This is a genomic window from Phyllobacterium sp. CCNWLW183 (assembly GCF_037203775.1).
GTDB lineage: Bacteria > Pseudomonadota > Alphaproteobacteria > Rhizobiales > Rhizobiaceae > Phyllobacterium > Phyllobacterium ifriqiyense.
Map to the genome: position 1 here is coordinate 228,201 of NZ_JBBCBN010000009.1, position 55,357 is coordinate 283,557.

The window sequence follows — 55,357 nt, forward strand, 5'->3', positions numbered from 1 at the left end:
TGACGTAATCACCTTCCGCAAGCACCATGGATGCGAAAGCCCCCACGCTTTCCCGGACAATATCACCTGACGTGGTGAGAACAGACCAAGCCGTATCGGCAAGCGCTTCGCCGCCAGCTTCGCGCACCAGTTTCATCGTCATCAGTGCCGCGCGGTGTTCAACATTCGCTTCCGTGATTTTACCTGCCTCAACGCGGATGTCAGACCGAATGACGGCGTTCGCCGTGCCGTAGTTTGACACGATTTGATAGGTTCCAGTGTTCAGACGGACAACGCTGTCCGGCTTGACATCGGGAATGATCAAAGCGCGTTCGCCATTGGCGTCTTCATGATCCTCATAAATCGAAAATCGCAGACGATCGGGAGGAATGCGACCGCCGCCAGCAAGCACAGCATTAAGCTTGATCCCGCCAGCATCGAGGATCATTGTTTCAGTGCGCTTGGCGCGTGTCATGGAAATGCGCTTGGTTGCGCCAGCGCGGCCAAACGCGACGTGGATCAGGTAGCTGCCGGGAGCAAGATTGAACGAAGTGGTACCGCCTTTGGCAGTGGCGAGAAGCGCCAGCTTGCCGTCGGGGCCGGGATCGGGTGAGAATACCCGCCATACCAGCCCCCGGCCAATCGCTTCACTCTCGTCTGAAAGTTTTGCAGTAAGAACAAGCTCGGGCTCATTGACCAGCGGATTGTTCTGCGGAGCCTTTGGATTGGCATATTCATTCAGATTGGGAATTTTAGGTATATCGCCTTTACCGGCGGGCGGCGCAATGGTGGGTAGCTCAAGCGGGGCGACTTCCGGTGAATCCGGTGTCAGCGACTGTGCAAATGCGACTGGTCCCGACGCCAGACACGCACATGCCGCGATAGCAAACAAGGGTTTGCGGAAAATGCTGCCCGTGGCAATTGTCTGGAATACGCCCATGCAAGCTTTTGATCCGAAGCCGATGGCAATTTCAAGGCTTTTCTCGCTCTCATGTCTTTACTTGACCGACAAAACGAAGCCATTGTCCGCGCAATAGTGCAACAGGGTCGCTACGATTATTCCATGAACACTTCCTCATCCAATCCAATCCTCGATTTTTTGTCGACACGAAGCTCCACCCCGATCTCGGCCATCGGCCTTCCAGGACCATCTGACGAAGAGATTCGCAAGATCATTACGATTGCTTCGCGTGTGCCGGATCATGGTCGTCTGACGCCCTGGCGCTTTATTCTGTATCGGGGTGATGCACGTGTCGAAGTCGGGAAATATCTCGCCGAACTTTGTGAAGAACGTGAAGGGCCACTGACTGAACAACGCCGCGAGCAGGAACTGAAGCGCTTTGCTCGCGCTCCGCTGGTCATTGGTGTGGTGTTCTCTCCAGTTGAACATCATATTCCGGAGTGGGAGCAGTTTCTTTCCTCGGGTGCGGCGGCGATGAAGCTTTGCCTGGCTGCCAATGCATTGGGCTATGTCACCAATTGGATCAGCAATTGGTACTCGTCGGACGAAAAGGGCCGGGCGCTGCTAGGGCTGGCCCCACATGAGCGGGTCACGGGGTTTGTTCATATTGGAACTTGCGCGCAGAAAGTGCCGGAGCGGCCTCGCCCGGAAGTGGATGCGGTACTTTCCGAATATTCGGGGCCGTGGAAAGGCTAGCGTAAGATCAAAATGATCGCGCTCTGGCAATGAGCCGCTCCGCCCGCTTCAGATGCGGGCGGTCGAACATTTTACCATCAATACCAATTACACCGGCAGCGGGCTCAGCCGCAAAGGCTGCAACGATACGCTCTGCCTGATCGACCGCTTCAGCCGAAGGCGTGAAAATCTGATTGATGATTGCGACCTGGGCCGGATGAATTGCCAGTTTGGCTGTGAAACCATCGCGCGCGGCTTCGGTGCATTCGCGGGCAAGACCTTCTTCATTGCGATAGTCGATGTAGACCGTATCAATGGCCGCAACATCAGCGGCGGATGCGCCAAGGACCGTCAAGGCGCGAGCCATGCGAAACACGTCCGTGTAATGACCCGCCTCGTTGCGCACCGCGGTTGCGCCGATAACTGCCGAAAGGTCTTCCGCACCCCAACTGAGGCCGATTAATCGTTTGGATGCATCCGGATAGGTGGCTGCAGACAAGGTACCAATTGCAGTCTCGGTAACGATTGCAATGATCTGCGTGACGCCTTCAGAAAGCCCTGCCTGCGCTTCGTGCACATTCAGTTTCACCGAAAGCCGCGTCACATCCTTACCGCTATTGGATTTGGGCAGAAGAATGCCAACGGGCAGCGACGGCATAATGGCGGCAAGATCATCATCGGCGAAACCGCTGGAGAGATCATTGATGCGAACGAAAAGGCGAGGCGAGGCCGTACCGCGGTTCGATTTCAGAAAATCAGCGGTGATCTGCCGCGCGGCGGCCTTGCGCTCTGCGCTTACCGAATCTTCAAGATCGATCAAAAGCATGTCGGCTTCGCTGGCGAGTCCTTTTTCAAGTTTCTTTTCCGAATCGCCGGGAACAAACAGGAGCGAGCGCATCACGTCGCACTCTTTGATTTCATCATGGCTTGCCGCGTGCATTTTGCAACGAGAACACCATGCTGGTTGAAGGCACGGTGTTCGAACTCGACAATGCCGCGATCAGGCTTGGATTTGGACGGGCGTGTTGAAATAACCTCAGTCTCAACATGTACTGTATCGCCATGAAATAGCGGGGAAGGAAAAGTGACATCGGTCATGCCGAGATTGGCAATTGTCGTGCCAATCGTTGTGTCATTGACAGAAATACCGATCATTAAACCCAACGTAAACAATGAGTTGACGAGAGGCTTTCCCCATTCTGTCTTGCTGGCAAAATCAAAGTCAATATGCAGCGGCTGGGTGTTCAATGTCATGACCGAAAATAGCATATTGTCACTTTCAGTGATCGTTTTGCGAAGCGAATGATTGAAAACGCGTCCGACCTCGAACTCTTCCAGATACAATCCAGCCATGATGATTTCGAACCTCCGCAATGATTTGCGGGACATTATGACGGTGCTCTGCGGATCGCAACAGGGGCAAAACCCTTGTCGTCATGGTTAATGGATATGGTGAACTGATCGTAAACCTTTTTCCGCTAGGCTTTTGCTAGAAAAATGGGGGCGATAAGGGATGCCGGTACAGCAATATCTCAGAATGATCGAGAATGCGTCAGTGGCGCAACGTTGTCATGCAACGGCGGCTTTGGCGCATATCTATCTGCATTCAGAACTCGACAATGATGAGCGTTGCGCGACAGAGGCTGTACTAACGCTCCTGCTGGACGATTCTTCGCCAAAAGTGCGCCTCGCGCTGGCTGAGGCGTTTTCTACAAGTGTCCGCGCTCCTGCCCATATCGTTGCTAGTCTCGCACGCGACCAGATTGAAATCTCGACCTATATGCTCGGCCGCTCGGTTTTGCTCAGCGATAGCGACCTGATTGACTGTGTTGTGAGTGGTTGCGGAGAGGCGCAACGCGTCATTGCCGGTCGGGCACGCGTTTCGCCAACTGTTTGTGCCGCCATTATCGAAGTTGGCGAGATCGATGCCATACTGGAGCTGCTGGCCAATACACAGGCGAAAATAATGCCGGTGAGTTATCGTCGGCTGCTTGAACGGTTAGGACATATTGCCGAAGTACGTGCATTGCTCGTCGATCATGAAAGCCTGCCAGCCGATTGCCGCCACTCGCTTGCAGTCAAGACCGCAGAGGCGCTGTGCCAGATGAATATTGTGCAGGCACTCATGGGAGGTCGCAGAGCGGAACGAATGACACATGATGCCTGTGTCAAAGCATCCATCGGACTCGTTGCCGCAACGCCTATCGAAGAATATCCGGCTCTCGTTGAACACCTACAACTGCGCGGTGACATAACAACAGCTTTTGTCATTCGGGTGGTTGCGAAAGGACAGATCGATTTCTTCGGCGCGATCCTTGTTGCGCTGTCCGGTTACAAGCACAGTCGCGTGCGCGGCCTGCTCATTGACGGTCGTCCGAACGTGCTGGGGGCGCTGTTTAGCGCTGCAAGTTTGGCCGAAAGCACACACGCTTCCCTGTGCACCGCAGTTCAGGCATGGCGCGATACTATCAACGGCAAGCGCAAGCTGGGTTTGCATGATGTCGCACGCGCAATGATTGAGCAGATCACGGCGGTAGAGGCCTATGCAGGAGCTGTTCCCGCCGCCGCAAATGATGATTTGCTTTCCTTGCTCAACGGTATTCACCGCGATGCTATTCGCGAAAATGCGCGCCGAAGCATGTTGTCGATAGCGGCGGCATAGGCTTCTGACCGCTTGATCGAACATTTCATTACAAAATAGTGCCACTCTTTGAATGAAATAATCGATGCGCCGCACCAGAACCGGCGCATCATTGCTTTTTTATTGGCATTGAAAGCCATGATTTCCAATATTATACTTAGTAAACCTAATTAAATCAGGCGTTTATGTCTGATTTCTGATTCAAAACTCTAGATACAGCAATTCGATTGTGCCAAACGGCCCGTTGCCGCCCCATTGGTCTTTTATGCTATTATGGACAAAGGCATAATCGATTGGGAGGTCTGCATAATGTCGGACAATGGTAGTGTTGAGTTTGGCCCGCTAAGTCTGCACGTCCCTGAACCGGCTGTGCGTCCGGGCGGTACACCGGATTTTTCCAACGTCACCTTTCCCGATGCAGGCTCGGTGAGACGCCCCGATGTCGATACAAACCCTGAAGACATGCGTGACCTCGCATTTTCGATTATTCGTGTGCTTAACCCTGAAGGCGAGGCTGTCGGGCCATGGGCAAATCTGCTGACCGACGATCAGCTGGTTGAAGGTCTGCGCCATATGATGACGCTGCGCACGTTCGATGCGCGTATGCAGATCGCCCAGCGGCAGGGCAAGACTTCATTTTATATGCAGCATCTTGGCGAGGAGGCAGTCAGTTGCGCTTTCCGTAAGGCGCTGGTGCAGGGCGATATGAATTTTCCGACCTATCGTCAGGCTGGTCTGTTGATCGCCGGCGGGTATCCCATGGTCGAAATGATGTGCCAGATCTACTCCAACGAGCGCGATCCGTTGAAGGGCAGGCAGCTGCCAATCATGTACTCTTCCAAAGAACACGGTTTTTTCTCGATCTCTGGCAATCTGGCCACCCAGTATATTCAAGGTGTTGGCTGGGCCATGGCATCCGCCATCAAGAAAGACAGCAAGATAGCTGCCGCATGGATCGGCGATGGCTCCACGGCTGAGTCTGACTTCCATGCCGCGCTGGTTTTCGCTTCAACCTATAAGGCGCCGGTAGTTCTCAATATCGTCAATAATCAATGGGCGATTTCGACATTTCAAGGCATTGCGCGCGGTGGCTCAGGTACCTTTGCAGCGCGTGGCCTTGGTTTCGGTATTCCGGCGCTGCGCGTCGATGGCAATGATTACCTCGCGGTTTTTGCAGTGGCGCAGTGGGCAACCGAGCGCGCACGCCGCAATCTGGGGCCGACGCTAGTGGAATATGTTACCTATCGCGCCGGCGCGCATTCGACCTCGGATGATCCATCTGCTTATCGGCCCAAGATGGAGTCGGAGGCCTGGCCTCTGGGCGATCCTATTGTTCGGTTGAAGAACCACCTGATTGCACGCGGCGCATGGTCGGAAGAGCGTCATACCCAGACCGAAGCCGAGATACTCGACACAGTCATCGCTGCGCAGAAAGAAGCCGAAAGCTTCGGAACATTGCATGCCGGAGGCAAGCCATCAGCGCGCGATATGTTCGAGGGTGTTTATGAACAAATGCCTCCGCATCTTCGCCGTCAACGTCAGCAGGCGGGGGTTTAAGCCAAATGCCACGTAAAACAATGATCGAATCCATCCGCGATGCGATGGATACAATGATGGAACGCGACGAAAACGTGGTTGTGTTCGGCGAGGATGTCGGCTTTTTCGGTGGCGTCTTTCGCTGCACGCAAGGGCTGCAGGCAAAATATGGAAAGACGCGGTGTTTCGATGCGCCCATCAATGAGGCGGGCATCGTCGGAACTGCAATTGGCATGGCGTCCTATGGACTTAAGCCATGTGTTGAAATCCAATTCGCAGATTATGTCTACCCCGCCTATGACCAGATTGTCTCGGAGGCTGCACGCTTGCGCTATCGCTCGAATGGCGACTTTACCTGCCCGATGGTCGTGCGCATGCCGGTCGGCGGCGGCATTTTCGGTGGGCAAACACATAGCCAGAGCCCGGAAGCGCTTTTTACCCATGTTTCGGGCCTGAAGGTGGTTGTGCCGTCCAACCCATATGATGCCAAGGGGCTGCTTATTGCGGCAATAGAAGATCCGGATCCGGTGATCTTCCTTGAGCCCAAGCGCATTTATAATGGTCCGTTTGATGGACATCACGACCGGCCAGTCACACCGTGGTCCAAGCACGATCTCGGCGAAGTGCCTGATGGTCATTATACGGTGCCGCTGGGCAAAGCCATCAAGCGCCGTGAAGGCTCACAGCTAACGATCCTGACCTATGGCACCATGGTTTACGTGGCAGAGGCCGCTGCAGCTGAACATAATATTGATGCGGAAATCATCGACCTGCGCACATTACTCCCGCTCGATCTCGAAACGATTATTGAATCCGTTTCAAAAACCGGGCGCTGTGTCGTGGTTCACGAGGCGACCTTGACATCGGGCTTTGGCGCGGAACTGGCGGCACTCGTGCAAGAACATTGTTTCTATAAGCTTGAAGCGCCGGTGGCTCGCGTTGCCGGTTGGGACACGCCTTATCCCCATGCCCAGGAGTGGGATTACTTCCCCGGGCCATCGCGGGTCGGGCGTGCGCTGGTTGAAACGCTGGAGGGGCTCTAAGATGGGCGAATATGTCATCAAGCTGCCGGATGTCGGCGAAGGCGTTGCAGAAGCAGAGCTTGTCGAATGGAATGTAAAGGTCGGTGATCTGGTACGCGAGGATATGGTTCTTGCCGCCGTGATGACCGATAAGGCAACGGTGGAAATCCCGTCGCCGGTCGATGGCGAGATCATCTGGCTTGGCGGTGAGATCGGTGAGGTCATTCCGATCGGCTCGCCGATTATTCGCCTGAAGATCGACGGCGAGGGTCATGCACCGGCAGCCGCGGAGCCCTCCAAGCCTGCCAAGGCTGAAGCGCCTGCACCGGATGAAAAGCCTGCCGAGGCCGCAAAGTCCGAGAGCAAGCCTGCAGCAGCTGCTGCAAAGCCACAGGAAGCTGTAAAGCCCGCTGCCAAACCTGTTTTCAATACGAGCGCGCCCCGTAGCGAAGGTGAAAAGCCTTTGGCTTCTCCAGCTGTACGCCAGCGTGCGCGTGATTCCGGCGTTGATTTGCGTCAAGTGAGTGGTACAGGACCGGCAGGCCGGATCACTCACGAAGATCTTGATGCCTTCTTCGCGCGCGGCTCGCAGAAACCCGGTAGTGCAGCGCTCAGCCCGGACAATTCCGTCAAGGAGATCAAGGTTGTCGGGCTTCGCCGCAAGATTGCCGAGAAAATGGCAATCGCGAAATCCCGGATTCCGCATATTACCTATGTCGAAGAAATCGACGTGACATCCTTGGAAGAGCTGCGGGCAGCCCTGAATAGCAAAAAGCGCCCGGATCAGGCCAAGCTGACGATCTTGCCGTTCTTGATGCGGGCCATGGTCAAGGCCATTGCCGATCAGCCGCAGCTCAATGCTCTGTATGATGACGAGGCGAATATTATTCATCAGCATGGGGGCGTGCATATCGGGATTGCCGCGCAGACGCCTGGCGGTCTCGTCGTGCCGGTCGTCAAACATGCCGAGGCAAGAACGCTTTGGGACTGTGCTGCCGAGGTTAATCTGCTGGCAGATGCTGCAAAAACGGGTACAGCGACACGTGAACAGCTGAGTGGCTCGACGATAACGATCACTTCACTCGGTAGCATGGGCGGCGTGGTGACCACGCCTGTGATCAATCACCCGGAAGTAGCAATCATCGGCGTCAACAAGATCATGATCCGGCCCATGTGGGACGGCACTGCCTTCATACCGCGCAAGATGATGAACCTGTCGTCAAGCTTCGACCACCGGGTCATCGACGGCTGGGATGCCGCCGTATTCATCCAGCGCATCAAGGCGCTTCTCGAAACGCCAGCCATGATATTTGTTGAGGACTGAGCCATGAAGGATATTTCCTGCAAACTGCTGGTCATTGGCGCCGGTCCGGGTGGCTATATCTGCGCTATTCGTGCCGGGCAGCTGAATGTTGATACGGTGATCGTTGAAGCGGCCAAGGTCGGCGGCACTTGCCTGATGGTCGGCTGCATACCCTCCAAGGCGTTGATTCACGCCGCTGATGAATTTGCAAAGGTTGCGCATTTTGCAGCAAATCAGACGCCACTAGGCATATCCGTCAGCAATCCGGCAATCGATTTCACGCAAACCATCGCTTGGAAAGACGGAATTGTCAGCCGTTTGAACAATGGCGTAGCCGGACTTTTGAAGAAGGCCAATGTGAAGATCGTCACGGGCAGGGCAAAGTTCCGCGATGGAAAAACCGTCGAAGTGGAAACCCTGACGGGCCAGCAAATCATCCGTGCTGAAAACATTGTAATCGCAACAGGCTCTGCGCCGGTGGAGGTGCCTTCATTGCCATTTGGCGGCAATGTCATTTCATCCACCGAAGCTCTCTCACTTGAGACTGTGCCCGAAAAACTGGTGGTTGTGGGAGGTGGTTATATTGGCCTTGAGCTTGGCACTGCCTATGCCAAACTCGGATCAAAGGTCACTGTTGTTGAAGCGCAAGCAAAAATACTGCCGCAATATGATGCAGAGCTGACGCGGCCAATCGTGAAGAGTCTCAATAGCTTAGGTGTGACAGTTCTTACCGGAGTTAAAGCAAAAGGGGTGAGCGCCAAGGGTGATGCCCTGCTCATCGAAACGGCTGATGGCAAGGATGACAGGATTGCAGCGGATAAAATACTGGTAACTGTCGGCCGCAAGCCTGTGACCACCGGTTGGGGGCTTGAGGAAGTTGTTTTGGACATGGACGGAAAGTTTGTTCGCATTGACGACAAGTGCCGTACCTCGATGCGGGGCGTCTATGCCATCGGTGATGTGACAGGCGAGCCAATGCTGGCCCATCGTGCCATGGCACAAGGCGAGATGGTGGCAGAAATCGTCGCCGGGCATAATCGCAGCTGGGACAAGCGAGCCATTGCAGCTGTCTGCTTTACCGATCCGGAAATCGTGACTGTCGGCCTTTCGCCAGAAGAGGCAAAGCAGGCCGGGCACGAGGTCAAAATTGGTCTGTTCCCATTTGCTGCCAATGGCCGCGCCATGACACAAGAAGGCGAGGAGGGGTTTGTCCGTGTGGTTGCTGCTGCGGGCAATCATCTTGTATTGGGAATTCAGGCGGTTGGAACCGGAGTCTCCGAACTGTCAGCAGCGTTTGCACTGGCCTTGGAAATGGGCGCGCGCCTGGAAGATATAGCCGGGACAATCCACGCCCATCCAACACAGAGCGAGGGCTTCCAGGAAGCTGCGCTGAAAGCACTGGGACACGCGCTGCATATTTAAAGCACCTTTGCAAAAGCAATTTGCGTGCTTCGACAAGCTCAGCATGAGGAATGGGGTCTGATTGCAGGACGCTAAATCCTGCAATCTTTGAGACTATTATGCCAGGCGCAATGTCACCTCATGCTGAGCTTGTCGAAGCACGCAAAGCGCTACTGCTGAATAAATTGGGTTACTCAGCGGCCTCGGCGACAGCGGGCAGGCCAAGCCAGGCACGGCAATCTGCCATTGCGCGGGCGCTCATGGCGCGTTTTTTGGCATTGGTCTTTTCCTTGCCACGCAAACGCTTGCCCTCAGAGACGGGCGCTTCAATCGGCGGGAATAACCCGTAATTAACATTCATTGGCTGGAATGAACGTTTGCCGGGTTCTTCATCCGATACGATATGCCCGCCAGTAATATGTCCAAGAAGCGCACCAAAAGCCGTCGTTGCAGGAGGTGGTGTCACAGGCTGACCCAAACGCTCGGCAATCATGAAACGGCCGGCCAAAAGTCCGATAGCGGCGGACTCGACGTAGCCTTCGCATCCCGTGATTTGTCCGGCAAACCGCAGTCCTTGCCGGGATTTCAGTTGCAAGGTCGGATCAAGCAAAATCGGTGAATTGAGGTAAGTGTTGCGATGCAGTCCACCCAGCCGGGCAAATTCCGCATTTTCAAGGCCCGGGATCATGCGGAATATGTCAGTCTGCGCGCCATATTTCAGCTTGGTCTGGAAACCGACCATATTATAGAGCGTGCCAAGCGCATTGTCCTGACGCAACTGCACCACCGCATAGGCTTTCACTGTCGGATTATGGGCGTTGGTCAGACCCATTGGCTTCATCGGTCCATGACGCAATGTCTCCGGTCCGCGTTCTGCCATGACCTCGATTGGCAGGCAGCCATCGAAATAGGGCGTGCCTTCCCATTCCTTGAATTCGGTCTTGTCGCCCGCAATCAATGCTTGAATGAAGGCGTCATATTGCTCCTTTGACATGGGGCAGTTGATATAGTCCTTGCCATTGCCGCCGGGGCCAACTTTATCGTAGCGCGACTGGAACCAGCAAGTGTTCATATCGATGGAATCGAAATGCACGATCGGTGCAATTGCATCAAAAAAGGCGAGGGAGTCCGCCCCTGTTTCATTGCCGATTGCTTCGGCAAGTGAAGGCGCCGTCAGCGGGCCGGTGGCGATAATAACCTTGTCCCACTCCGCTGGCGGCAGGCCGGTAATTTCTTCGCGCTCGATAGTGATAAGTGGATGAGCTTCGATTTTCGCGGTAACTGCCTGCGCAAAACCATCGCGATCAACAGCAAGCGCACTGCCGGCCGGAACCTGATGGGCATCGGCGGAGGCAATAATGAGTGAATTGGCCAGACGCATTTCCGCATGAAGCACGCCAACAGCATTAGTTTCGGCGTCATCGGAACGGAAGGAGTTGGAGCATACAAGCTCTGCAAGGTCCTGCGTTTTATGGGCATCTGTGCCGCGAACAGGACGCATTTCGTGCAGGATAACGGGAATGCCAGCCTCTGCGAGCTGCCATGATGCTTCGGAACCGGCGAGACCGCCGCCAATAATGTGTACGGGTTTATGTGACATGGCGCACCAATAGTCTTTTTGATTGCTGGCTTCAATGAAAAAGCCGTCACAGATGATTGTGACGGCTTTCATGACGCCTAGGGCAGATCAGGCGCTGGCAGTATCAAGCGTCGCCAGATCATCTTTGCTGAGTTCCATAGTGGCCGCCTTGATCAGACTATCAAGCTGTTCAAGCGATGTTGCACTGGCAATTGGTGCAGTTACGCCATCGCGGTGGATGATCCAGGCCAATGCGACTTCGGCCTGTTTTGCCTTATGCTTGGCGGATATATCATCAAGGGCTGCGAGGATACGATTTCCACGGGGGTTGAGATAATCCTTCACACCGCCGCCCCGCGGGCTTTTGCCAAGATCGGCTTCGCTGCGATATTTGCCGGACAGAAAGCCTTTCGCGAGACTGAAATATGTGATGACGCCGATATCTTCAGCCATACAGAGATCGCGCAGTGGGCCATCATAGCTTGCGCGATCGTAAAGGTTATATTCCGGCTGCAAAACATCGTAGCGATGCAGCCCCTTATTCTTGGCCACATCAAGCGATTTCCGCAATTGATCAGCGTCGAGATTGGAGCAGCCCATTGATTTGATTTTGCCAGCCTTGAGCAGCTTCTCGTGCGCGGCAAGGGTTTCTTCATATGGTGTGTCCGGATCCGGCCAATGCGAAAGATAAAGGTCAATTTCTTCAATCTGAAGCCGTTTCAAGGAGGCTTCGGCGGCCTTTGCAATGTAGGCGGGAGACAAATCCTTCTTGCCTTGTCCCATATCGGAGCCAACCTTGGTGATTATCACCACCTTGTCGCGGGATTTGCGTTCTTTCATCCATTCGCCGATTATGGTTTCGGACTCGCCACCTTCATTGCCCGGCACCCAGCGCGAATAAGCATCCGCAGTATCAATGGCGTTGAGGCCCGCATCAACGAACCGATCAAGCAGATCGAAGGAAGTTTTCTTGTCGGCGGTCCAGCCGAAGACGTTTCCGCCAAAGACCAATGGAGCGATAGTGAGGCCCGTACGGCCAAGACGACGTTGTTCCATGATGAACTCCCGGGGATTATTGAGGTGGGAGCTTGAATGTAGGACGTGACGATGCGGGTTTCCACCCCGTCATTGCAAACACAATTTCTTCAACAGGCCGAAAGGCAATTTCTGATATATTCTCTCATGATGAGATATGCCTTTCTTATTTTGCCCGCTGCCATTGCCTGGGCATGCGTATCAAACGCCAATGCGCAAACATTCAGTGTTTGCCATGGCTATGGCTGTACGTTCAAAACCAGTGTGACGCTTTCTCCTGCCGATCGCGGCAGAATCGCGTCAATCATGAAGAGCGGAGGCAAGTCGGCACAAGCCGAACGGGCTGCGGTGCGGCGCGCTGTGCAGATATTTGAGCGTCGCAGCGCTCAAATAATCGGTATCCGGGATCGCCCGAAAATGGATTTTGGCCAAGGGCGCGAGAGAGGCCAAATGGATTGCGTCGACGAGGCAGCCAATACAGGCGGCTTCCTCAGCTATTTGCAGCGCGCCGGGCTGTTGCGCCACCACACAGTGGGAAACAGGGATTCACGCGGGAGTTTCCTCGATGGCCGCTATCCGCATTTCACCGCAGTGTTGCGGGATCGCTCGGGTACATCCTGGGCCGTTGACTCCTGGTACGAACCAGCAGGAGGGGCGCCAGATGTGATGCGTTTGTCGGAATGGAAAGAGCGGGGTTATGGCGGGCAACGCTGATGTCAGCGCATCCTACAAACAACAACACCCACCGCGGGAGGAGGTGCGGTGGGTGTCGTTATATAAAGACCGGCTGGGAGGAGGAGTGCCGGGCTTTGATCGCGGGAGGCTTTGGGAGGAGGTAAAGCCCCGGCGATATTCGTCAAACTATTAGCGTACTGCGGACTTCTTGGCGACGAACGGAATGTCCGAACGGGCAATGCCCAGATCGCTAAGTTCGCGGGTCGACAGACGGTTCAATTCAGTAACCGTGTCGCGATAACGGCGCCAGTTGCTGTAAGAGCGGATAAGGTTCATTTCAATCACCACTTCGGTTGTTGTTCGGTTGATCACTCTTGATCGTTGAACTGAAGATAGTGCAGCCCATGCAGAATTTGCAGAGACAAGATTGCAGATCAGCTATGCATATGTTGCATTGCATCATTAATCGATTTTAATTGCTGCGGCGCACAAATGTCAAAATCGCGATCAGTTCGGCAATGCGGTGGCAATTGCGTTTTTCCTGCCGCTGGCGTTATTTGAATCCCCGTACGACTCAGGAGCACTTCGTGGCATTTTCGATCGGCATCAAAAAACACATTGCCCGCTGGCAGCAGGCAGGTCTGATAGACGAGGTGACAGCCGATCTTTTGCGCAAGGACGTAGAGAAAACCCGGTCCGGCTTTGGCCTTGGCGGGATTCTTGCGGTGCTCGGCGCAGTTCTCTTGGGTGCTGCCATCATTTCGCTTGTCGCGGCAAATTGGGAAGTAATGCCGCGCCTTGTTCGCGTCGTGATGATCATCCTGGTGCTATGGATCGGCTATGTTGGCGGCGCATGGCGGGCGAGACTCGGCGATAATCGTTTTAGTCAGGCGCTCTATCTGATTGCTGCAATCACCTTTGGAGCCGGTATAGCGCTCATCGGGCAGATGTATCATTTATCAGGCGATGCAACGGAAGCCGCCTTGCTTTGGACTGCGGGAACAATGGTTGCGGCGCTTTTGCTACGCTCGTCTGTGTTGGTCGCAACCGGGGTGGCGATAACTGCGCTCTACCTTTTCATGGTTTTGGATACCAATGACTCGCACACCTATAGCTGGCTTCTGCCGGTATTGCTTTTCATCAGTGCGGGACTTGTCTGGTATACCAAGGCGCAGATCGCCCGCCATTTTATCGCGCTGGTACTGATGGCCTATGTTTTCGCCCTTTATGATGATTTGAGCGGTGATTGGATATTGTGGCTCGCCGCTATGGCGGGCGGGGTGCTCTTTCTTGGCGATGCGCTGTCGACTGCGGTGCTGCAACGGCTCACCGGCTGGAGCAAGGCAATCGGCGCTTACGGGTTTCTGATGCTTCTTCTGGTGCTGAGCTATTTTCAGTTTGATCGCTTCGATAGTGAAGTAAGCGATCAGGTCATTATCGGCTTTGGTATATTGGCCTGTGCGATTGCCGGGCTGGTTCTCTCCGGTTATCGCAATCTTGCCGTCAGATGGATGTCTTACACCGTATTTTCGCTCGAAGTGCTTTATCTGGCATTCAAGACGATAGGGACGCTTATCGGAACCGCGAGCTTCTTCTTGAGTGCGGGCGTGCTGGTATTGCTGCTTGCCGCCTTTGTTGTGCGCATGGAGCGGCGGCTGCAAAAGAAGATTGCGCAAGCGGAAGGAGCCGCCTGATGTTCACTGGCAAGCGCATTATCTGGCTGGGTATTATCGTCGCCTTGCTGCAATCGGGCGCTTTATACGCAATGGTTGAGCAGCGCGCATCCATCCTGCGGAGCGGCAAAGACGTGATCCTGCTAAGCCAGCCCATTGATCCCCGGGATTTCCTGCGCGGAGACTATGTGATCCTCTCCTATGATATCTCCAATGTCAGCATCGACAAGATATCCGGCACGCGCCCGGAGGCGAAGGGCCTCATTGACGTCTATGTCACACTGGTCAAAGGGGCAGATGAGCGTTGGAACTTTGCAAGTGCTTCGTGGCAGGCCCGCACTGACCTGAAGCCGGGTGAGGTGCAGCTTCGGGGACGTACGCCAAACTACGCCTATTTTGCTTCGGACAACACCTATCATGTCGATTATGGCATTGAGCGCTATTACGTTCCGGAAGGTCAGGGCCTGGCAATCGAAGAACAGCAGCGCGAGAGAAAGATCGATGTCGTTATTGCTGTATCGAATGAGGGAGACGCCCAGATACGGGCTTTAAGAAGCGATGGAAAGGTTCTCTACGAGGAACCCCTCTATTAGAAATAGGCGGGAAATTACGGGTTTGAAATAATAGTGTCGATTACCCGGCTTTTTCCTTTGACCCTCAGAAAGACGGTGCTATAGAGACCCGCGCTTGAGGTTCGGCTACGTGCCTCGGATGCGGATATGGCGAAATTGGTAGACGCACCAGATTTAGGTTCTGGCGGGAGACCGTGGGGGTTCGAGTCCCTCTATCCGCACCACAATCTTTCCAAACACAATTGAGAATAAGGCACTGGACAGATAAACTCGCGTGCATGTGGGGGAAACCTGATCATGATTGAAACAAGCCGCCTTTTGTTGCGCCCGCAACGTATTGAGGATTTCGAACTCTATAAGGCGATATGGATCAATGATCCCAACCTAAGCGAGGGTGTTCAAGTCTTGCCCGGACTTACCAATGAGCAAAGCTGGGACAGGCTGCTGCGCTGGATCGGGCATTGGAACGTTTTTGGCTATGGTCCGCTTCTGGTCATCGACCGTCAAACCGGGGAGCTGGTCGGAGAAACGGGGGTGGCAAGGTTTCATCGCGCCAATGGCCCGGCTTTCGACGGAGTTCCGGAGGCATTGTGGAGGATCAAATATACCCGCCATGGCCAAGGCCTGGCGTCAGAAGCAGCGTACGCGGCCTTGCAATGGTACGATGCCCGGAAAATATCCGAGCGAACCGTTTGCATGATTGATCATTGGAACGACACTTCATTAAAGCTGGCCGGAAAACTCGGGTTCAAGGAGTTTTCACGTGCAATCTACAAGGACAGTGATGTCGTGTTGCTTGATCGTATCGTCAAAACTTAGTGTTGCACGAGCAGTCTATGATCCAGTCACGAAAGAACTTCACCTTGGCGGGCAATTGCCCGGCTTCGGGATAGACCAGATAGTAATTGGTGCCGGTTGAGGCTTCGATATCGAAAAGCTTTACCAGCGTGCCCGACTCTATTTCATTCTGGAAAAAAGCTGAAGAAACCAGTCCGACGCCGCCGCCGGACAATGCCAATCCGCCGATAATCTGCTGGGTATCAATCGTTACCCCGGGTTTGGTCATGGTCAATGGCCCTTCGACACCTGCTTGGCGAAACCAGACGGGCCACCAATTATCGTCTGGCGTGATCAGATGACATTGCAGGAGGTCTGCCGGTGTTTGCGGTCTGCCATATCGTTCAAGATAGGCGGGGCTGGCCAAGGGTGTGAAACCGCCCGATAAAAGCCGATGTGAGGTCAAGCCTGGCCAATTTCCACGACCGAGCCGGATGCCGCAGTCGATTCCCTCACTGGAAAAATCAACCAAGCGGGAGGAAATATCGAAGCGCACCGAAACCTCGGGATGCAGGTTTTGAAAATCAGTAATGCGCGGCGTCAGCCAATTGCTGGCAAATGTATGGATGACTGAAATAACCAGCACGGAATTTTGTTCTTCGCGAATGGCTCGGAATGTCTCGCCCATATCAGCCAAAGCCCTGCGTATCACCGGCGCTATTACTTCGCCCTTCGGCGTCAAGGTAACGCCGCGTGCGCGGCGCTGAAACAAGGGCGTACCGGCAAAATCTTCCAGCAATTTGATCTGATAGCTGACGGCCGATTGGGTCATGTTGAGCTCATCGGCTGCTTTCGTAAAGTTCTGCAACCGCGCAACACTATCAAAAACCCGGATAGAACCAAGAGGAAGTGACGTCATGTCGAGCCATTAAATCTATTGATGTCTAATCATCAAATTCGCGTTGGTATGCCTGTTAATAAGATAATACATCTGTCCACACAACAGGACAATTAATAGCTTGATGGAGAGTGTCATGACCGAATTGCGATTATTCGGATTGAGTTCGCTTGCGGTTTTTTGGGCGGGCTTTTCCAAGCAGACTTCAGTGCCGGCAGGCGACCCTGGGGATTTGAATGCCTATATGCTGCGCGACATCAATCTTACGCCAAGCGAGCGTGCCGCATTCACATATAAGACGCGCGATATGCTTTCACCGGCCTATCGATATCGTCTCCCATAGAATATTGAAGCCAATGCAAAAGCGCGGGGCTGTTAAGGCCCCGCGCTTTTATTTTTAATGCGCTGCGGCTTGTTCTGCCGCAGGTTTCGGTTTGCGCCGGAAGGATCTGAGCACGACGTAGAATACCGGTGTCAGGAACAGACCGAAGAATGTGACCCCAAGCATTCCGGAGAACACCGCTGTTCCGAGCGACTGACGCATTTCCGCACCGGGTCCAGTTGCAATCATCAAAGGCACAACGCCAAAGATGAAGGCAAAGGCGGTCATCAGGATCGGACGCAGGCGCAAGCGGCTGGCTTCGATCGCTGCTTCTACCGGGTTTGCGCCTTCTTCCTCGTGTTGACGGGCAAACTCCACAATAAGAATGGCGTTTTTCGCCGCCAGACCAATGAGAACCACGAGCCCGATTTGCGTGAGGATATTATTGTCCATCCCGCGCAACGCCACACCTATCAGCGCGGCTAGGACAGCCAGTGGAACAATCAGGATAATTGCCAGCGGCAATACCCAACTTTCATATTGGGCTGAAAGGGCCAGGAACACGAAGATGACAGACAGGGCGAAGATAAACACCGCCGTATTGCCGGTTGCGCGTTCCTGAAAGGCAAGTTCCGTCCAATTGAACGATGTGCCTTGTGGCAGCGTTTTGGCGGCCAGCGCTTCCATTTGATCAAGAGCCGCGCCAGTCGACACGCCCGGAGCAGCATTGCCCTGCAACGGTACGGATACGTACATATTGTAGCGCTGCACGAGCGACGGGCCTGTGGTGTCCCTGATCTCGATCAATGTGCCAAGCGGAACAAGCGCCCCCGTGGCTGATCGCACCTTCAGGTTCAAAATATCCTGCCGGTCGAGGCGGTATTGCTGATCCGCCTGCGCACGAACTTGATAAACGCGCCCGAAAGCATTGAAATCATTGACATATGATGTTCCAAGATTTGTCGAAAGCGTTTCGAAGATGCTTGGAATGGGCACATTAAGCGCTCTTGCCTTGTCCCGGTCTACTTCAAGGAAGTATTGCGGGCTGGAGGCAGAGAAGGTGGTGAAAACGCCAGTTACACCCGGTGTCTGTGCGGCTTCGCCCATCATCTGATAGGCCAGGGCCAGCACGCGGCGCATGTCGGAGCTGTCACGGTCCAGCAGCTGCATCTTGAAGCCGCCGGAATTGCCTATACCGCTGATGGCGGGTGGAGGAACGGCAATGATGAAGGCTTCCTGAATACTTTGCAGACTGCCATAAAGCTGACCAATAATCTGGTTGGCGTTATGACCTTCCTCCAGGCGATTTTCGAAGGAGTCGAAGGCGGCGAAAACTACGCCGGAGTTTGACGCATTGGTGAAAGTCGCGCCGTTAAAGCCAGAGAAGGCGACGGCATTTTTTACACCCGGCACGTCCCGAACGATCTTTGAAACCTTTTCAATGACTGCATCGGTTCGATTAAGAGACGCACCGTCAGGCAACTGTACCACGACGATGGCGTACCCCTGATCCATGGTCGGGATAAAGCCGCGTGGAACAGCGGTTGCCATATACCATGTGGCGACAAGCAACCCGACAAAGACAAGCAGGGAGGCCGTGATACCAATGGCTGAACTGACGAGGTGGCGAATGACCCAAGAGTAGCCATTCGCCATCTTGTCAAAGCCGGTATTGAAGCCATTGGCCATGGCCCGGCCAAAACGGGCAACCGGGTTTTTCGATTCGCTGTGGTTGTGTGGCCGCAGCACAATCGCAGCAAGCGCTGGCGAAAGCGTCAGTGAATTAAGAGCCGAAATTGCCGTTGCCACTGCGATTGTGATCGCAAATTGCAGGTAGAATTGCCCCGTAATGCCGGGAATGAAAGCAGTCGGTACGAAGACTGCAATCAGCACCAGCGAAATGGCAATAACGGCGGTGCCGACCTCGTCCATAGTGACGTGCGAGGCTTCCTTGGGCGTCATGCCGGCTGCAAGGTTTCGTTCGACATTTTCGACAACCACAATGGCGTCATCGACGACAATGCCGATGGCAAGGACCAATCCAAACAATGTGAGCATATTGAGCGAGAAGCCGAAGGCGAGCAGCAATGCCAGCGTTCCGATAAGGGAGACGGGAATTGCGACAATCGGTATGATCGCGGTGCGCCACGATTGCAGGAAGACAAGGACGACGAGCGCCACGAGAATGACGGCTTCAATGATCGTTTTGTACACCTCATTGATCGATTCCGCGATGAACTCGGTGGGGTTGTAAACGATATCGTAGGTCAGCCCGTCAGGAAAATCCTTCTTGAGTTCCTCCATTGTGCTTCGGATTGAATCCGCAGCAGCAAGGGCATTGGTGCCCGGGCGGCTGAAAATACCCAAGGCCACTGCCGGATTGCCGTTCAGATAGGAGTTGGTGACATAATCCTTGGCACCAAGTTCGATGCGCGCCACATCCTGCAACTGCACGAGGCGCCCGCTTTCTGTCGCCTTGACGATGACGTAGCGGAACTGCCGGGCATCGCTGAAGCGGCCCTCAGTGGTGACAGTATATTGAAACGCATTGGTACCGGAGGTTGGCGGACCGCCAATGGAACCGCCCGAAACCTGCACGTTCTGATCTCGCAGCGATTGCACGACATCACTTGATGTCATGCCATAGGCTGAGAGTTTTTCGGGGTCGAGCCAGATACGCAGCGAGTATTCACGCTCACCGAAAATGATCAGATCGCCGACGCCATCTAGACGCAACAACACGTCGCGAACGCGCGAGCGTGCATAATTGGAGGCGTAAAGCTGATCATAACGACCATTTGGCGAAAGAATATGCACAACCATCATGAGATCAGGCGAGCTTTTGGTGGTGGTGATACCAAGACGTCTGACTTCTTCCGGAAGGCGCGGCTCCGCAATGGACACGCGGTTCTGTACAAGGACCTGCGCCTTATCGAGATCTGTTCCCAGCCGAAATGTCACGGTCAATGCCATGGAGCCATCGGCCGTGGAATAGGAGGACATATACAACATGCCCTCAACGCCGTTGATTTCCTGCTCGATTGGTGTCGCCACCGTGTTGGCAATGGTTTCAGCGTCGGCGCCCGGATAGGAAGTGCGGATGACAATGGTTGGCGGGGCTATTTCGGGGTACTGCGCAACTGGCAGCTGTGTGTAAGCTATGCCGCCGACGATCAGCAAGACAATCGAAAGAACGCTCGCAAAGATCGGCCGGTCGACGAAAAAGTGCGCGAATCTCATTGCGCAGCCTCCGGCGCTTTGGTCGCATCAGCCGTTACAGCTTCCGGTGGTAGCACCACCAGTTCCGGCTTGACTTTTACGCCGGGGCGAATCCGCATCAGGCCATTCACCACAATGGTTTCATCGCCCGTCATTCCGGAGCGGATCACGCGGTAGCCATGAAGCTTCGGTCCAAGGCGAACCGGCTTCGGGGTTACAGTGCCATCTTCGCTGACTGTGAAGACGATGCGTTCATTTTGGTCAGAGCCGATTGCTTCATCCGGGATCAAAATACCCTTATAGGTATTGGATGCGGCAACATCGACGCGGCCGAACAGGCCTGGCTGCAAAACAAAATTCGGATTGCTGAAGCGGGCGCGAACGCGCATTGTGCCTGTCTGGTCATCCAGACGATTTTCCGCGAAATCAACCTTGCCCTTTACAGGCGGCTCGGCGGAATCGGTAAGCCGGACGGTGACTTCCAGACCGGAGGCGCCTTCCTGCAAGGTGCTGCCGTTTTCACGAGCGGTGCGTGCATAGGAAAGCAGGTTACGCTCATCGACATTGAAGTAAAAATCAATCGGGTCGAGTGAGACGATTGTCGTAAGGATCGTCTGGTCTGGCTGAACGAGATTGCCAACGGAGATCAGGCGGCGATCAATGCGCCCGCTCAAGGGGGCTGTTATCTTTGTATATTCAAGATCAAGCTGCGCACGGGCAAGAGCTGCCTCTGCGCCGCGGACATTTGCCTGAGCCGAAATGAAGTCGCGGCGCCTGTCATCGAGTTGCGAAGCGGAAAGCGTGCCGTTTGCAGCTAGTGACTCGGTGCGCTTAAATTGCGCTTCGGCATAGACAAGCGTGGTCTTTGACACTTCGAGCGAGGCCTGCGCCTGCGACAGGGCGGTTTCGAAAGGTCGCTGGTCGATTGTAAAAAGCGGATCGCCTTTTTTAACCAGCGCACCATCGGTAAATTCGATCTTGTCGAGATATCCGGCGACGCGGGAACGTATGGATACTTCATCAACAGGTTCAAAGCGGCCAATGAATTCGTCGCTGTCAACGACATCACGGACGACCGGCTTGGCGACCGATACCGGCGGGGGAGGTGGCGGGGCCGCTGCTTCCTGGGCAAATGAAGCACCAGAGGACAGAAGAGCGGCTGTCAAACCAACCTTGATTATTGTTAAAAGTGATCGTGACAAAGGGTAGGCCTCCATGACAGTAAGACGTCCCACGCGTGTCGCAAAGGTGTGTCAGCAATGCTGAAACGGTATCAACTTTGATCAGTCTTTGCGGACGATAAGGTCGAGTAGAGCGAAGTCACATAATGCTGGCGGGGAGTGTTTACGAGAGGGCTCTGCACAATTTTAACATAGTGCAGCCATAATTGACCTATCCGAAAATCCCCACATGAATAGATTTGCATAGTTCCATTTTCTTGTCACCCTGCAATCTCAGGCTGTAGCGGCACCAAACAATGCTATTTTGCCAGCCTGCATGGCAGTGCCATTGATTTTTATACCCGAGCCGAGTAAAGGGAGCGACCAGTCGGTGAAGGTGCGATTTCTCATCCAACTTTGTGCCACAGTCTGTGATACAATGCGTGGCATAAATCGAGAGTTGAGTTGGAAATACGGCAATAGAATCAGCGTGGATGGCCAAGCAAAAATTGCTCATCCGCACCCGAAGCCACATAGGCAACAGTTTTTCTCCCGCAATTTGGCGAACGAGCCGGCGACGGCGGGACAAATGTTAAAAAAGTGAAGGTTTGGACATGCAGGTTACTGAAACGCTCAATGAAGGGCTCAAGCGCGAGATCAAGGTCGTTGTTCCGGCCAAGGATCTGGAAGCAAAGCTTTCCGAACGCCTCCAGGGTGCCAGCGCAAAGGCGCGCATCAATGGCTTCCGTCCCGGCAAGGTGCCAATGAGCCACCTTCGCAAGATGTACGGCAAGTCGTTCATGGCTGAAGTCGTCAATGAAATCCTGAGCGATTCTTCGCGCACCATTCTTTCGGATCGTAACGAAAAGTCGGCTACCCAGCCTGAAGTCGTCATGACCGAAGACGAAAAGGAAGCTGACAAGGTTCTTTCCGGCGAAGCCGATTTTGAATTCTCGCTCAATTATGAAGTTCTGCCAGCGATTGAAATCAAAGACACTTCCAAGATCAGCATTACCCGCGAGATCGTTGACGTTTCCGATGAGGAAGTCGAAGAGCAGGTTAAGCGTGTTGCAAGCTCTGCCCAGACCTTCGAACCAAAGAAGGGCAAGGCTGAAAGCGGCGATCGCGTTACCATGGATTATCTCGGCAAGGTCGATGATGTTCCTTTCGACGGTGGTGCAGATAGCGATGCAACATTGGTTCTTGGCTCCGGCCAGTTCATTCCAGGCTTCGAAGATCAATTGATCGGCGTAAAAGCTGGCGATGAAAAGCAGATCAAGGTTACTTTCCCGGCCGAATACCAGGCTGCTCATCTTGCAGGCAAGGACGCTACCTTCGACATCACTGTCAAGGAAGTTGCAAAGCCAGGCGAACTCGAAATCAACGACGAAACCGCAAAGAAGCTCGGCATTGAAAGTGCTGACCGTCTGCGTCAGGTTATCCGCGAGCAGATCGAGAGCCAATACGGTTCTTTCACACGCCAGAAAGTGAAGCGTCAGATTCTGGATGCGCTGGATGGCGAATACCAGTTCGAGTCGCCAGAGCGTCTGATCAATGCCGAGTTCAACAATATCTGGGCTCAGATCGGTCAGGACCTTGCACAGGCTGGCAAGACCTTTGAAGACGAAGATACAACGGAAGAAGAAGCACGCGCCGAATATCGCAAGCTTGCTGAACGCCGTGTTCGTCTTGGCCTCGTTCTTTCGGAAATCGGCAACAAGGCCGGTATCGAAGTAACCGAAGAAGAAATGCAGCGCGCCGTTTACGATCAGGTTCGTCAGTATCCTGGTCAGGAACAGCAGATTTATGAATTCTTCCGCAAGACACCGGAGGCGATCAACAATCTTCGCGCTCCGATCTTCGAAGAGAAGGTGGTTGACCACCTGCTCGCCAGCATCAATGTCACCGACAAGAAGGTGACCAAGGAAGAGTTGATGGCTGAAGACGAGTCGGAAGAAAAGTCCGGCGAAGCCAAGAAGCCTGCCAAAAAGGCAGCGCCAAAAAAGGCAGCCAAGAAGAAAACTGAAGACGAAGCGTAAGCTTCTCGGTAAGCGGCTTATCGCCAGTTAAGAAAAACGGCTCCGCATTGCGGGGCCGTTTTTCTTTCCATCTCAGGGCGATAGCCTAGAAGTTATATTTACAGCCCAGAAAGTTGAAATTGAAAAAACCCAAATTGGCTCACCTCGGTGCCCCCTTGGTTGATCCACGCGCTTTCATTTTGGAGAACTTGCATATTCTGCCCACTCCTGCTGTGGCGGAGATACTGCTCTATACGGCGCATCCAGCAAGCGGATTGGGTAAACTTGGAAATCAAGACATATATGGCCATGATCATCCGCCATACTGGGCTTATCGCTGGGCGGGCGGGACAGTTTTAGCCCGGTATATTTTAGACCATCCGGCAATGGTCGCGGGCTTGCATGTGCTCGATTTGGGAGCAGGTTCCGGAATTGTTGGAATTGCGGCTGCCAAAGCGCGAGCAACCGCAGTGGTGTGCGTCGATACTGATCCTTACGCTGCTATAGCGAGCCGTATGAATGCAGCGGTTAATGCGGTGAACATCGACACAATTTGCAAGGACATTCTCGACGATGATCCGCCAGAGGTGGATATGATTGCTGTGGGTGACTTATTCTATGCGTCAGATATTGCCGGAAGGGTCGTTTCCTATCTCGACAGATGCACCACCGCGGGTATCAAAGTGCTCATAGGTGATCCCGGAAGAGAATATCTGCCTCACGACCGCTTGCGCATCTTATCAAAATATTCAGTGCCCGATTTTGGCAATGGCAGCGTCGCTTCGACGGACACAAGTGCGGTTTATTTGTTTGAAAGTAAGCCAGACTAAAAGAGGCCAAGCCCTTTCAGGCTGGCGTGCCCGCTTTTGCCGATAATGATGTGATCGTGCACGACAATACCCATCTGTGTGCCGATATTGGCGATTGTCTTTGTCATCTCAATATCAGCTTTCGACGGTGTCGGATCGCCGGAGGGATGGTTGTGTGCAAGAATGATAGCACTGGCAGAGAGCTGTAAGGCGCGAGCTATAACTTCACGCGGATAAACAGGTGTGTGGTCGACAGTGCCCACTTGCTGGACCTCATCAGCGATAAGGGCGTTCTTCTTGTCCAGAAACAGGACGCGAAATTGTTCCCGTGACTCATAAGCCATTGCTGCGACACAATAATCCATGACTTTGGCCCATGAACCAAGCACGATCTTATCGCGAATTTCGCTGCGGATCATCCTGTGGGTGAGGGCGGAGACGAACTTAAGGTCGAAGGCAATAGCTGGACCGCATCCCTTGACCTCACGCAAGAGGTGCTCAGGTGCCCCAAGGACTTCTGCCAGAGAGCCGAAGCGCGCAATGAGTGCCTTCGCCAAAGGTTTTGTGTCACCCTGTCTTATGGAGCGATAGAGCAACATTTCCAGCATTTCATAATCGGCAAAGCCGACGTGGCCGACGCTTTGAAACCGCTCCTTCATGCGTTCGCGATGTCCGACGTAGTGCGGAATGGGTTCGACTTCGGCCGACTGCGGCTGTGCGTTGCGCGAGGTCCTGTTTATATCAACGGCAGGTTGTTCTGAGGAGAGTTTTGCGGAAGTTTCGTTGAGGAAGAAGGTCAGGTTGGGCTTTTCTTCACTCATACGGCTTCCATCTATCCGAGTTTTAATCCAGGTGCGAACAGGCCAGCCGGAGACAGGGTGAAAACCTCGCAGCCTTCATTCGTGACACCCACAGTATGCTCATATTGAGCTGTCAGTGACCGGTCGCGGGTAACAGCGGTCCAACCATCAGCAAGAACCTTCACATGCGGACGGCCAAGGTTAATCATAGGCTCAATGGTAAAAATCATGCCTTCGCGCATTTCCACACCCTCGTTCGGCGTGCCGTAATGCAGGATATTGGGTGCGTCATGGAACAATTGCCCCACACCGTGGCCGCAGAAGTCGCGAACGACGGAACAACGTTCCGCTTCAGCGTAGGTCTGTATGGCTGCACCGATGGCACCGGTGCGTGCGCCTGGACGAACGGCGGCAATGCCGCGCATCAGGCTTTCATGCGTTACTTCCATAAGGCGCTCTGCGGCGCGTTTGATCTCGCCAACCGGGTACATGCGGCTGGAATCACCATGCCAGCCGTCAACGATATAGGTAACGTCGATATTGACGATATCGCCCTCGCGCAACGGCTTGTCATCAGGAATACCGTGGCAGACGACATGATTGATCGACGTGCAGCTGGATTTTGTGTAGCCGCGATAATTCAACGTTGCGGGCAGGGCACCTTGATCGGCACCAAACTCGAACACGAAGCGATCAATTGTGTTGGTTGTAACGCCCGGAGCTACGATCGAGGCGAGTTCATCCAGACAGCGTGCCGTTAACTGACAAGCCTTACGCATCGCTTCGAAGCCTTCGGGGCCATGAAGCCGAATTTGCCCTGTATTTTTCAAGGGCGCGCTTTGTGCGTCGAGATAGGTAACCATTGAACTGACCGGTTGGCGTTAATCTATAATAGGCATTGTGCTGACTGCAGCGATACCTGCAGGCGTGATGTGGCATTTTACAGCGTAAGCTTCAACCCCGCGCCGCATCGCCCGCTCAAAAGCCGCCGCGTAAACCGGGTCCAAATCGCCGCATATCCTCAATTGATCGCAATCTCCTCGCTGAATCACATAGAGCATCACGCCACGATGGCCAGTTTCCACCATGTTGCCAAGCTCGTCCAGATGTTTTGCGCCGCGAGCGGTGGGAGAATCGGGAAATTCGGCCAAGCCGGGCGTACGCGAAAAGTGTACGTTCTTCACTTCGACATAGGCGGTTGGACGGTTCGGGTCGGTGAGCAATATATCGATGCGTGAATTGGCACCATAACGTTGTTCGCGCTTAAGAGCGGCATAACCAGCAAGCGACGGGATTAATCCGGCAATAATCGCTTCTTCTGCAATGCGGTTGGGCAGGCCGGTATTGATTCCAACTATGTGCCCGGAGACTTCAACCATTTGCAGCGTGTGCGGGTATTTTCGCTTCAGATCGTCACTATGGGAAAGCCAGACCTTTATTCCCGGATCGGTCAAACCCAACATGGACCCGGTATTGGGGACCGAACTGGTAATAGCCTTGCCATCATCCAGAACGATGTCTGCAAGAAAGCGTTTATAGCGCTGCACCAAAGTGCCGGTAACAAGTGGGAAAGCAAAGATCATCCGGCAGAACTAGCGCAAGCCGGTCATTAAATCGATAGGTTTAAATTCAGTGGTTTCGCAACACGGCATTAATGACATCTGCGAAAGTGGTGTTAGCCATTAGGACCATGGTCGCAGCGGCCAATCCGGCCGCGAGAAATTTCAATGTAGTGTTGATATTATTATTCATACTCGTGATTTCCTGCATGAATTCATCCTAGCGGAAAACGAGCCTATAATGTGTTCCAATGACGTTTGTACAATGGCGACCGTCATACAAAAAACCTGCCTTGGGAAAGGCAGGTAAGTTTGCTCTGGGGTGGGAGAATCGGACTCGTTGGAGGTAAAATGCGAGTCCTGTTGTCACGATGGGAATCGTGACAACAATTTATGATATGCCAGCTCACCATTTCAGCCTCATAACTTTGTCTAACATGTCGTGACAAAGCTTGAAAAAACCGGGCTGTTCTAATTCTTCAGAGTGTCACATGCTGCGCGGAGGGACAAACGTTAGGAGGACTTTGATGAAATACAAGATTTTCCTGCCTCTGATGGCAGTGGCGGCTTTCTCCCTTGCAGCCTGCGATAACAAGCCTGCAGACACAGGCACCCCGCCTGCGACCACTACGGAGCCTGCAACCCCACCGGCAGCACCGGCCCCAGCAGAGCCTGCTCCATCGCAACCTGCACCAGCGAATTAATCTATCCGAGATTGAAATAACGGCCCGCTCACCCAGAGCTGGCCGTTTTTATATGCGTAAAGCACAGGCAATTATCTTTGCCGACAAAGTGCTGATTTTTATTGGAAAAAGACTGGTACGCCCAAGGGGAATCGAACCCCTGTTTGCGCCGTGAAAGGGCGCCGTCCTAACCGCTAGACGATGGGCGCCTCCGGTGAAGCGGCTTATAGTGAAACAGTATTTCCGCCGCAACCCCATAATGCATTCTTTTTTAGAAAAAGTGCAGTTTATGCGAAATTTATTGAAAAGACGGTTGCCCGGAAACCGTCAACCCCACGAGAAAAGCCAATTGGAATCAGCCTTTTCTGCCCGAACAGCGCCAATTCCAGTCCCGGCGCGGGCCAATATCCACATGTACCGATTCGGTATGGCAGTAAGTGCCGACGCCGCCACGACCTGTCATGGCGCGAGCAAAATTGGCCAATTCCCACTTGCTGATTCCAGGGACCTGAATATCAGCGGCGGCGCATGACATATGAAGAGAAGCCTTGGCGCCGTTTACTTTGCGATTATAGGGAGGACTGCGATAGCCGGAGGTTACAATGACGGATTTGCCATACTTGCGCTCGATCAGCTTCAAAATGCCCACCAGTTGCGGTTTCAGGCAGGCAACATCAACGCTTTCACGTTGAACTTTCAGGCCATTGGGTGCCAGGCGTGCAAGACCCGCCGCCGAAGCCAAAATTACAGGAGCGCCCGCTGCTTCAATGTCGTCATCTTCATAGAGACTATCGCGCTGCATGATCTGGATGCCAGCATTTGGCCGTACACCGGGCAGGGATGCAAGATGTTCAGTCCGGCCAGCAAAGGAATCAGCGGATGGAAGGTCGCTTTCAGATGCCCCGGCAGGCTTTGATTTAGGCTCGATTACCGCAACAAGCCGCTGATTGGCGGGTTTGGAGCGATTATTGGAGAACAGTCGCAAAAGTGCGCCATTGTTCTTCTGTGTAGCCGCCGCCGGTTTGGTTTCTTCCGGAGGAGCCGTGTCCGCAACGGCTGTTTCTGCAGGCTTGGGTTCAGGTTTTGCGGATTCTGCTGCCGCTGCAGGTGTTTCAGGCGCGGGAGCCGGTGCAGTCTCTGTTTTTTTCGTCATGCTTCCAAAAAGAGAAGTCCTGACGGGAGGTTGCGCAACAACGGTCGCTGCACTTGCCACTTGTACTTCTTCTGTTTTTGTCCCGGTATCAGCCGCCACATCGGTCTTTGCATCCGTCTTGGCGAGCTCAGGCTTGCTTTCGCCTGGCTTTACCGCGCCATTGACCGCCTGCAAGGCGTTTGTTTCTGTTGATCCAGCCAATGCCAGCGCCTCAGGGGTAACTTGCGCATTACCGCCAGAGGGCAGGGAGGTTTGGGTATCGCTCGCAGCAGCTTGATCAGTTGGGGCAACAGTCAATGCGGAAGTAACGCTGGGATTGGAGCCAGTAGATGTGCAAGAAGTTGCTATAAGAGCTGCAAGGCTCATAACGCATACGACTGTGCTTGCCCGTAAGGCTGAAACTGAACGCGGCAGTGTTTTCAACGATTCCCCCGTCTGGACGTCCGGCACGATTCGATAATTCAATCCGGCCCGTTTATAAGAGCATTAAGCCCACGAAGTTCTATTGAGGCGCAAATACACCGGCAGAGAGCAACAATAACTAGTTGTTTTTAGCGATCCGCACAAGACACGAACTATATACACAATGAGGCAAAAGCGTGATCTGACACTTTCCTGCCATGGTCCTTAATCGAAAGTTACAGTGAAATTTAATGCCATAGCTGCGTAATTACACGCGTATTCTCACGTAAGTGCCGGGCGCATCTGCCAATACCTGCACGTTATTTTCGCCCGGTATGCGCGGCGCGACACGCGTATTATCCTGTTTTTCTATCCAGGCATGCCAGTGATTCCACCATGATCCCGGGTGCTCGACACTCTTCTCCAACCATGATTCGAATGAACCAACAGGTGTATCTCCGGTCCAGAATTGATACTTGTTCTTGGCAGGAGGATTGACCACGCCAGCTATGTGGCCGGAACCGGAAAGGACATAGGTGATGTCGCCACCAAAATACTGGCAGCCGGTGAATACGGACAATGCGGGAGCGATGTGATCTTCTTTTGCCGCAAGATTGTAGATGGGAATCTTCACATCAGCCAGTGACAGGCTTTCGCCGGCCAGCTTCATCATTCCTTTAACGAGGTTATTATCAAGGTAGCAATTGCGTAAGTAATAGGAGTGGTTGGCTGCACTCATACGCGTCGCATCTGCATTCCAGTACAGCAGATCAAATGGCACGGGATCGCGCCCGCGCATGTAATTGTTGACGACATAGGGCCAGACAAGATCGCCAGACCGCAGCATATTGAAAGCGGTCGCCATGCGGGTTCCGTCAAGATAGCCTTCCGCAGACATTGCGTTTTCGAGGGCGCGAATCTGATCCTCGTCAACAAACACTTTCAAATCACCGGCGTGGGTGAAGTCTACCTGCGTTGTAAACAGAGTGGCACTTTTGATTCGATCTTCGCCTTCCTTGGCAAAGAGAGCGAGCGCAGCGCTAAGCAATGTGCCACCTACACAATACCCGATCGCATTGACCGCCCGTTCGCCGGTTGCAGCCTCAACTGCGTCAAGGCCGAAGCGCAAGCCCTCATTGATATAGGCTGTCCAATCCTTGTGCGCGTGCCGTTGATCCGGGTTCACCCATGAAATGACAAAAACCGAATGACCATGATCAATTGCCCATTTTATAAATGATTTTTCAGGGTTCAGATCGAGAATATAGAACTTGTTGATCCAGGGCGGGCAAATCAGGAGAGGGCGCTTGAGCACATCCTTGGTGGTGGGCTCGTATTGAATGATTTCCGCAACGTCGCTTCTGGCGATGACCTTTCCTGGTGTCGTTGCCACGTTTTCTCCAAGAGCAAACTTGGTCAAATCCGATTGGCGCAAGCGAAGATCGCCGCCGCCAGCAACAATGTCCTCCGCAAGCATTTTCATGCCGCGAACGAGATTCTCGCCGTTGCTGGCAACTGTTTCCTTATAGAGTTCCGGGTTGGTCAAAAGGAAATTACTTGGTGAAGCCGCGGTTGTGATCTGTTTGACGTAAAATGACGCCTTGTGGCGCGTGTGATCATCGAGTCCTTCGGCATTCTCAACCAGATCACCTGCCCACCTTGCAGTGACCAGATAGGCCTGTTTTAAAAAGTCAAAGAATGCGTTTCGTCCCCAATCCTCATCAGTGAATCGCTTATCGCCCTTTTCCGGCGCAGCAATATCCTCAACTTCCTCGCCGCTTATGCGCCTGATGGAGTTTGACCAGATCGCCATATAGCTCGAAAACAATTTTGTTTGGGCTTCAAGCGCGCGGCTGGGTTCTGAGAGCCAATATTCGGAGACCTTCGATAATGTTTTGACAATATCGGTGACAGGATCGGCGAGCGTGTCGCGCTTCAAGCCTTTTTCGCGCGGCTCGACCCAGGCAGAGGCTGCTTTGCCTGCCTGTTCGATCATATGGGCGACATTGCGGGCAAAGGCCTCCGGGTCCTTGACCACATAGTGATCCAGGCTGGGTATCTTTGTGCTTTTATCGCCTTGATTATCCATACAGTGGCATCCTCCCGCCAATTCTCCCGATCAGCATTATTGACATGATAACATAAGTTGGTGCTATCCCTCCAAGGTGCATTTATTGTAGCCATGATAAATATCGTTTTTCTGAGTCAGGACACACAATGAAAATCTCGCTCAAACTGCTCATGCGCTGCTCGGCAAGCGCCGTTATGATCGTTGGCTTGAGCGCGTGCGCCAATACAAGCCCTGCGCCAATGTCGAATTCTCCAATGACAGGGCCGGTCAACACCGGAACCTATCCGCATTTTACGCCTGACCCTAAAGGTGAAACGACCCAGTTTACGCCGGAAGAGAAAGACGCTTTGCGCAACCGCACGACTGCGGCAAAGAACAGCCAAAGAGGTCCTTCCGCCGATCCCGCGGCCGCTGCGCGCAAACAGGCCGAAATCCGCTTGCTGCGTCAGCAGCAGGCAGAAGATCTGAAGGCTATTGAAAGCGGCCAGCAGTAGGACCGTTCCTGATTTTTCTGCTGCGCTGACTGCTATTTCCAATGGCGATTAAGTAGCCATCCGATAATGCATTGCTGCATTGCACAAAAATTGGTTGTGCAGCCATCGCGGAATAGGCAGCATCATGCTTTCTCTCATTTGCGGTTGCTCGCTATGCCTTTACCGATTCTTGCCCTGGCCATTGCTTCCTTTTGCATAGGCACCACCGAGTTTGTCATCATGGGACTGCTGCCGGAAGTTGCGGCTGATCTTGGTGTATCGATCCCCAGTGCCGGACTACTCGTGACGGGTTATGCGCTAGGCGTGGTCATTGGAGCACCGATCATCGCAATAGCCACGGCTTCCCTGCCGAGAAAGCCCGTGCTCATCGGGCTTGCCATGCTCTTTGTTGTCGGCAATCTTTTTTGCGCCACCGCGCCCAATTACTGGATGCTGATGATCGCCCGTGTTGTCACTGCCTTCGGACATGGCGCTTTCTTTGGAATTGGCTCGGTTGTGGCCGCAAACCTCGTGCCACGCCATAAGCGGGCGAGCGCTATTGCACTGATGTTTGCAGGGCTAACGCTTGCCAACATTCTTGGTGTTCCGGCTGGAACGGCTCTCGGTGAAGTTTACGGCTGGCGCGCCACCTTCTTTGCCGTTGTCGCTATTGGCGTTGCGGCTGTGATTGCAATTATAGCGCTGGTGCCGTCTTCCAAGAATGAGCCGAAAGGAAGCGGCATTCTCAGCGAGGTCAAGGTGCTGGGCAAGCTGCAGGTCTGGCTTGCCATGGTAATATCGGCGCTTGCCTCGGCCAGTCTTTTTGCGGTCTTCACCTATATCAAGCCAATCCTGACAGATGTTTCCGGCATTTCGACTTCGGCAGTAACATGGGTTCTCCTGCTTTTCGGTGCGGGCATGACTGTCGGCAATGTTATTGGCGGTAAACTCGCCGACTGGAAACTTATGCCGACCGTTATAGGGACTTTGACTGCGCTGGTGCTGACACATGTCATCTTGGCCGAGATTTCGGGTTTGCCGACAGCGATAATCATTACCGTGTTTTTCTGGGGTGTTTTGACCTTTATCATTGTTCCACCTTTGCAGATGCGAGTCGTCGAATCTGCAGATGAAGCACCAAATCTTGCAGCTACGCTCAATCAGGGTGCTTTCAACGTGGGGAATGCCTCCGGTGCCTGGATTGGTGGGGCAGCGCTTACTCTGGGCATTCCATACCAGTATTTGCCATTCGTTGGTGCTGCCCTGGCTCTCATGGGGCTGGCTGTGGCGGTATGGTCAACTATGCTTGACCGCAAGGCGCATCACGCCAGGATGATCTCAGAAGAAGGTCAGCAATTCGGCCTTGAACCGCTTGCCGGTATTTGAACTTCTGCCAGTGCGTAAAGTCTGCAAATCACGTGGAAGTCAAAAGGGCCTTGCGGCCCACTTATGCATGTCCGCATTTAGGGCTAAATCGGTTGTAGGACCGAATGTCGCAGTTGGGATTTGCCATGCCGGGCCGCTGCAACCTGCAATCTACATTAATATCATTCTAAAAAGCTTTTTGCGGCCTTTTTACACTAAAATGGGGGTAAAAATGCCTAAATGAGACGATATTTCCGTGGCGGAATAGCGTGTGGATGATAATACGCGCGCAGCTTCGCGACGATTGTTGCACTTGCGTGCATGGCGCTAACGCGCTAACCCTCGGCCATCGAGCCAACTTCAAAAGACGGCGCGATCTGCCGTGCATTATCGGCAGTCATGTGTATGACATGGCATTCTTGTCAGCCTGAGTTCACAAGGCAGAAAAAGACGGATCATGAACGAGCTCTTAAGTTCCTACCTGCCCATCGTTATCTTTATCGGTGTGGCGCTGGTAATCGGTCTGGCACTGTTGATTGCACCGTTTCTGGTTGCATACAGCGCGCCTGACCCTGAAAAATTGTCGGCCTATGAGTGCGGCTTTAACGCATTTGACGACGCCCGCATGAAGTTCGACGTGCGCTTTTATCTCGTCTCCATCCTCTTCATTATCTTTGATCTGGAAGTGGCCTTTCTTTTCCCCTGGGCGATATCGTTCGGTGACGTGGGTTGGTTCGGTTTCTGGTCAATGATGGTATTCCTGGGCGTCCTCACGGTCGGCTTTATTTATGAGTGGAAAAAGGGAGCGCTGGAATGGGATTGACCGACAGCACCACCACCCTTGTGGCACCGCAACCAAAGGGCATCATTGATCCCAATACGGGCAAGCCAATTGGTTCTGACGATGCTTTCTTCGGCGAGATCAATAATGAATTGGCCGATAAGGGCTTTCTCGTTACTTCCGCTGATGCATTGGTAACCTGGGCGCGCACCGGCTCGCTGATGTGGATGACCTTCGGTCTTGCATGTTGCGCGGTTGAAATGATGCATACCTCGATGCCGCGCTATGACGGCGAGCGTTTTGGTTTTGCCCCACGCGCTTCACCGCGCCAGTCCGACGTGATGATCGTCGCGGGAACGCTGACCAACAAGATGGCTCCAGCGCTGCGCAAGGTCTATGACCAGATGCCAGAACCCCGCTATGTTATCTCGATGGGCTCCTGCGCCAATGGCGGCGGTTACTATCATTATTCCTATTCTGTCGTTCGCGGCTGCGATCGGGTGGTTCCGGTAGATATTTATGTCCCCGGGTGCCCACCGACTGCTGAAGCGCTCTTGTATGGCGTGTTGATGCTGCAGAAGAAAATTCGCCGAACCGGCACGATCGAGCGATAGGGTGGGTGCGATGTTTGAAGAAGCATTGAGTGAACTTGCGACCTATCTGACGGAAAAGCCGGGTCTCACATTGAAGTCGGTTGGTATTGCCTATGGTGATCTTTCCGTAGAGGTGGATGCTGATGCGCTGCTCGCAACGCTGGCATTCCTTCGCGACGATGTGCAGTGCCAGTTCATCTCGTTGATTGACATTAGCGGCGTTGATTATCCATCGCGCGTAAATCGCTTCGATGTGGTTTATCACTTGCTTTCACCCCGCCAGAATCTGCGCATCCGGGTGAAGGTATCAACCGATGAAGATACGCCGGTTCCTTCAGCCACGCCTGTATATCCCGGTGCTGATTGGTATGAGCGCGAGACATATGATCTTTATGGTGTTCTCTTCTCCGGTCATCCGGATCTTCGCCGCATTCTGACCGATTACGGCTTTGAGGGTCACCCGCTTCGCAAGGATTTTCCGTTGACCGGGTTTGTCGAAGTTCGCTACGACGACGAAGTAAAGCGCGTTGTCTATGAGCCGGTTGAACTCAGGCAGGAATTCCGCAACTTCGACTTCCAGTCTCCTTGGGAAGGCACCGATTATGTGCTTCCGGGCGATGAGAAGGCCAAGGTGAATTGAGGTCCGCCCGATGAGCGAGCACGGCAATCCATCCGCACAATGTCAGGAAGCCAACAATGGCTGAAACTCAAGTTCGTAACTTTAACATCAACTTTGGCCCGCAACATCCTGCGGCGCATGGCGTTTTGCGCCTCGTGCTGGAGCTTGACGGCGAAGTTGTAGCACGTGTCGACCCGCATATCGGCCTGCTGCATCGTGGCACCGAAAAGTTGATGGAAGCCAAGACCTATCTACAGGCTGTGCCTTATCTTGATCGCCTGGACTATGTGGCGCCGATGAACCAGGAGCACGCCTATGCGCTTGCTGTGGAGCGTTTGCTCAAGATCGAAGTCCCTAAGCGCGGCCAGCTGATCCGCGTGCTCTTTTCTGAAATCGGCCGTATTCTTTCCCATCTGCTGAACGTGACGACGCAGGCGATGGACGTGGGTGCGCTGACACCGCCGCTCTGGGGCTTTGAAGAGCGCGAAAAGCTGATGGTATTCTATGAGCGCGCATGTGGCGCACGCATGCATGCTGCCTATTTCCGTCCAGGTGGTGTGCACCAGGATCTGCCGGATCAGCTCATCGAAGATATTGGCAAATGGTGTGATCCATTTTTGCAAACTGTAAAAAATCTCGATGATTTGATTACGCCAAACCGTATTTTCAAGCAGCGTAACGTCGATATCGGCGTCGTAAATCTTGAAGATGCCTGGGCTTGGGGCTTTTCCGGTGTGATGGTTCGCGGCTCTGGCGCGGCTTGGGATTTGCGCAAGTCGCAGCCTTATGAATGCTATTCGGAAATGGAATTTGATGTTCCAATCGGTAAGAATGGCGATTGCTATGATCGTTATCTGATCCGTATGGAAGAGATGCGCCAGTCGGTTCGCATCATGCGCCAGTGTGTCGAGCAATTGCTTGGCAAGGAGCGGGTAGGGCCTGTTTCCAATACGTCTGCAAAGATCGTTCCGCCGAAGCGCGGTGAGATGAAGCGCTCCATGGAAGCGCTGATTCACCACTTCAAGCTCTATACTGAAGGTTACCATGTGCCTGCTGGCGAGGTTTATGCCGCAGTCGAAGCGCCAAAGGGTGAATTTGGTGTGTTTCTGGTTTCCGACGGGTCGAACAAGCCTTACCGCGTCAAGCTGCGCGCACCAGGTTTTGCCCATCTTCAAGCCATGGATTTTCTATGCCGTGGTCACATGCTAGCCGACGTTTCCGCCATTCTCGGCTCGCTTGATATCGTATTTGGTGAGGTTGATCGTTAATGTCAGTCCGTCGTCTAGCCGAAGATAACGTCCAGCCAGCTACCTTCGCGTTCAATCGCGAAAACAGCGCCTGGGCGAAGCTTGCAATCAAGAAATATCCCAAAGGCCGCGAGCAGTCCGCTGTCATCCCGCTTTTGATGCGGGCGCAGGAACAGGATGGCTGGGTCACCAAAGCAGCCATCGAGCATGTTGCAGAAATGCTCGACATGCCGATGATCCGTGTCCTTGAAGTCGCAACTTTTTACACGCAGTTTCAGCTGAAGCCGGTCGGTACGCGTGCGCATATTCAGGTTTGCGGTACAACGCCTTGCATGCTTCGCGGTTCGGAAGACCTGAAAAAGGTCTGCCAGAGCAAGATTCATCATGAGCAGTTTCATTTGAATGAATCTGGTACTTTGTCATGGGAAGAGGTTGAATGCCTCGGGGCCTGTGTCAATGCCCCCATGATCATGGTGTTCAAAGACACTTATGAAGATCTGACGCCAGAACGTCTTGAAGAGATTATCGATGCGTTCGAGGCAGGAAACGGCGCGTCCGTGCCCGTTGGCCCTCAGATTGACCGTCATTTCTCGGCTCCCCAAGGTCTTCCGACTTCGCTTATTGATACTGCCGCAACTGCCAAATCAGGCCGTGGAAGCAAGGCCGCCAGCGCAACGTCGCAGGTTCCGCCCTCCAATGCGAGCAAGCCGGTAACGCATGATGATGCAACTAATCCGGCAATCAAAACACCTTCTCCGGTGAAGGCGGCAAAGGGTGGTGAGGCGGCGACATCAAAGCCAGCGCCGACAGCCAGTTCAGCGGCCCGGATGATCAAGAACCCGCCATTGGCGGAAGGTTCGCTTGGCGAGAAGCCCGATGTGCAGACCATCAAGGCGCCTGCCAAGGCAGCTTCGCTCACTGACAATAACCGCCCGGCCGGCATCGAAAAGCCAGCGATCGTTGACGATCTCAAGTTGATTGCCGGTGTTGGCCCGAAGATTGAAGGCATTCTTCACGATCTTGGTATATTCACCTACGCGCAGGTCGCGGCGTGGAAAAAAGCCGAACGTGAATGGGTTGATAATTACCTGAATTTCAAGGGACGTATCGAGCGCGACGATTGGGTCAAGCAAGCCAAGGCTTTGGCCAAGGGCGGCGAAGCCGAATACATCAAGGTTTTCGGCAAGAAGCCGAGATAAATTGGATTGGCGGATGCGCAATTTGCATTCGCGAGTATGGACGAAGAGAGTAGGACCGGTGCGAAATGCTTGCTGATAAGGACCGCATCTTCAATAATATTTATGGCCTTCACGACAAGTCGTTGAAGGGCGTGATGTCACGCGGCCATTGGGATGGCACCGCGGGCATCATTGCCAAGGGCCGTGATTGGATCATCAACGAGATGAAGGCCTCCGGCTTGCGCGGACGCGGCGGGGCAGGCTTTCCGACCGGTCTGAAATGGTCCTTTATGCCGAAGGAAAGCGACGGCCGTCCGCATTATCTCGTTATCAATGCGGATGAATCCGAGCCGGGCACATGCAAGGATCGTGATATTATGCGGCACGATCCGCATACATTGATCGAGGGTTGCCTGATCGCCGGTTTCGCCATGGCTGCACATACCTGCTATATCTATGTGCGCGGCGAATATATCCGTGAACGCGAAGCGCTGCAGCTCGCCATTGATGAATGCTACGATGCCGGTCTGCTTGGCAAGAATAACAAGAATGGCTGGGACTACGACATCTACGTCCATCACGGCGCGGGTGCTTATATTTGCGGTGAAGAAACAGCGCTGCTTGAAAGCCTTGAAGGCAAGAAGGGTCAACCCCGCCTGAAGCCACCATTTCCGGCCAATATGGGTCTTTATGGCTGCCCGACAACTGTAAATAATGTCGAGTCCATCGCTGTTGCGCCGACCATCTTGCGTCGTGGTGCTGCCTGGTTTTCGAGTATTGGCCGTCCAAACAATGTCGGCACCAAGCTTTTCATGGTATCCGGTCATGTCAACAATCCATGTACCGTTGAAGAAGAAATGGGCATCCCTTTCCGCGAATTGATCGAACGTCATGCGGGCGGTATTCGCGGCGGTTGGGATAATCTGCTCGCCGTAATTCCAGGCGGTGCTTCGTGTCCGGTGGTTCCTGCGGCTGACATTATTGATTGCCCGATGGATTTTGACGGGCTGCGAGCCGTGAAATCATCTTTCGGAACTGCTGCGGTTATCGTCATGGACAAGTCCACGGATATTGTTCGCGCAATTGCCCGTCTTTCCTACTTTTTCAAGCATGAAAGCTGCGGTCAGTGCACGCCTTGCCGTGAAGGCACTGGCTGGATGTGGCGCGTTATGGAGCGCATGGTGACCGGTAATGCGCAGAAGCGCGAAATCGACATGCTGCTTGATGTAACAAAGCAGATTGAAGGCCACACCATTTGTGCTCTGGGTGATGCCGCTGCATGGCCGGTTCAGGGATTGATCCGTCATTTCCGCCCGGAAATCGAACGCCGTATCGACGAGTTTTCACGTAACGCAGATGCAAGCCGTCCTGTGCTTGTGGCTGCGGAATAGGGTTGAAGGATTGATGTCCAACATCGGAAACAAACCACTGGGATCTGACTGGACGGCATTCTTGCCGAAACAGATGATTCCGGTTGCCAATCTATTGGCACCTCAGCTTGAGGTAGCCGCGGCTGTTTCCGTTGCGAGCACTGCTATTGCCACACGCATGTTCGGTATTTGGACAAATGCCATGCTTGGCTCGTTCGATTTGAAGACGACAGGCGGGAAACAAACCGCTCCAGTCGCTATTGCTGATCTTAAGGCAGCCATTCGTGAGAAGACAGGCGAGGCAGCAAAGGCTTCCGAACCGGCCCAGCGTAGCAAGAACGATGTTATCGCCAATTCGTTGGAAAATATTTCATCGGCAGCAATCGAGGATCTTAAAAAGATTTCGGGGGTAGGGCCGAAGCTTGAACAAGTTCTCAACTCCATGGGCATTCGTTCTTATGCGCAGATCGCAGCATGGACAGCGGATGATATTGCCAAGATTGATGGACAGCTGAAGTTGAATGGCCGGATTTCGCGGGATGACTGGGTTGGTCAGGCAAACCGTTTTGTAAGTGAAGTAAAATAAAGAGCATGCCGGTCGTACCGGCGGTATGAAATTGTTGGCGGCCTTTAAGGCAGCCGGAAAAGAATGCGGAATGTTCCGCGAGGTTGGACAGACGATGGCGAAGATCAAAGTCGACGGTAATGAAATCGAGGTACCGGATCACTACACGCTTCTGCAGGCCGCAGAAACGGCTGGTGCAGAAGTGCCGCGTTTCTGTTTCCATGAGCGTTTGTCGATCGCCGGCAATTGCCGCATGTGCCTGATCGAGGTCAAGGGAGGGCCGCCTAAGCCAGCTGCTTCCTGCGCCATGGGTGTCCGCGATCTGCGTCCAGGTCCAAATGGCGAGACGCCCGAAATCTTTACCAATACGCCTATGGTCAAGAAGGCCCGCGAAGGCGTGATGGAATTTCTCTTGATCAACCATCCGCTGGATTGCCCGATCTGCGATCAGGGCGGCGAGTGCGATCTGCAGGATCAGGCGATGGCTTTTGGCGTGGATTCATCACGCTACAAGGAAAACAAGCGCGCCGTTGAGGACAAATATATCGGCCCATTGGTCAAGACGATCATGACACGCTGCATTCATTGCACGCGTTGCGTTCGCTTTACCACTGAAGTTGCTGGTATCTCCGAGCTCGGTCTGATTGGTCGCGGCGAAGATGCCGAGATCACCACCTATCTTGAACAGGCGATGACCTCCGAACTGCAGGGCAATGTGATTGATCTTTGCCCGGTTGGTGCTTTGACATCCAAGCCCTACGCTTTCCAGGCGCGGCCCTGGGAACTAACGAAGACTGAATCCATCGATGTGATGGACGCTGTCGGTTCAGCGATCCGCGTTGATACGCGAGGCCGCGAAGTGATGCGCATTCTGCCGCGCGTCAACGAGCAGGTGAACGAGGAATGGATTTCCGACAAGACTCGTTTCATCTGGGACGGTTTGCGTACACAACGTCTTGACCGGCCATATATCCGCAAGGACGGACGTCTTGTTGCTGCCAGCTGGCCGGAAGCCTTTGAGGCGATCAAGGCCGCTGTTGCGAAGACAAGCGGCGAAAAGATCGGCGCGATTGCAGGCGATCTGGCAACCGTCGAAGAAATGTATGCCCTGAAGCTGCTGATGCAGTCGCTTGGTTCAGCCAATACCGATGCGCGCCAGGATGGTTCGGTGCTCAACACGGCCAATGGTCGCGCATCCTACATTTTCAACCCATCGATTGATGGAATTGAGCAAGCCGATGCGGTTTTGATCATTGGTTCGAATCCGCGCTTTGAGGCTTCCTTGCTCAATGCGCGTCTGCGCAAGCGTTGGCGAGCTGCTGGGATACCGATTGCAGTTATCGGCGAGCAGGCCGATATGCGCTTCAAGTACGAATATCTTGGCGCGGGTGCTGAAACCCTGGCTGACCTTGCCGCCGGTTCGCTGAAGTTCCATGGCGTCCTTAAGAAAGCAAAGAATCCGCTGATTCTTATCGGTCAGGGCGCGCTTAACCGTGCTGATAGTGCGGCAGTTCTCGGTCTTGCGGCGAAAATCGCTGCTGATACCGGCGCGCTTGGCGATGAGTGGAATGGTTTTGGCGTCGTGCATACGGCTGCAAGCCGTGTCGGTGCGCTCGATATTGGCTTTGTACCGGGTGAGGGCGGCAAGACTGTTGCCGAGATGAACGGCGCACTGGATGTATTGTTCCTGCTCGGTGCTGACGAACTTCCATGGTCGGGCAAGAGCGGTGCGTTCACAGTCTATATCGGCACGCATGGCGATCAAGGTGCGCATAATGCGGACGTTATTCTGCCTGGGGCAACTTATACTGAAAAGTCCGGAACATATGTGAACACGGAAGGCCGGGTGCAGATGACCAATCGCGCCGGTTTTGCTCCGGGCAATGCCAAAGAAGATTGGGCCGTGCTGCGTGCCCTGTCTGATGTTCTCGGTAAAAAACTGCCCTTCGACTCTCTCGTGGCCTTGCGTTCGAAGCTCTATGCAGAGTATCCGCATCTGGCAGCGGTCGATGCAATCGAATCTGGTGCCTCTGCCGATGTTGCAAAGCTGGCAAATGCATCCCTTTCGATTGAAAAGACGGCCTTCGTTTCGCCGATCGCTGATTTTTACCTAACCAACCCGATAGCGCGGGCTTCTGCTGTCATGGCGGAGTGCTCTGCGCTTGCCAAGGGCGGCTTCAAGCAGGCAGCCGAGTAGGCGGGAAGAGACTGACATGGAAGACATATTCTACACGTACATCGTCCCGCTGCTGATTATCCTCGGAAAATCACTGCTGCTGCTGGTCGTGATGCTGTTGATCATCGCTTACCTGCTTTTGGCAGATCGCAAGATCTGGGCCGCTGTACAGTTGCGTCGTGGTCCAAACGTTGTCGGCCCCTTCGGTTTGCTGCAGTCCTTCGCCGATCTTCTCAAGTTTGTTGTCAAGGAACCGATTATTCCATCGGGTGCAAACAAGGGTATTTTCCTTCTTGCGCCTTTGGTTTCATCGGTTCTGGCCATGGCTGCATGGGCTGTTATCCCGGTCAATGAAGGCTGGGCCGTTGCCAACGTCAATGTCGGTATTCTTTATGTTCTCGCGATTTCGTCACTGGAAGTCTATGGCGTGATCATGGCTGGTTGGGCGTCCAACTCGAAATATCCGTTCCTCGGCGCGCTCCGGTCTGCAGCGCAGATGGTTTCCTACGAAGTCTCCATCGGCTTCGTGATTGTCACCGTCCTGCTTTGCGTGGGTTCACTGAACCTGACGGATATCGTCAATTCGCAGAGGGATGGCCTAGGCACAATGGCTGGCCTGCCAAGCTCTTTCCTTGACTGGTATTGGCTCGGCCTCTTCCCGATGTTCATCATCTTCTTCATTTCGGCTTTGGCTGAAACCAATCGCCCACCCTTTGATCTGGTTGAAGCTGAATCCGAACTCGTTGCCGGTCATATGATCGAATACTCCTCGACAGCGTTTTTGCTTTTCTTCCTCGGCGAGTATGTTGCCATCACATTGATGTGCGCATTGACGACCATCATGTTCCTCGGTGGATGGTTGCCGCCGGTCGATGTCTGGTTCCTGAACTGGGTTCCGGGTGTTGTCTGGTTCCTGCTGAAACTCTTTATGTGCTTCTTCATGTTCGCCATGGTGAAGGCATTTGTTCCGCGCTACCGCTATGATCAATTGATGCGTCTTGGCTGGAAAGTATTTCTGCCGCTCTCGCTGTTCATGGTTGTTGCGACCGCAGCCTTTCTCAAAATCACGGGGCTTACACCATGAGTTCGCTCGCACAAGCTGCCAAATCGCTACTCCTTTTGGAGTTCGTCAACGCATTCTTTTTGTCGATGCGGCAGTTCTTCGCGCCCAAGGCAACATTGAATTATCCCTATGAAAAGGGACCAATCAGCCCGCGCTTTCGTGGTGAGCATGCGTTGCGCCGCTACCCCAATGGGGAAGAACGCTGCATTGCCTGCAAGCTTTGCGAGGCGATCTGTCCGGCGCAGGCGATAACCATCGAAGCTGGCCCACGCCGCAATGATGGAACGCGCCGCACCGTTCGTTACGATATCGACATGGTGAAGTGCATTTACTGCGGCTTCTGTCAGGAAGCTTGCCCGGTCGATGCGATTGTCGAAGGGCCGAATTTTGAGTTCGCCACGGAAACCCGTGAAGAACTTTACTACGACAAGGAACGGTTGATCGCCAATGGCGATCGATGGGAGCGGGAACTGGCGCGCAATATCGCTCTGGACGCGCCTTACCGTTAATTGACGACTGCGCGCTTGTGTCCATGTCCGGTCGCTTCAACCAGACATGAACATGCGCTAAGACGCATGAAATTTGGAAGGACCGGTTGCCGAATGTGCGGCCGATTCGTTGAAAATGGCAGAACATTCTGCCGGAATGGAAATCGGGGGAACCCATGCTGACAGGTATAGCGGCGGCGTTTTTTTACCTCTTCGCCTTCATAACAATCGCCAGTGCTTTCATGGTGATTGCAGCCCGCAATCCAGTGCATTCCGTACTGTTCCTTATCCTTGCCTTCTTTAATGCGGCGGGACTGTTCCTGCTGACCGGCGCTGAATTCCTGGCGATGATCCTTCTTGTTGTCTATGTCGGTGCGGTGGCTGTTCTCTTCCTCTTCGTTGTCATGATGTTGGATGTGGACTTTGCCGAACTGAAAAGCGGCGCCTTGCAGTACGCTCCGGTTGGAGCGCTTGTTGGTATTATCCTTGCAGTTGAATTGATTGTGGTGCTCGGCGGTTCAGTCTTTGCGCCAAATGTTGCGTCGGTCGTCGTTCAACCAACGCCGGACATTGCCACACGGTCCAATACGGCGGCGCTCGGCGATATTCTCTACACTGATTACGTTTATTTCTTTCAGATTGCAGGTCTTGTGCTTCTGGTTGCAATGATCGGTGCGATCGTCCTGACGCTGCGCCACAAGGAAGGCATCAAGCGTCAGAATATCTCGCAGCAGGTCGCGCGCACGCCTGAAACGGCGGTCGAGATCAAACAGGTTGAAACAGGCAAAGGTATTTGATGATGGAAATCGGTATCGCTCACTATCTCACTGTCTCTGCCTTGTTGTTCACGATGGGCATCTTCGGCATTTTCCTTAACAGGAAGAACGTGATCATTATCCTGATGTCGGTCGAATTGATCCTTCTGGCAGTTAATTTGAATTTCGTGGCTTTCTCAGCCGCGTTGGGTGATCTGGTTGGCCAGATCTTCGCATTGTTTGTTCTGACTGTTGCTGCTGCTGAGGCTGCGATCGGTCTTGCAATTCTCGTCGTGTTCTACCGCAATCGTGGGTCGATTGCCGTGGAAGACGTCAATATGATGAAAGGTTGACGGGGGCATGCTGTATCTGGCGATTGTCTTCCTGCCGCTGATCGGCTTTCTGATAGCGGGCCTTTTTGGCTCGTCAATCGGTGCCAAGGCGAGTGAATATGTAACGACTGGTCTGCTGATCATTGTCGCTATCCTGTCTTGGGTAGCCTTTGTAAGCGTAGGTCTTGGTCACGGCGAGGCGTTCAAAGTTCCGGTTCTGCATTGGGTGGAATCCGGCTCGTTGAGCTTCGACTGGGCTCTTCGTATTGATACGCTGACGGTTGTCATGCTCGTCGTGGTCAATACTGTATCGGCGCTCGTGCATACATATTCCATCGGCTATATGCATCACGATCCGCATCGCCCGCGTTTCTTCGCCTATCTTTCGCTCTTTACCTTCGCAATGCTGATGCTTGTGACCGGCGACAACCTTGTCCAGATGTTCTTTGGCTGGGAAGGTGTTGGTCTTGCTTCCTATTTGCTTATCGGCTTCTGGTTCAAGAAGCCTTCGGCAAATGCTGCTGCCATGAAAGCCTTTATAGTCAATCGTGTCGGTGACTTTGGTTTCTTGCTCGGCATTTTCTCGCTTTTCGTACTTTTCGATACTGTTCAGTTCGATACATTGTTTAGCGCCGCTGCTACCTATCTTCCTGCTGAAGGCGCTGCGGATGCAGGGAAGGTTGTCTTGAACTTCCTTGGCTATGAACTCGACAAGCAGGGCGCAATCACCATTGCCTGTTTGCTACTGTTCATGGGCGCCATGGGTAAGTCGGCACAGTTTTTGCTGCACACATGGCTGCCGGATGCCATGGAAGGCCCGACACCTGTGTCGGCGCTGATCCATGCTGCAACGATGGTCACGGCCGGCGTTTTCATGGTGGCGCGTCTGTCACCAATATTCGAGCTGTCGCATACCGCTTTGATCTTCGTGACGGTCGTCGGCGCAACAACAGCTTTCTTTGCTGCGACCGTCGGTCTGGTCCAGAACGATATCAAACGCGTCATCGCTTATTCAACCTGCTCGCAGCTTGGCTATATGTTTGTGGCGCTCGGTCTTGGTGCTTACGGCGCAGGTGTGTTTCATCTGTTCACGCATGCTTTCTTTAAAGCACTGCTTTTCCTTTGCGCCGGTTCGGTTATCCATGCCGTTTCCGACGAACAGGACATGCGCCGCATGGGTGGTCTGCGTAAGCTCATCCCCAAGACCTATTGGATGATGATCATCGGAACAGTTGCACTGACTGGGCTTGGTATTCCAGGTACCGTTATCGGTACGGCAGGGTTCTTCTCCAAGGATGCGATTATCGAATCGGCCTTTGCTTCGCATAGTCCGGTTTCAGGCTACGCTTTCATTCTGCTTGTGATTGCGGCTGTATTTACCAGCTTCTATTCATGGCGCCTGATCTTCATGACATTCCATGGAAAGCCGCGTGCAAGCCATGATGTGATGCATCACGTCCATGAATCGCCTTACATCATGCTTGTGCCTCTGTTCATTCTGGCCATTGGCGCTCTCTTTGCCGGTGTCGTGTTCAAGGAGTTTTTCTTCGGCCACGAATATGCCGAGTTCTGGAAGGGTGCGCTGTTTACCGGGCCTGAAAATGAAATATTGGCGGAGTATCACCACGTGCCGTTCATCGTTGCCATGTCGCCATTCCTGGCAATGGTAGCGGGCTTTATCGGTGCCTGGTACTTCTACATTCGCTCACCAGAAACCCCGCGCCGTTTGGCCGAACAGCATTCCGGACTTTACCAGTTCCTGTTGAACAAATGGTATTTTGACGAGCTGTATGACTTTCTCTTTGTTCGTCCGGCTATGGCTCTCGGCAAATTCCTTTGGAAGCGCGGCGATGGTTGGCTGATTGATGGGCATGGCCCGGATGGTGTTTCCGCCCGTGTTGTTGATGTCACCAACCGCGTCGTGCGCCTGCAAACCGGTTACCTTTATCACTATGCGTTCGCGATGCTCATCGGGGTCGCCGCACTCGTCACGTGGATGATGCTCGGGAGCAACTTCTGATGACCGACTGGCCAATTCTTACCACCGTTACCTTCTTACCATTGGTCGGTGCCTTTCTGATCCTGCTCATCCGGGATGACAGCGATGCTGCACGCCGCAACATTCGCAATGTCGCTTTGTGGACGACGATCATTACCTTCCTTCTGTCATTGCCGATCTGGTATTATTTCGACAATGCAGAAGCGGGCTTTCAATTTGTGGAAAAGGCCGCATGGCTCGATAGTGGTATATCGTACCATATGGGAGTCGATGGCATTTCCATGCTGTTCGTCATCCTCACCACTTTCCTTATGCCCCTATGCATTCTGGCCAGCTGGGAAGCGATCCAGAACCGCGTTAAAGAATATATGATCGCGTTTCTTGTTCTGGAAACGCTGATGATTGGTGTGTTCTGCGCACTCGATATCGTGCTATTCTACGTGTTCTTTGAAGCAGTACTGGTCCCGATGTTCATTATCATCGGTGTCTGGGGCGGAAAGCGCCGGGTCTATGCCAGCTTCAAGTTCTTCCTTTATACGCTGCTCGGCTCGGTTCTGATGCTGCTCGCCATCATGGCAATGTACTGGCAGGCTGGAACGACCGATATTCCTACCTTGCTTGCACATTCTTTCCCCGCTTCAATGCAAACATGGCTTTGGTTCGCCTTCTTCGCATCCTTCGCGGTGAAAATGCCTATGTGGCCGGTTCACACCTGGTTGCCGGATGCGCACGTTGAAGCGCCGACCGCAGCTTCCGCCATTCTTGCCGGTATTCTGTTGAAGCTTGGCGGCTATGGCTTCCTGCGCTTCTCGCTTCCGATGTTCCCGATAGCATCGGCTGATTTCGCGCCGATCATCTATACTCTTTCGGTTGTCGCCATTGTTTACACATCCCTTGTCGCCCTCATGCAGGAAGACATCAAGAAGCTGATCGCTTACTCCTCGGTCGCTCACATGGGCTATGTGACCATGGGTATTTTCGCAGCAAACGAGCAGGGCATTCAGGGTGCATTGTTCCAGATGCTTTCCCACGGCCTGGTTTCGGCAGCGCTGTTTCTGTGTGTCGGTATTGTCTATGACCGCACCCATACGCGCGAAATCTCTGCCTATGGTGGCCTTGTGAACAATATGCCGAAATATGCGGTCGTGTTTTTGATCTTCACCATGGCCAATGTCGGCTTGCCTGGCACATCCGGTTTCATCGGTGAATTCTTGACCTTGATGGGCGTGTTCCGCGTCAATACTTGGGTTGCTCTTTTTGCCACCTCGGGTGTTATCTTCTCGGCGGCCTATGCATTGTGGCTCTATCGGCGCGTTGTGTTCGGTTCGCTCGACAAGGAAAGCCTGAAGGCGCTTCTGGATATGTCGCCGCGGGAAAAGGCAGTGATTTATCCGCTGCTGATCCTGACGATCTTCTACGGTGTTTATCCGATGCCGGTATTCGATGCGACGGCCAGCTCCGTCCATGCACTTATCAATCAATATAATAACGCGCTGTCCTCAGCGGCCACTTTGGCGTTGAAATAGCAGGAAGAGGCCAAGGCCGATGCAGACCGATATGATTGCCAACCTGACGCTCATGGCTCCTGAACTGCTTCTAGCAGTTGGAGCGATGGCTCTCCTGATGGTCGGAGCATTTTCCGGCGAGAAGTCGTACAAGCTGGTCAATGGTCTCAGCATCATATTGCTGTTGCTGGCACTGGTGCTTGTTGCCGTGTTTCCTCAACAGGGAAACGCTTTCGGTCGTGCTTTCATCAATGATTCCTTTTCCGGCTTCATGAAAGTACTCACACTGGCAGGCTCGATCGTTACTCTCATCATGTCGTCCGGCTTTGCCAAAAGCGAGAAATTCGACAAGTTCGAATTCCCGATCCTGATCCTTTTGGCCAATGTCGGCATGCTGCTGATGATTTCAGCCAATGACACGCTGTCTCTATATCTGAGCCTTGAGCTGCAATCACTCGCGCTATACGTCGTCGCCGCCATCAACCGCGACAGCGTTCGCTCCACGGAAGCTGGCCTGAAATATTTTGTTCTTGGCGCGCTGTCATCCGGCATGCTCCTCTATGGTATTTCACTGGTTTATGGCTTTACGGGTCATACCGGCTTTGAAGGTATTGCCCAGTCTCTCGCCAGCTCCGAACGTCAGCTCGGCGTTGTTTTTGGATTGGTTTTCATTTTTGCTGGTCTTGCATTCAAGATATCGGCAGTTCCATTCCATATGTGGACGCCAGATGTTTATGAAGGCGCGCCGACACCGGTAACAGCTTTCTTTGCAACTGCGCCGAAAATGGCGGCGATGGCGCTGCTGACACGCGTATCAGTGGATACCTTTCAGCCGATCACGCATGACTGGCAACAGATTGTCGTGTTTATTGCCATTGCGTCGATGATCCTTGGCGCTTTTGCGGCCATCGGCCAGCGCAATATCAAGAGGCTGATGGCTTATTCTTCCATCAGCCATATGGGCTATGCCCTTGTTGGGCTTGCTGCAGGTACGCAGGTTGGCGTTAAAGGCGTTGCCATTTACATGCTGATCTACCTGGTCACAACGCTTGGTACATTTGCATTCATTCTGGCAATGCGCCGCAAGGATGGAAATGTCGAACAGATCAGCGACCTTGCCGGTCTCTCGCGTACAAATCCGATTATGGCGACCATATTGACCATCCTCATGTTCTCGCTCGCAGGTATCCCACCGCTCGCCGGGTTCTGGGGCAAGTGGTACACCTTCCTTGCAGCGATGCAGGCTAATCTCTATGCGCTTGCCATTATCGGCATTGTGGCTTCGGTTGTGGGCGCATTCTACTACCTGCGCATCATCAAGATCATGTGGTTCGATGAACCGGTTGGCGGTTTCGTTCCAGTCGCTGGCGAACTTCGACTCGTGCTTGGTGCCTCCGGTCTGCTTGTTCTGCTCTATGTTCTGATCGGCGGTCCGATTAGTACTTACGCGGAAGCGGCATCCAAGTCTTTCTTCTAGGCCAAAGAATTTGACGGGATTCGCCCTATCGCCTATCGCAGAGCAGAATGGTTTTCGACTGGAAGCTTTCGAAACGATTGGCTCCACCAATGCTGTCGCGCTCGAGCGCGCACAGGCGGGTGATTCTGGCAAGCTGTGGATCGTATCCAAGAAGCAGGCGAGCGGGCGAGGGCGGCGCGGCCGGGCTTGGTCTTCTCCCGAGGGCAATCTGGCGGCTTCCTTATTGCTTACCGGAAATCTTGAACTGAAAAGTGCAGCGACGCTCGGCTTTGTAGCTGGCCTTTCGCTTGCTGATGCGCTCAACGCAGTATGTCCTTCAGCAAATTTTTCCGTTGGCATTGATGGCGCCAGCAATGCAGGTGCTGGAAAATCGCCATTACGGGTGGAGCTTAAATGGCCAAACGATCTGCTGGCGGGTGGCGCAAAGCTCGCCGGTATCCTGCTTGAATCGACATTGATGCCGGATGGGCATTTGGCAGTAGTTATCGGCATCGGCGTTAATGTTGTTGCCTATCCGCAGGATGTCCCTTATCCAGCTACGTCATTGGCACGGCTTGGTGCGAACTGCGATGCCGAAACAGTGTTTCTGGCCTTGTCGGACGCCTGGGAAGAGAACTATCGCATTTGGGCGAATGGACGGGGCTTAAGTGACATTCGCAAACGTTGGCTCTCGCAGGCGGCAGGAATTGGCAGTGAAGTCGCCGTTCGAATAGACGGAGCTGTACTGCGTGGTATATTCGAAACAATTGACGAAGATTGCCAGTTCGTCATTCGTGATAATGACGGTGTACGGCAAAAAATTGCAGCCGGTGACGTCCATTTTGGAACAGTGGCATCGGCAAACGCTGAATGAGTTTCAGTTTTTAGGAGCATAAATGGCAAATTCCGATCAAGCGGAACTTGTTTTCCTGCCTTTAGGTGGTGTCGGCGAAATCGGCATGAATCTGGCCCTTTACGGCTATGGCCCCGCGCGCAAACGCGAATGGGTCGTGGTCGATATGGGTGTGAGCTTTGCTGGCCCGGATCTTCCCGGAGCTGACCTGATCCTGCCCGATATTCGTTTTTTGCAGGCTGAGCGCAACAACCTCAAGGGTATTGTTATCACCCACGCGCATGAAGATCACTACGGAGCACTGCTTGATCTCTGGCCGCTTCTCAATGTTCCTGTTTACGCTACGCCATTTACTGCCGGACTTCTTGCCGCCAAGCGGCACTCAGAACCCGGTGCACCGGACATTCCAGTCACAATCTACCGTGCTGGCGAAACCTTCAATGTTGGCCCTTTCGAGCTCGAAGCACTGGCTGTGACGCATTCCATCCCTGAACCGGTTTCATTGGCAATCAAGACTCCGCTTGGAACAGTCATCCATACGGGCGACTGGAAGATGGACCCGGAACCATCGATCGGACCGCTGATCAATGAAGCGCGATTCCGCGCTCTGGGGGACGAAGGCGTTCTCGCCATGATGTGCGATTCTACCAACGCCTTGCGTGATGGCGAATCGCCATCGGAACAGGAAGTTGGCGAAAGCCTGCGGCAAATCATTGAAAACGCCCGTGGACGTGTTGCGATTACCTCCTTCTCATCCAATGTCGGGCGTATCCGTTCGATTGCCCTGGCAGCGCGCGATGCCGGCAGGCAAACGCTTGTGCTCGGACGTTCGATGAAGCGCATGATCGATGTCGCGACCGAGCTTGGCTATCTGGATGGTGTGCCTGAGTTCCTGTCGGAGGATGATTACGGCTATATTCCGCGGGAAAACATGGTCATCATATTGACCGGCAGCCAAGGTGAACCACGTGCTGCCCTTGCCAAACTGGCGCGCGATGAAATGCGCAGTGTTGCACTTTCGCCCGGCGATACGGTTATTTATTCATCGCGTGCCATTCCCGGCAATGAAAAGGCGATTAATGACACCAAAAACCTTCTGATAGAGCAGGGTGTCCAGATCATTTCCGATGGTGATCAATTGGTGCATGTGTCGGGGCATCCGCGACGCAACGAATTGAAGCGGATGTATGAGTGGGTTCGCCCGCGCATTCTTGTTCCTGTTCACGGTGAGGCTGCGCATCTTGTCGGGCAGGGATCACTGGCTGCAATGGCAGGCATTCCAGAAGTGCCGCAAGTGCGCAATGGCGATATATTGCGCCTTGCCCCGGGCAAGGCAGAGATCATTGGTGAAGCGCCCTTCGGCCGCCTGATCAAAGACGGCAGGCTGATCGGCGACGAGGAAGAGGTCGGCATCGTTGATCGCCGAAAGCTTTCCTATGTCGGCCATGTTGCGGTGTCGTTTATTCTCGACGCCAAATACAACGTTCTTGAAGATCCGGAGCTTGTCCCTTTCGGAGTTCCGGAAGTCGACGATGAAGGCGAACTCCTGGAGGATCTTCTTTACGATGCTGCTGTTGGTGCGGTCCAAAGTATCCCGAGGGAGAAGCGACGCGATCTTGCCATGGTGCGTGAGGCAATTCGCCGTGCGGTTCGCTCCGCCGCCAACGAAGCATGGGGCAAGAAGCCGATTGTCACCGTGTTCGTAACCAAGGTCTGAGGTAAGCAATGCTGGGACGGCTCAACCATGTGGCTATCGCAGTTCCAGATATGGCGGCTGCGTCCGCCATCTATAGGGATACGCTCGGAGCAAAGCTGACAGAACCGCAGATATTGCCTGAGCATGGCGTTACAGTTGTGTTCATCGATGTCGGAAACACTAAGATCGAACTGCTTGAACCGCTTTCTTCCGAGTCGCCCATATCGGCTTTCCTCCTGAAAAATCCGTCAGGTGGTATTCACCACGTGTGCTACGAAGTGCCCGATATACTGAGCGCGCGAGATCGCCTAAAAGAGCAGGGTGCCCGGGTTTTGGGTGATGGGGAGCCGAAGCTTGGAGCTCATGGCAAACCTGTTCTGTTTCTTCATCCGAAGGATTTCAACGGAACGTTGATCGAACTGGAGCAAGAGTAATGCCGATTGCAACAGCGCTGGCAGTTTATTTCATTTTCTGGTGGTTGACGCTTTTTACCATGCTGCCGATTGGCCTGCGCACGCAAGCTGAAGAGAATGACGTAACACTGGGCACAACGCCGAGCGCGCCGCACAAGCATCGCATGGGACGAGTCTTCCTGTGGACCACGCTTGTATCCGCAGTCATTTTCGCAATTTTCTACGTTGTCAATCAACGGCTTGGTTATGGCGTCAACGACCTGCCGGTATTTTTTCCACAATTGGACTGATCTTATTTGCCGGTAGTTGTTTGATAATGTGGCGAAGCTTTCCCAGTAAATGCCAGGAAAGATCCAGCGATATGACCAAGATAAGATGCCGCTAAGACGAGCGATCGGCTGGGTCTCAATGGCAGCTTCAGAAGATGGGTCATCAGTTTTAAAAATCGCGATAGAATTGAGCCCGGTAAACGAAGAAGAGCGGTAGTGCGATCCTCGGCGAATCTTGCCCGTAAATCAGAAGCGCTATGATCTCTGCTTCGTCTAAATTGATAGGTCAGAGTCAAGCGTTCGCGGGGAACAGTTTCAAAAACTACGGCATGAGGTGTCCAACCTGTCCGCGCGCCGATTCTCGTGGCCTCCCGATAGAGCTTCCAATCCTCTCCGCCATTTAGAGCCAAGTGATTATCAAATCTCAATCCGGTTGCACGAAAGAACGCTAAATTTCCCATCCAACTCCCTGTGGCAATAAGAATCCTGTCAGCCTTGCCGCCCTCTCGTCGCTGAATTGCTCGTTGCTCGTATTTTTGAGTACTCTCAAACAGTCCTTTCCAAACGACCTTTTCGAAAAACGACATTTGCTCTACTTGTGCTGGCCGTACTGGTCCGCCGACAATATCAAGATTTGAAGCATCCCGTTCCGCGAGCAGCTCAACCAGCCAATCCGGTTCTACTGTTTCATCATCATCGGCAAAGGTAAGCAGATCGTGGCCGCTGGAAATTGCAATATCGAGCACGCGGTTGCGTACATATGCAATTCCAAGGCGCGATTCGACTTCATATTGTACGCTGCAGTTGGGAACGCTCGTACGAAAGCGCTCTATAATTTCGGTAAGCGTCGGAAAGGAATTGTTCTCAACAATAACAAAATGCAGCTGCGTGTTGGCAGGGATAGCCATTTTCGCATAGGAGGCGAGGAGTACTTGCAACATGATCGGGCGATTGCGGGTAACGGTTCCCACGCAAATTCTGCGCAATAATTCTGTCATGAAATAATCTGCCTGAAATAAATAAAATAGCTTGGACTAAAAATGCTGTTCGCACGTGCGACCGTGCAAGTTCATTGAATGGGTGCGCTAAAATAAATTTAATTTCTACTTACAGCGCTGTTGCAGCCGACCGTCAATCGGGAATCACACCTATTTTAAAATTAGGATATTAGGCACGAAAAATAAGGTATTGAATTTAAAATGAAAAACATTCGTCAAACCCATAAATGAAGACAAAAAAAAATGCAAGGCTTTCGCCTTGCATTTAAAGATCGCGTCTGACCCATCCACTTGCGTGGCGGCTGCGGAAACCGCGCCAAGGGTCACATCCTCCCAAGACTTTGACCGCGTAGGAAAGCAGAAATATTCTTACTTTCTCCTTATGCTTAAAAAAATAGCGGACTGCCTTCGAAATGTCACGAAAAATATTCGTTACTGTCATCTTTTGATTAGAAATCTTGCAGCAGAGTGAATCACCCCTCAATATCATCCTGTGTTATATGCAGTTGCGGGTTCCCAATCAGCCATGAAGCCGATAAGAAATATCGACTTTGCACTTGGTTTTGCCTGATTCTTCAAGCACTCAGGCGTTGTTCAATTTTGGTGACCCTCAATGCGGCTTTCCCGTTACTTTCTGCCCATCCTTAAAGAGAATCCTAAAGAGGCTGAAATCGTCTCGCACCGGCTCATGCTGCGTGCCGGACTGATTCGCCAAGAATCAGCAGGCATTTATGCCTGGTTGCCGGCGGGACTGCGCATTCTCAACAAGGTAAGCAACATCATCCGCGAAGAACAGAATCGCTCGGGCGCAATTGAATTGCTGATGCCGACAATTCAGTCAGCAGATCTTTGGCGTGAAAGCGGCCGTTATGATGCTTATGGCGACGAGATGCTGCGTATTAAAGATCGCGGCGATCGGGAAATGTTGTTTGGCCCGACAAATGAAGAAATGATCACCGAGATTTTCCGGGCTTATGTCAAATCTTACAAGGACTTGCCGCTCAATCTTTATCATATTCAGTGGAAATTCCGCGACGAGCGCCGTCCCCGGTTTGGTGTTATGCGTTCGCGCGAATTCCTTATGAAAGATGCCTATTCTTTCGATATGGATTTTGAGGGTGCCAAGGCTGCGTATAATCGTATGTTCGTTGCATATTTACGGACATTCTCGCGCCTCGGTATCAAGGTCATTCCGATGCGCGCGGATACGGGTCCAATCGGCGGTGATTTGAGCCACGAATTCATTATTCTTGCCGAAACCGGAGAAAGCCAGGTTTTTTGCGATCGCGCCTATCTCGATCTGCCAGTGCCAGGTGCTGATACGGATTTCGACGATAATCAGCAGATTGCCGATATCGTCACGCGTTGGACGACGCCCTATGCTGCCACTGACGAAATGCACGATGAGGCGGCTTGGTCCAAGGTGGATGGCTCCCACCAGATGGCTGCACGCGGTATTGAAGTTGGCCACATTTTCCACTTCGGCACAAAATACTCCGAACCAATGGGGGCCAAGGTAAGCGGTCCTGACGGAAAGGAGCATTTGGTCTCGATGGGGTCTTATGGCATTGGGCCGTCGCGCGTTATTGCAGCGATCATCGAGGCCTCACATGACGAAAACGGAATCATCTGGCCCAAGGCAGTTGCTCCGTTTGGTGCGGGTATTGTGAACATGAAGCCCGGCGACGATGCATGTGATGCAGTTGCGCTGAAGCTCTATGACGCCTTGACGAGGGCCGGCCTTGAGCCGCTGCTTGATGATACGGATGATCGCCCGGGTGCAAAATTTGCCAAGATGGATCTGATCGGTTTACCGACACAGGTAATTGTTGGTCCGCGTGGTGTGGCCGCTGGCGAAGTCGAGATCAAGGATCGTGCTACAGGCGAGCGTGAAACGCTCTCCATCGAAGCCGCAATCAACAAATTGGCCGGTCCTGCGGACTTTCAGGCGGGAACTTTATGACAGAAAAAACAGCGACCGCGCCCTCTGGTTCAAAGCCATTCTCAGCCTTTGAGCGTATGATTGCCTGGCGCTATCTGCGTGCCCGGCGCAAGGAAACGTTTATTTCGGTTATCGCCGGGTTCTCGTTTACGGGTATTATGCTTGGGGTGGCGACGCTTATCATCGTCATGGCGGTGATGAATGGTTTTCGGGCCGAGCTTTTGACCCGAATTCTCGGAATCAACGGCCATGTCATCATGCAGCCAATGGATCGGCCTTTGGATGATTTTGATGCTGT

51 protein-coding genes, 2 tRNA genes and 1 pseudogene (1 of these 54 running past the window's edge) are annotated in these 55,357 nt (G+C 53.3%); 38 read left to right on the forward strand and 16 right to left on the reverse strand.

Annotated elements, in window-relative coordinates:
- On the reverse strand, positions 1-919 hold the 5' portion of the coding sequence (locus tag V9K95_RS20425; protein ID WP_115055364.1) for a hypothetical protein. It extends 149 nt beyond the left edge of the window; the window shows 919 of its 1,068 coding nt (coding positions 1-919); the start codon lies at positions 917-919; its stop codon lies beyond the left edge, outside the window.
- A gap of 123 nt (positions 920-1,042) precedes the next feature.
- Here V9K95_RS20425 and V9K95_RS20430 point away from each other — a divergent pair, with 123 nt between their 5' ends.
- Entirely contained in the window at positions 1,043-1,636 is a 594-nt protein-coding gene (locus V9K95_RS20430) for a nitroreductase family protein (protein WP_115055413.1), read from the forward strand.
- A gap of 7 nt (positions 1,637-1,643) precedes the next feature.
- Here the strand turns inward: V9K95_RS20430 and V9K95_RS20435 are convergent, their stop codons facing one another.
- Positions 1,644-2,513, reverse strand: coding sequence for an HpcH/HpaI aldolase/citrate lyase family protein (locus V9K95_RS20435; RefSeq protein ID WP_336441923.1), 870 nt, complete (start codon positions 2,511-2,513; stop codon positions 1,644-1,646).
- Complete coding sequence (locus tag V9K95_RS20440) at positions 2,513-3,004, reverse strand: MaoC family dehydratase (protein WP_336441840.1); 492 nt, start codon at positions 3,002-3,004, stop codon at positions 2,513-2,515. Before V9K95_RS20440 ends, V9K95_RS20435 begins: the two co-directional genes overlap by 1 nt.
- A 124-nt stretch (positions 3,005-3,128) precedes the next feature.
- Here V9K95_RS20440 and V9K95_RS20445 point away from each other — a divergent pair, with 124 nt between their 5' ends.
- The 5 genes from V9K95_RS20445 to lpdA all read left to right on the forward strand — a co-directional run bounded on the left by V9K95_RS20445 (position 3,129) and on the right by lpdA (position 9,539).
- A complete protein-coding gene (locus tag V9K95_RS20445) occupies positions 3,129-4,277 on the forward strand; it encodes a DUF2336 domain-containing protein (protein ID WP_336441839.1) in 1,149 nt (382 codons plus the stop codon).
- A 288-nt stretch (positions 4,278-4,565) separates the two neighbouring features.
- A complete protein-coding gene (locus V9K95_RS20450) occupies positions 4,566-5,813 on the forward strand; it encodes a 3-methyl-2-oxobutanoate dehydrogenase (2-methylpropanoyl-transferring) subunit alpha (protein ID WP_115055358.1) in 1,248 nt (415 codons plus the stop codon).
- 5 nt (positions 5,814-5,818) lie between these two features.
- Positions 5,819-6,835, forward strand: coding sequence for an alpha-ketoacid dehydrogenase subunit beta (locus V9K95_RS20455; RefSeq protein ID WP_336441838.1), 1,017 nt, complete (start codon positions 5,819-5,821; stop codon positions 6,833-6,835).
- Between the two features lies 1 nt (position 6,836).
- A complete protein-coding gene (locus V9K95_RS20460; protein WP_115055354.1) occupies positions 6,837-8,138 on the forward strand; it encodes a 2-oxo acid dehydrogenase subunit E2 in 1,302 nt (433 codons plus the stop codon).
- Between the two features lie 3 nt (positions 8,139-8,141).
- Entirely contained in the window at positions 8,142-9,539 is a 1,398-nt protein-coding gene (gene lpdA, locus V9K95_RS20465) for a dihydrolipoyl dehydrogenase (RefSeq protein ID WP_115055352.1), read from the forward strand.
- Between the two features lie 169 nt (positions 9,540-9,708).
- On the opposite strand, the gene trmFO is transcribed toward lpdA, so the two are convergent.
- A complete protein-coding gene (trmFO, locus tag V9K95_RS20470) occupies positions 9,709-11,118 on the reverse strand; it encodes a methylenetetrahydrofolate--tRNA-(uracil(54)-C(5))-methyltransferase (FADH(2)-oxidizing) TrmFO (RefSeq protein WP_336441922.1) in 1,410 nt (469 codons plus the stop codon).
- 87 nt (positions 11,119-11,205) lie between these two features.
- Positions 11,206-12,153, reverse strand: a complete 948-nt coding sequence (locus V9K95_RS20475) for an aldo/keto reductase (RefSeq protein WP_115055351.1) — start codon at positions 12,151-12,153, stop codon at positions 11,206-11,208.
- Positions 12,154-12,279: 126 nt separating this feature from the next.
- Here V9K95_RS20475 and V9K95_RS20480 point away from each other — a divergent pair, with 126 nt between their 5' ends.
- A complete protein-coding gene (locus V9K95_RS20480) occupies positions 12,280-12,846 on the forward strand; it encodes a hypothetical protein (protein WP_336441837.1) in 567 nt (188 codons plus the stop codon).
- A gap of 150 nt (positions 12,847-12,996) precedes the next feature.
- Here the strand turns inward: V9K95_RS20480 and V9K95_RS20485 are convergent, their stop codons facing one another.
- The gene (locus V9K95_RS20485; protein WP_081497128.1) at positions 12,997-13,143 is read right to left on the reverse strand and encodes a DUF1127 domain-containing protein; all 147 of its coding nucleotides are present in this window, start codon (positions 13,141-13,143) and stop codon (positions 12,997-12,999) included.
- Between the two features lie 251 nt (positions 13,144-13,394).
- Between V9K95_RS20485 and V9K95_RS20490 the strand changes: the two genes are divergently transcribed.
- The 4 genes from V9K95_RS20490 to V9K95_RS20505 all read left to right on the forward strand — a co-directional run bounded on the left by V9K95_RS20490 (position 13,395) and on the right by V9K95_RS20505 (position 15,871).
- Positions 13,395-14,501, forward strand: coding sequence for a DUF2157 domain-containing protein (locus V9K95_RS20490; protein WP_336441836.1), 1,107 nt, complete (start codon positions 13,395-13,397; stop codon positions 14,499-14,501).
- A complete protein-coding gene (locus V9K95_RS20495; RefSeq protein ID WP_336441835.1) occupies positions 14,501-15,073 on the forward strand; it encodes a GDYXXLXY domain-containing protein in 573 nt (190 codons plus the stop codon). Before V9K95_RS20490 ends, V9K95_RS20495 begins: the two co-directional genes overlap by 1 nt.
- 120 nt (positions 15,074-15,193) lie before the next feature.
- Positions 15,194-15,276: transfer RNA gene (locus tag V9K95_RS20500), tRNA-Leu, on the forward strand.
- Between the two features lie 73 nt (positions 15,277-15,349).
- Positions 15,350-15,871 carry a GNAT family N-acetyltransferase gene (locus V9K95_RS20505; RefSeq protein ID WP_336441834.1) on the forward strand — a complete coding sequence of 174 codons (522 nt, stop codon included), beginning with the start codon at positions 15,350-15,352 and terminating at the stop codon, positions 15,869-15,871.
- Here the strand turns inward: V9K95_RS20505 and V9K95_RS20510 are convergent.
- Positions 15,861-16,748 carry a LysR substrate-binding domain-containing protein gene (locus tag V9K95_RS20510; protein WP_307284610.1) on the reverse strand — a complete coding sequence of 296 codons (888 nt, stop codon included), beginning with the start codon at positions 16,746-16,748 and terminating at the stop codon, positions 15,861-15,863. The genes V9K95_RS20505 and V9K95_RS20510 overlap by 11 nt on opposite strands.
- A 115-nt stretch (positions 16,749-16,863) precedes the next feature.
- On the opposite strand from V9K95_RS20510, the gene V9K95_RS20515 reads away from it, so the two are divergent.
- Positions 16,864-17,070 (forward strand): hypothetical protein, encoded by a 207-nt coding sequence (locus V9K95_RS20515; RefSeq protein ID WP_115055340.1) that lies wholly within the window; start codon positions 16,864-16,866, stop codon positions 17,068-17,070.
- 54 nt (positions 17,071-17,124) lie between these two features.
- Here the strand turns inward: V9K95_RS20515 and V9K95_RS20520 are convergent, their stop codons facing one another.
- Positions 17,125-20,289 (reverse strand): efflux RND transporter permease subunit, encoded by a 3,165-nt coding sequence (locus V9K95_RS20520; protein WP_336441833.1) that lies wholly within the window; start codon positions 20,287-20,289, stop codon positions 17,125-17,127.
- The gene (locus V9K95_RS20525) at positions 20,286-21,470 is read right to left on the reverse strand and encodes an efflux RND transporter periplasmic adaptor subunit (RefSeq protein WP_337345122.1); all 1,185 of its coding nucleotides are present in this window, start codon (positions 21,468-21,470) and stop codon (positions 20,286-20,288) included. The genes V9K95_RS20520 and V9K95_RS20525 overlap by 4 nt, the downstream gene beginning before the upstream one ends.
- Before the next feature lie 572 nt (positions 21,471-22,042).
- On the opposite strand from V9K95_RS20525, the gene tig reads away from it, so the two are divergent.
- Both tig and V9K95_RS20535 read left to right on the forward strand, forming a co-directional pair.
- The gene (tig, locus tag V9K95_RS20530; RefSeq protein WP_307284617.1) at positions 22,043-23,467 is read left to right on the forward strand and encodes a trigger factor; all 1,425 of its coding nucleotides are present in this window, start codon (positions 22,043-22,045) and stop codon (positions 23,465-23,467) included.
- 119 nt (positions 23,468-23,586) lie between these two features.
- A complete protein-coding gene (locus V9K95_RS20535; RefSeq protein WP_336441832.1) occupies positions 23,587-24,276 on the forward strand; it encodes a class I SAM-dependent methyltransferase in 690 nt (229 codons plus the stop codon).
- Here V9K95_RS20535 and radC read toward each other — a convergent pair.
- The 3 genes from radC to sfsA are packed head-to-tail and all read right to left on the reverse strand — an operon-like array spanning position 24,273 to position 26,638.
- Positions 24,273-25,076 (reverse strand): RadC family protein, encoded by an 804-nt coding sequence (gene radC / locus V9K95_RS20540; RefSeq protein WP_307284622.1) that lies wholly within the window; start codon positions 25,074-25,076, stop codon positions 24,273-24,275. The two genes, V9K95_RS20535 and radC, sit on opposite strands and share 4 nt — an antisense overlap.
- An 11-nt stretch (positions 25,077-25,087) precedes the next feature.
- Positions 25,088-25,918 carry a type I methionyl aminopeptidase gene (gene map, locus V9K95_RS20545; protein WP_115055327.1) on the reverse strand — a complete coding sequence of 277 codons (831 nt, stop codon included), beginning with the start codon at positions 25,916-25,918 and terminating at the stop codon, positions 25,088-25,090.
- 18 nt (positions 25,919-25,936) lie between these two features.
- Complete coding sequence (gene sfsA / locus V9K95_RS20550; protein ID WP_115055325.1) at positions 25,937-26,638, reverse strand: DNA/RNA nuclease SfsA; 702 nt, start codon at positions 26,636-26,638, stop codon at positions 25,937-25,939.
- 503 nt (positions 26,639-27,141) lie between these two features.
- On the opposite strand from sfsA, the gene V9K95_RS20555 reads away from it, so the two are divergent.
- A complete protein-coding gene (locus V9K95_RS20555; RefSeq protein WP_307284627.1) occupies positions 27,142-27,318 on the forward strand; it encodes a hypothetical protein in 177 nt (58 codons plus the stop codon).
- A gap of 113 nt (positions 27,319-27,431) precedes the next feature.
- Here V9K95_RS20555 and V9K95_RS20560 read toward each other — a convergent pair.
- The 3 genes from V9K95_RS20560 to V9K95_RS20570 all read right to left on the reverse strand — a co-directional run bounded on the left by V9K95_RS20560 (position 27,432) and on the right by V9K95_RS20570 (position 30,941).
- Positions 27,432-27,506 (reverse strand) — tRNA-Glu (locus V9K95_RS20560).
- A 146-nt stretch (positions 27,507-27,652) separates the two neighbouring features.
- Complete coding sequence (locus V9K95_RS20565) at positions 27,653-28,873, reverse strand: D-Ala-D-Ala carboxypeptidase family metallohydrolase (RefSeq protein ID WP_336441831.1); 1,221 nt, start codon at positions 28,871-28,873, stop codon at positions 27,653-27,655.
- Positions 28,874-29,120: 247 nt separating this feature from the next.
- Complete coding sequence (locus V9K95_RS20570; RefSeq protein WP_115055321.1) at positions 29,121-30,941, reverse strand: class I poly(R)-hydroxyalkanoic acid synthase; 1,821 nt, start codon at positions 30,939-30,941, stop codon at positions 29,121-29,123.
- Positions 30,942-31,069: 128 nt separating this feature from the next.
- Here V9K95_RS20570 and V9K95_RS20575 point away from each other — a divergent pair, with 128 nt between their 5' ends.
- The 21 genes from V9K95_RS20575 to V9K95_RS20675 all read left to right on the forward strand — a co-directional run bounded on the left by V9K95_RS20575 (position 31,070) and on the right by V9K95_RS20675 (position 52,140).
- A complete protein-coding gene (locus tag V9K95_RS20575; RefSeq protein WP_115055319.1) occupies positions 31,070-31,417 on the forward strand; it encodes a hypothetical protein in 348 nt (115 codons plus the stop codon).
- A gap of 153 nt (positions 31,418-31,570) precedes the next feature.
- Positions 31,571-32,782 (forward strand): MFS transporter, encoded by a 1,212-nt coding sequence (locus V9K95_RS20580; RefSeq protein WP_336441830.1) that lies wholly within the window; start codon positions 31,571-31,573, stop codon positions 32,780-32,782.
- Positions 32,783-33,218: 436 nt separating this feature from the next.
- A complete protein-coding gene (locus tag V9K95_RS20585; protein ID WP_115055317.1) occupies positions 33,219-33,584 on the forward strand; it encodes an NADH-quinone oxidoreductase subunit A in 366 nt (121 codons plus the stop codon).
- On the forward strand, positions 33,575-34,156 hold the full coding sequence (locus tag V9K95_RS20590; protein WP_115055314.1) for a NuoB/complex I 20 kDa subunit family protein: 582 nt from the start codon (positions 33,575-33,577) through the stop codon (positions 34,154-34,156). Before V9K95_RS20585 ends, V9K95_RS20590 begins: the two co-directional genes overlap by 10 nt.
- A 10-nt stretch (positions 34,157-34,166) precedes the next feature.
- Entirely contained in the window at positions 34,167-34,775 is a 609-nt protein-coding gene (locus tag V9K95_RS20595) for an NADH-quinone oxidoreductase subunit C (protein ID WP_115055312.1), read from the forward strand.
- Positions 34,776-34,831: 56 nt separating this feature from the next.
- On the forward strand, positions 34,832-36,022 hold the full coding sequence (locus tag V9K95_RS20600; protein ID WP_115055310.1) for an NADH-quinone oxidoreductase subunit D: 1,191 nt from the start codon (positions 34,832-34,834) through the stop codon (positions 36,020-36,022).
- Positions 36,022-37,200: an NADH-quinone oxidoreductase subunit E gene (locus tag V9K95_RS20605; RefSeq protein ID WP_307284642.1), complete on the forward strand. Its 1,179-nt coding sequence runs from the start codon at positions 36,022-36,024 to the stop codon at positions 37,198-37,200. Before V9K95_RS20600 ends, V9K95_RS20605 begins: the two co-directional genes overlap by 1 nt.
- A gap of 65 nt (positions 37,201-37,265) precedes the next feature.
- Entirely contained in the window at positions 37,266-38,570 is a 1,305-nt protein-coding gene (nuoF, locus tag V9K95_RS20610; RefSeq protein WP_115055306.1) for an NADH-quinone oxidoreductase subunit NuoF, read from the forward strand.
- 13 nt (positions 38,571-38,583) lie between these two features.
- A complete protein-coding gene (locus V9K95_RS20615) occupies positions 38,584-39,135 on the forward strand; it encodes a helix-hairpin-helix domain-containing protein (protein ID WP_336441829.1) in 552 nt (183 codons plus the stop codon).
- A gap of 94 nt (positions 39,136-39,229) precedes the next feature.
- Positions 39,230-41,311: an NADH-quinone oxidoreductase subunit NuoG gene (gene nuoG, locus V9K95_RS20620; RefSeq protein WP_336441828.1), complete on the forward strand. Its 2,082-nt coding sequence runs from the start codon at positions 39,230-39,232 to the stop codon at positions 41,309-41,311.
- 16 nt (positions 41,312-41,327) lie between these two features.
- A complete protein-coding gene (gene nuoH / locus V9K95_RS20625; RefSeq protein WP_336441827.1) occupies positions 41,328-42,374 on the forward strand; it encodes an NADH-quinone oxidoreductase subunit NuoH in 1,047 nt (348 codons plus the stop codon).
- The gene (gene nuoI / locus V9K95_RS20630) at positions 42,371-42,862 is read left to right on the forward strand and encodes an NADH-quinone oxidoreductase subunit NuoI (RefSeq protein ID WP_115055300.1); all 492 of its coding nucleotides are present in this window, start codon (positions 42,371-42,373) and stop codon (positions 42,860-42,862) included. The genes nuoH and nuoI overlap by 4 nt, the downstream gene beginning before the upstream one ends.
- Positions 42,863-43,017: 155 nt before the next feature.
- A complete protein-coding gene (locus V9K95_RS20635) occupies positions 43,018-43,638 on the forward strand; it encodes an NADH-quinone oxidoreductase subunit J (protein WP_115055298.1) in 621 nt (206 codons plus the stop codon).
- Between the two features lie 2 nt (positions 43,639-43,640).
- The gene (gene nuoK / locus V9K95_RS20640) at positions 43,641-43,949 is read left to right on the forward strand and encodes an NADH-quinone oxidoreductase subunit NuoK (RefSeq protein WP_115055399.1); all 309 of its coding nucleotides are present in this window, start codon (positions 43,641-43,643) and stop codon (positions 43,947-43,949) included.
- 7 nt (positions 43,950-43,956) lie between these two features.
- Positions 43,957-45,948 carry an NADH-quinone oxidoreductase subunit L gene (gene nuoL / locus V9K95_RS20645; protein WP_336441826.1) on the forward strand — a complete coding sequence of 664 codons (1,992 nt, stop codon included), beginning with the start codon at positions 43,957-43,959 and terminating at the stop codon, positions 45,946-45,948.
- Entirely contained in the window at positions 45,948-47,453 is a 1,506-nt protein-coding gene (locus tag V9K95_RS20650) for an NADH-quinone oxidoreductase subunit M (RefSeq protein WP_307284659.1), read from the forward strand. The genes nuoL and V9K95_RS20650 overlap by 1 nt, the downstream gene beginning before the upstream one ends.
- A 19-nt stretch (positions 47,454-47,472) precedes the next feature.
- Positions 47,473-48,909 carry an NADH-quinone oxidoreductase subunit NuoN gene (nuoN, locus tag V9K95_RS20655; protein WP_307284662.1) on the forward strand — a complete coding sequence of 479 codons (1,437 nt, stop codon included), beginning with the start codon at positions 47,473-47,475 and terminating at the stop codon, positions 48,907-48,909.
- Between the two features lie 10 nt (positions 48,910-48,919).
- Positions 48,920-49,762, forward strand: a complete 843-nt coding sequence (locus tag V9K95_RS20660) for a biotin--[acetyl-CoA-carboxylase] ligase (protein WP_336441825.1) — start codon at positions 48,920-48,922, stop codon at positions 49,760-49,762.
- Positions 49,763-49,784: 22 nt separating this feature from the next.
- The gene (locus tag V9K95_RS20665; RefSeq protein WP_336441824.1) at positions 49,785-51,458 is read left to right on the forward strand and encodes a ribonuclease J; all 1,674 of its coding nucleotides are present in this window, start codon (positions 49,785-49,787) and stop codon (positions 51,456-51,458) included.
- Positions 51,459-51,466: 8 nt separating this feature from the next.
- Positions 51,467-51,871 (forward strand): methylmalonyl-CoA epimerase, encoded by a 405-nt coding sequence (mce, locus tag V9K95_RS20670; protein WP_115055286.1) that lies wholly within the window; start codon positions 51,467-51,469, stop codon positions 51,869-51,871.
- Positions 51,871-52,140 (forward strand): DUF1467 family protein, encoded by a 270-nt coding sequence (locus V9K95_RS20675; protein WP_115055284.1) that lies wholly within the window; start codon positions 51,871-51,873, stop codon positions 52,138-52,140. The genes mce and V9K95_RS20675 overlap by 1 nt, the downstream gene beginning before the upstream one ends.
- A 2-nt stretch (positions 52,141-52,142) precedes the next feature.
- On the opposite strand, the gene V9K95_RS20680 is transcribed toward V9K95_RS20675, so the two are convergent.
- Entirely contained in the window at positions 52,143-53,117 is a 975-nt protein-coding gene (locus tag V9K95_RS20680) for a glycosyltransferase (protein WP_336441823.1), read from the reverse strand.
- Positions 53,118-53,730: 613 nt separating this feature from the next.
- On the opposite strand from V9K95_RS20680, the gene proS reads away from it, so the two are divergent.
- Together proS and V9K95_RS20690 are read left to right on the forward strand one after the other, a co-directional pair.
- Positions 53,731-55,080 (forward strand): proline--tRNA ligase, encoded by a 1,350-nt coding sequence (gene proS / locus V9K95_RS20685; protein WP_115055280.1) that lies wholly within the window; start codon positions 53,731-53,733, stop codon positions 55,078-55,080.
- Positions 55,077-55,357 (forward strand): annotated as a pseudogene (locus V9K95_RS20690) (lipoprotein-releasing system transmembrane subunit LolC); the annotation flags it as partial. The gene proS and the pseudogene V9K95_RS20690, both read left to right, overlap by 4 nt.

Excerpts from the sequence above, each read along its gene's own strand:
- V9K95_RS20430 (WP_115055413.1), top strand. The coding sequence starts at position 1,043 with ATGAACACTTCCTCATCCAATCCAATCCTCGATTTTTTGTCGACACGA.
- V9K95_RS20435 (WP_336441923.1), bottom strand. The coding sequence starts at position 2,513 with ATGCGCTCGCTCCTGTTTGTTCCCGGCGATTCGGAAAAGAAACTTGAA.
- V9K95_RS20440 (WP_336441840.1), bottom strand. The coding sequence starts at position 3,004 with ATGTCCCGCAAATCATTGCGGAGGTTCGAAATCATCATGGCTGGATTG.
- V9K95_RS20445 (WP_336441839.1), top strand. The coding sequence starts at position 3,129 with ATGCCGGTACAGCAATATCTCAGAATGATCGAGAATGCGTCAGTGGCG.
- V9K95_RS20450 (WP_115055358.1), top strand. The coding sequence starts at position 4,566 with ATGTCGGACAATGGTAGTGTTGAGTTTGGCCCGCTAAGTCTGCACGTC.
- V9K95_RS20455 (WP_336441838.1), top strand. The coding sequence starts at position 5,819 with ATGCCACGTAAAACAATGATCGAATCCATCCGCGATGCGATGGATACA.
- V9K95_RS20460 (WP_115055354.1), top strand. The coding sequence starts at position 6,837 with ATGGGCGAATATGTCATCAAGCTGCCGGATGTCGGCGAAGGCGTTGCA.
- lpdA (WP_115055352.1), top strand. The coding sequence starts at position 8,142 with ATGAAGGATATTTCCTGCAAACTGCTGGTCATTGGCGCCGGTCCGGGT.
- trmFO (WP_336441922.1), bottom strand. The coding sequence starts at position 11,118 with ATGTCACATAAACCCGTACACATTATTGGCGGCGGTCTCGCCGGTTCC.
- V9K95_RS20475 (WP_115055351.1), bottom strand. The coding sequence starts at position 12,153 with ATGGAACAACGTCGTCTTGGCCGTACGGGCCTCACTATCGCTCCATTG.
- V9K95_RS20480 (WP_336441837.1), top strand. The coding sequence starts at position 12,280 with ATGATGAGATATGCCTTTCTTATTTTGCCCGCTGCCATTGCCTGGGCA.
- V9K95_RS20485 (WP_081497128.1), bottom strand. The coding sequence starts at position 13,143 with ATGAACCTTATCCGCTCTTACAGCAACTGGCGCCGTTATCGCGACACG.
- V9K95_RS20495 (WP_336441835.1), top strand. The coding sequence starts at position 14,501 with ATGTTCACTGGCAAGCGCATTATCTGGCTGGGTATTATCGTCGCCTTG.
- V9K95_RS20505 (WP_336441834.1), top strand. The coding sequence starts at position 15,350 with ATGATTGAAACAAGCCGCCTTTTGTTGCGCCCGCAACGTATTGAGGAT.
- V9K95_RS20510 (WP_307284610.1), bottom strand. The coding sequence starts at position 16,748 with ATGACGTCACTTCCTCTTGGTTCTATCCGGGTTTTTGATAGTGTTGCG.
- V9K95_RS20515 (WP_115055340.1), top strand. The coding sequence starts at position 16,864 with ATGACCGAATTGCGATTATTCGGATTGAGTTCGCTTGCGGTTTTTTGG.
- V9K95_RS20520 (WP_336441833.1), bottom strand. The coding sequence starts at position 20,289 with ATGAGATTCGCGCACTTTTTCGTCGACCGGCCGATCTTTGCGAGCGTT.
- tig (WP_307284617.1), top strand. The coding sequence starts at position 22,043 with ATGCAGGTTACTGAAACGCTCAATGAAGGGCTCAAGCGCGAGATCAAG.
- radC (WP_307284622.1), bottom strand. The coding sequence starts at position 25,076 with ATGAGTGAAGAAAAGCCCAACCTGACCTTCTTCCTCAACGAAACTTCC.
- map (WP_115055327.1), bottom strand. The coding sequence starts at position 25,918 with ATGGTTACCTATCTCGACGCACAAAGCGCGCCCTTGAAAAATACAGGG.
- sfsA (WP_115055325.1), bottom strand. The coding sequence starts at position 26,638 with ATGATCTTTGCTTTCCCACTTGTTACCGGCACTTTGGTGCAGCGCTAT.
- V9K95_RS20555 (WP_307284627.1), top strand. The coding sequence starts at position 27,142 with ATGAAATACAAGATTTTCCTGCCTCTGATGGCAGTGGCGGCTTTCTCC.
- V9K95_RS20570 (WP_115055321.1), bottom strand. The coding sequence starts at position 30,941 with ATGGATAATCAAGGCGATAAAAGCACAAAGATACCCAGCCTGGATCAC.
- V9K95_RS20575 (WP_115055319.1), top strand. The coding sequence starts at position 31,070 with ATGAAAATCTCGCTCAAACTGCTCATGCGCTGCTCGGCAAGCGCCGTT.
- V9K95_RS20580 (WP_336441830.1), top strand. The coding sequence starts at position 31,571 with ATGCCTTTACCGATTCTTGCCCTGGCCATTGCTTCCTTTTGCATAGGC.
- V9K95_RS20585 (WP_115055317.1), top strand. The coding sequence starts at position 33,219 with ATGAACGAGCTCTTAAGTTCCTACCTGCCCATCGTTATCTTTATCGGT.
- V9K95_RS20590 (WP_115055314.1), top strand. The coding sequence starts at position 33,575 with ATGGGATTGACCGACAGCACCACCACCCTTGTGGCACCGCAACCAAAG.
- V9K95_RS20595 (WP_115055312.1), top strand. The coding sequence starts at position 34,167 with ATGTTTGAAGAAGCATTGAGTGAACTTGCGACCTATCTGACGGAAAAG.
- V9K95_RS20600 (WP_115055310.1), top strand. The coding sequence starts at position 34,832 with ATGGCTGAAACTCAAGTTCGTAACTTTAACATCAACTTTGGCCCGCAA.
- V9K95_RS20605 (WP_307284642.1), top strand. The coding sequence starts at position 36,022 with ATGTCAGTCCGTCGTCTAGCCGAAGATAACGTCCAGCCAGCTACCTTC.
- nuoF (WP_115055306.1), top strand. The coding sequence starts at position 37,266 with ATGCTTGCTGATAAGGACCGCATCTTCAATAATATTTATGGCCTTCAC.
- V9K95_RS20615 (WP_336441829.1), top strand. The coding sequence starts at position 38,584 with ATGTCCAACATCGGAAACAAACCACTGGGATCTGACTGGACGGCATTC.
- nuoG (WP_336441828.1), top strand. The coding sequence starts at position 39,230 with ATGGCGAAGATCAAAGTCGACGGTAATGAAATCGAGGTACCGGATCAC.
- nuoH (WP_336441827.1), top strand. The coding sequence starts at position 41,328 with ATGGAAGACATATTCTACACGTACATCGTCCCGCTGCTGATTATCCTC.
- nuoI (WP_115055300.1), top strand. The coding sequence starts at position 42,371 with ATGAGTTCGCTCGCACAAGCTGCCAAATCGCTACTCCTTTTGGAGTTC.
- V9K95_RS20635 (WP_115055298.1), top strand. The coding sequence starts at position 43,018 with ATGCTGACAGGTATAGCGGCGGCGTTTTTTTACCTCTTCGCCTTCATA.
- nuoK (WP_115055399.1), top strand. The coding sequence starts at position 43,641 with ATGGAAATCGGTATCGCTCACTATCTCACTGTCTCTGCCTTGTTGTTC.
- nuoL (WP_336441826.1), top strand. The coding sequence starts at position 43,957 with ATGCTGTATCTGGCGATTGTCTTCCTGCCGCTGATCGGCTTTCTGATA.
- V9K95_RS20650 (WP_307284659.1), top strand. The coding sequence starts at position 45,948 with ATGACCGACTGGCCAATTCTTACCACCGTTACCTTCTTACCATTGGTC.
- nuoN (WP_307284662.1), top strand. The coding sequence starts at position 47,473 with ATGCAGACCGATATGATTGCCAACCTGACGCTCATGGCTCCTGAACTG.
- V9K95_RS20665 (WP_336441824.1), top strand. The coding sequence starts at position 49,785 with ATGGCAAATTCCGATCAAGCGGAACTTGTTTTCCTGCCTTTAGGTGGT.
- mce (WP_115055286.1), top strand. The coding sequence starts at position 51,467 with ATGCTGGGACGGCTCAACCATGTGGCTATCGCAGTTCCAGATATGGCG.
- V9K95_RS20675 (WP_115055284.1), top strand. The coding sequence starts at position 51,871 with ATGCCGATTGCAACAGCGCTGGCAGTTTATTTCATTTTCTGGTGGTTG.
- V9K95_RS20680 (WP_336441823.1), bottom strand. The coding sequence starts at position 53,117 with ATGACAGAATTATTGCGCAGAATTTGCGTGGGAACCGTTACCCGCAAT.
- proS (WP_115055280.1), top strand. The coding sequence starts at position 53,731 with ATGCGGCTTTCCCGTTACTTTCTGCCCATCCTTAAAGAGAATCCTAAA.